This is a genomic window from Geodermatophilus sp. SYSU D00698 (assembly GCF_054050335.1).
Genome location: NZ_JBJGZD010000025.1, coordinates 1 through 57,671, shown reverse-complemented (window position 1 = coordinate 57,671; position 57,671 = coordinate 1). Strand labels below are relative to the sequence as shown.

The following is a 57,671-nucleotide window of genomic DNA, read 5'->3' as shown; positions in this document are numbered from 1 at the left end:
GGCTGGCGAACACGAACGCCCGCAACCTGCCCTCGCAGCTGGCCAAGCTCTGGAAGATGACCACCGGGGAGCCGAAGGTCCGCCGCCGGCTCATCCGGGAGCAGGCCGCCATGGCCGCCGCCGCCTGACGGCACACGGAGAGGGGCCCGGGACGGATCGCCGTCCCGGGCCCCTCGTGCGTCGGCCGACCGTCAGAAGTTGAGCGGGAGCAGGACCCGCGGGTCGACGACCGGGACCTCCCACACGTTGCCCGCAGCATCGGGGTCGACGACCTCACCCCGGCCCAGGAAGGCCGCCACCTGCGCCTGCCCCTGGATGGCGGCCGGGTTGGTCACCACGAGCAGGAACGAGTGCGGGTTGGGCAGCCGTGTCGCCCCCGCCCTGTCGTTGCGGTAGAGGCTGGTCCGCGACCACAGGTGCCCGGCGTCGACGAGCGTGTACGACGTCGGGTTGGGCACCGTCTGGTCGCCGAAGGCCACCTGGACGAGCACCCGCTGCGGGTCGATGTGCGGCGCGAAGGTCTCCGGGCTGCCCGGACGGGAGAGCCAGGTGGACCGGGCCAGGTACTCCTGGATCTCCGCGGCCTTCGGCGCGGTGAGCGTCACCGGACCCTCACCGCGCAGCGGCATCTGCTCGGTGAAGCCGCCGACCCCACCGTTGAGCAGGCCGGCCGCACCGAGCGCGGCCGCCGTCAGCGGGCGGAACGCCGGCGACAGCCGGGCGATCTCGCTGATCGGACCGCCGGGGACGTTGAGCACCGAGCGGGTCACCGCCCGGTCGACGCCGGTCAGCATGGTGCCGTAGATGCCGCCGAAGCTCTGGCCGAAGTAGGTGACACCCCGGCCGGAGAGGTCCGGCGTCCCGTTGCCGTCGACGTCGGTGCCGCCGAGCGAGCGGATCAGCGTCATGTTGTCCGCGACGGTCTGCCGCAGCGCGTCCCGGGAGGACTGGGCCGCGGCCGCACCGGTGGCCGAGGAGCCCTCGCTGGACTCGACGTCCCCGTCGCGGTCCTGGTCGATGCCGCGCGCGTGGGCGGGGATGACCGTCGTCGTGCCGCCGCTGGTCACCTGCCAGGCGCTGTCCGGGCCGAAGCCGTGGCCGACCACGTTCGTGCCGATGGTGGCGATGCCGTTCTTCGCGTTCTCCACGGCCGCGAGGAACACGGCGTTGGTCGAGCTCGTGAACCCGTGGCCGAACACCGCGACCGGCCAGCCGCCGGCCGGGGCCTGCCCGGGCGGCAGGACGGCGACGAAGGGCAGCCGCTCGGCCTCGACCGGCCGCGGGCCGCCGTCGCGCGTCGGCGTCTGGGGGATCGTGACGTCGGGGGTGAGCCAGGACGGCGCCTGGAACGTGCCGAAGACGATCGAGCCGCCGAGGGCCGCCGTCGGGACGGGCACGTCGGTCGCCGCGGGATCGGTGGCGCCGCGGTCGGTGGCCCACTTCACCGTCGTCCCGGCGGCGGGGAAGACGCCCTGGACCTGCAGGCCCGGGCGGTCGATCCCGACGGCGCGGAAGGCGCTGCCGCTGTCGATCTGCCGCTGCAGGTCCTGCAGCCCGTCGGTGGCCGACAACGTGGTGAAGGTGTCCTGGGCGGCCTTGATGGTCGGGCCGCCCTGGACCTTGACCCGGTAGGTCGTGCCGGGCGCGAGCTGCTGCGCCGGGTGTGCGTAGAGCGTGTTGGTCGCCGGGTCCCACACGACTCGGTCGACGCCGGTCCGCCAGCCGCCGCGGTCCTCCTGGACCGTGATCTGCGCGGCGGCGGTGGCCACGTCGACCGGCTCGCTGAAGCGGATCGCCAGCCGCGGGTCCAGGTCGAAGCCGTCGAGCTGGTTGAGCTGCTGCACCAGGCCGCAGGTGATCGGCGCGCCGCAGCCCGACGTCGGCAGGTCCACCCGCCGACCGGTCAGCTGGGCGGGGTCGCGGACGGTGAGGGTGTCGGAGGGGAAGACCGAGACCGGCTCGGCCTTCTGCGGGTCGGCCAGCGCGGGGGGCGCGGTGACCGAGAGGGCGGCCGTGAAGGCCAGCGCACCGACGAGCGACGTCGTCGCGCGGTGCCAGCGTCGTTGCTGCAAGGCGTCTCCAGGTGGGAGGAAGGGGGGCGCCTCTTCCTAGTCTGCGGTGACTCGGATCACAAGATGATCACAGGAAACCGCAGGTCAGGACCCGTCCGTCCCCCGTCCGGGGGCCGGGAGGGCAGCTTCCCGGCCCCGGGGCGGGGCCGTCACATCCGCGCGGCCGCGGCCTTGATCGCCTCGCGGATGCGGACGTACGTGCCGCACCGGCAGACGTTCTGGATCTCGTCGATCTCCTCGTCGGTGGGGTCCGAGGTCCGGCGCAGCAGCGCGACCGCGGCCATGATCTGCCCGGGCTGGCAGTAGCCGCACTGCGCGACGTCCTGCTCGAGCCACGCCTCCTGGACCGGGTGCAGCCGCTCGCCGTCGGCCAGGCCCTCGATGGTCGTGACCTCGCGGCCCGCCACCTCCGCCGTCGGCGTGACGCACGGGCGGATCGCCTCGCCGTCGAGGTGGCTGGTGCAGGCCTTGCAGACGTCGATGCCGCACCCGTACTTCGGCCCGGTGACGCCGAGCTTGTCGCGCAGCGCCCACAGCAGGGGGAGGTCGGCGGGGGCGTCGACGGTGACGGTCTCGCCGTTGAGCTGGAAGGTGTAGTTCGGCACGGGGCTCCTCAGCGGGGGAAGGGCTCGAAGTCGACCGGGAAGACGAGGGGGAACGACCGCGGCCTGGTCCCGGTCGCGCGGGCGTAGGCGTTGGCGACGGCGCCGACCGCGGCCGGGACGCCGAGCTCGCCGGCGCCGCCGGGCTCGTCGCTGCTGTCGATGACGAACACCCGGACGTCGGGCGGTGAGTCGGCCTGGCGGGTGTAGTGGAACTGGCTGTAGCTGCCCTCGAGCGGCAGCCCGTCGACGAGGTGCAGGCCGGCGCGCAGCGTGGTGCCGATCGCGTCGGTGAGCCCGCCGAGCATCTGCGCCTCGAGCCCGCGCGGGTTGACCGCCTTCCCCACGTCGACGGCGATGGTCGCCCGGATGACCCGCGGGCGCTGCGGGTCGCGCGCGTCGATCTCGACCAGACAGGCCGTGCAGCCCTTGTACTCGGCGTGGAAGCCGAGGCCCTGGGCGCGGCCGCGCGGCATCCGCCGTCCCCACTGCCCCTCGTGGACCACCGTGTCCAGGACGGTGCGGTAGCGGTCCTCCTTGAGGAAGCGGCGGCGGAACTCGGCCGGGTCGCGGCCGGTGGCGGCGGCGAGCTCGTCGACGACGACCTCCTCGGCCCCGCGGGTGTTGGCCGAGTACACCGAGCGCCAGCTGCCGGTGTGCATCCGCAGCGGCACCTCGGCCAGCGTCTGCGTGGTGACGCCGAAGTGGTACGGCGAGTGCACGGTGGTGAGGAAGACCGTCTGCGCGAACGAGGCGTTCCCGCCCACCGGCAGGCTCGCCGCCACCGACGTGAGGATCTCGCCGAGGCCGTGCCCGAAGTCGGTCTCCACGCTGGCCACCCGGTGTTCGAAGGTGAGCACGTCCCCGGCGGCGTGCGTGGCCCGGATGCGGTGGTGGCTGGCGGCGCGGGCGCGACCGTGGCGCATGTCGTCGATCCGCGACCACAGCAGCTTGACCGGCCGGCCGGTGGCCTTGCTGACCCGGGCGGCCTCGAGCGCGGCGTCGGAGAACAGGCGCCGGCCGAACGAGCCGCCGCCCTGGACGACGTGCACGGTCACCCGGGACACCGGCAGGCCGAGCTCGGCGGCGATGGTCTCCTGGGCGACGATCGGCGACTTCAGCGGCGACCAGATCTCGGCGCGGTCCGCGGTCACGTGCGCGATGGCGCAGTTGGGCTCCAGCGGCGCGTGGCTGACGAAGGCGAAGTCGAACTCCGCGTCCACCGTCCGCACCAGCAGGCCGGGCGCCGGTGGGGGCGTCACCGCGCGCAGCTTCCGCCGGATCGACTCGTCGTCCTCGCCGTCGACGGTGCCCGGCCCCCAGGTGGCGCGCACGGCCGCGACGGCGTCGCGGGCCTGGCCGAAGGTCTCGGCGAGAACGGCGACGCCGGTGGGCACCACGGCGACGTCGACGACGCCCGGCATGGCCCGGACCTCCGCCTCGTTGTCCAGCGACCGGACGGCGCCGTTGATCGTCGGCGGGCGGCGCAGCATGGTCGGCAGCGCGCCGGGGACGACGTCGAGGTCGAGGGTGTAGCGCTGCTGCCCGGTCACCATCGCGCGGGCGTCTGTGCGGCTGGTGGGCGTGCCGACGACCCGCTGCGCGGAGGCGGGCTTGAGGGCGGCGGGCGCGACGGTCAGCGTCCGGTCGGCCGCGACGGCGGACAGCTCGCCGTAGGTGGCGGTCCGCCCGCCGGGGCCGCTGACCACGCCGTCGACGACGGTGAGCGAGCCGGGCGTGGTGCCCCAGCGCAGGGCCGCGGCGGCCAGCAGCCGGGCGCGGGCCACCGCGGCCGCCCGCCGGACCGGGCCGTAGACGCTGCGCATGGTGTTGGAGCCGCCGGTGAGCTGGTTGAACACCAGCTCGGGGCGGGCGTCGGCGAGGGTGACGTCGACGCGGTCGAGCGGCACGTCGAGCTCGTCGGCCAGCAGCATGGCGACGGCGGTGGTGATGCCCTGGCCGACCTCGGCGCGGGGGAGGGCCAGCCCGACCCGGCCCCGCTCGTCGACGGTGACGACGACGAGGTCCTCGGTGGGCTTCCCGGCGAGGATCAGCACGTCGCCGAGGTCGAGGAGCTCGGCCGGCGCGGGCAGCGACGGCAGCGCCTGCGCGGTCGCCGGGCCGGCCACGTCGGCGACGACCTGCGCCGCGACGGCGAGCGTCGGCGCGGCGACGAGGTAGGTGAGGAAACGGCGGCGGCTGTGCGCGGGCGGGGGTTCGTCGGTGCGGGGGTGCTCGGGCAGGGTTGTCACGCGTGGGCCTCTCGACGGGTTCGGTCGGTCGAGGACACGGCCGGGCTCGGCGGTGTTCGGCCCGGACCAACGAGCGGGTGCAACCCGGGTCACGACGTTGCAGTGCGACGGTGCGTCGTTGCAACGTCGCACCCGGTGATCCACGTGGAACACCGCGGACGCACGGAGGGCCCGGGACCACGACGGTCCCGGGCCCTCCTGCGCGTCGGTGCGGCCGGTCAGTTCGCCATGTCGACGAAGCGGCTGTAGTGGCCCTGGAAGGCGACGGTGACGTTGGCCGTCGGGCCGTTGCGGTGCTTGACCAGCATGATGTCGGCCTCGCCGGCCCGCGGGCTCTCCTTCTCGTACATGTCCTCGCGGTGGATCATCATGACCATGTCGGCGTCCTGCTCGATCGAGCCGGACTCACGGAGGTCCGACAGCATCGGCTTCTTGTCCTGACGCTGCTCGGACCCGCGGTTGAGCTGCGACATCGCGATGACCGGGACCTCGAGCTCCTTCGCCAGCAGCTTCAGCGCCCGGGAGAACTCCGAGACCTCCTGCTGGCGGCTCTCGACGCGCTTGCCCGACGTCATGAGCTGGAGGTAGTCGATGACCACGAGCTTGAGGTCGTTGCGCTGCTTGAGCCGCCGCGCCTTGGCCCGGATCTCCATCATCGTCATGTTGGGCGAGTCGTCGATGTAGAGCGGGGCGTCGGCCACCTCGCCCATCCGGCGGGCCAGCTTCGACCAGTCCTCGTCGGACAGCGTGCCGGCGCGCATGTGGTGCAGCGGCACCTTCGCCTCGGCCGACAGCAGACGCATGGTGATCTCGTGCTTGCTCATCTCGAGCGAGAAGATGACCGCCGGCATGTGGTGCTTGACGGTGGCCGACCGCGCGATGTCCAGACCCAGCGTCGACTTGCCCACACCGGGCCGGGCGGCGATGACGACCATCTGGCCCGCCTGCAGGCCGTTGGTCAGCTCGTCCAGGTCGCGGATGCCGGTGGGCACGCCGCGGGCGGTGCCGCCGCGGGAGGCGATGGCGTCGAGCTCGTCCATCGTCGGCTGCAGGACGTCCTCGAGGCGCGAGTAGTCCTCGCTCATCCGCTTCTCGGTGACCTCGTAGATCTCCTGCTGCGCGCGGTCGACGATGTCGTCGACGTCGCCCCGTCCACCGGCCGCGCCGTAGCCCAGCTGCACCACGCGGGTGCCGGCCTCGACCAGGCGGCGCAGGGTGGCCTGCTCGGCCACGATCTGGGCGTAGTAGCCCGCGTTGGCCGCCGTCGGCGTCGAGGCGATGAGCGTGTGCAGGTAGACCGCGCCGCCCATCTTGGACAGCTGGTCGGTGCGGTTGAGCTCCGCGGCGACGGTGATGGCGTCGGCCGGCTCACCCCGGCCGTACAGGTCGAGGATGCAGTCGTAGATCAGCTGGTGCGCCGGCCGGTAGAAGTCGTTGCCGGTCAACTGCTCCACGACGTCGGCGATGGCGTCCTTGCTCATCAGCATGCCGCCCAGCACCGACTGCTCGGCCGCGACGTCCTGCGGCGGCTGCCGGTCGTACTCCGGCGCCGTCGCCTGCGGCCGGCTGAAGTCGTCGGCCACCGCCACCTGGGTACCTCCCTCTCTCGGGGCACGCGCGCGCGTACAGACCCCGGCCGCCCGGCCGGGGCCCGGTGGGGGAAGCACCAGGACGCCTCGCGTGCCGCTCGAACACGCGTTCGAGGACATCACTACCCGGAGCCACCGACAGTTCGCGGAGGTCCGGCGCAGGAGACGACGTTAGGAAGCGGGGACGGACCCGTCCAACACCCGTGTGGGCCGCGTTCTGCACAACTTGTGGACAAGTCGGTGGACAGCCGGAGTCGACATGTGGAGACGGGGAGGACACCGGCCCGTCGTGCCGCGGTCCCGCGGGCGTCACCTGCGCCGCGGCCACCCACCGGCTGTGGACACGAGAAAGTCGGCGCGCCGGGGGCTCCGGGCGTGTCGCGTCGTCCCGTCCGGCGCAGCCGTCACAGCCGCCCGGCGGCCGGCCGGGACGCGTCCCCGGCGGCCGTCGTCGGGGGTGCGTCCGGCGCCGCCCGCGCCGTCGGGGGGTCCGGGACGGCGGAGGACGCGGTCCGGCCCCGGAGACGCCGCGAGGGGCGCCGGACCGGTGTCCGACGCCCCTCGCGGGCGGTGCTGCGGCCTCCTCAGCCGGCGACGACCTCGATGGGGAGGGTCGTCGTGACCTCCGGGTGCACCCGCACGGTGACGGTGTGCTTGCCGGTGGTCTTGATGCTGCTCGGCAGCTCGATGCGGCGGCGGTCCAGCTCCGGGCCACCGGCGGCCGTGACGGCCGCGGCGACGTCGGCGGTGGTGACGCGGCCGAACAGGCGGCCGCCGTCGCCGGAGCGGGCGGGCACCCGGACGGTCAGGCCGGCGAGGCGGCCGGCCACGGCCTGCGCCTCCTCGAGCGACCGCACCTCGCGGGCGGCACGCGCCCGGCGCAGCGACTCGACCTGCTTCTCGGCGCCGCGGGTGGCGACGATGGCCAGGCCGCGGGGCAGGAGGTAGTTGCGGCCGTAGCCGCCCTTGACCTCCACGGTGTCACCGGAGGACCCGAGACCGGTGACCTCCTGCGTCAGGATCAGCTTCATCGTGCTCATGGTCAGCGCGCCGTCGAGGTGTAGGGCAGCAGGGCCATCTCACGGCTGTTCTTGACGGCCGTGGCGACGTCCCGCTGGTGCTGGCTGCAGTTGCCGCTCACGCGGCGGGCACGGATCTTGCCGCGGTCGGAGATGAACTTCCGCAGCAGCGTCGTGTCCTTGTAGTCGATGTAGGTCGCCTTGTCCTTGCAGAACTGGCAGACCTTCTTCTTGGGCTTGCGCACGGGGGGCTTGGGCACTGGGTTCTCCAGGTACGGCTAGAGCGTGGTGAGGTGATGGACCGGCCCCCTCGCAGGGGCCCGCGCCGAGCGGAGCGAGGCGTGGGCGCGAGGGGGTCCTTCTCAGAAGGGCGGTTCGTCGGACGGGCCGGCGGGCGTCGACCACGGGTCGCTCGCGCCGCCGCCGAAACCGCCGCCACCGCCGCCGCCGCCGAAACCGCCGCCGCCGCCGCCACCCTCACCGCGGGAGGCCCGGGTGACCTTCGCGGTGGCGTAGCGCAGCGAGGGGCCGATCTCGTCGACCTCGAGCTCGACGACGGTGCGCTTCTCGCCCTCCTTCGTCTCGAACGAGCGCTGCTTGAGGCGCCCAGAGACGATGACCCGCGAACCGCGGGTGAGGGACTCGGCCACGTTCTCGGCCGCCTGCCGCCAGACGTTGCAGCGGAGGAACAGCGCCTCGCCGTCCTTCCACTCCTGCGACTGGCGGTCGAAGGTGCGCGGCGTCGAGGCGACCGTGAAGTTGGCGACCGCGGCCCCCGACGGCGTGAACCGCAGCTCCGGGTCGGAGGTCAGGTTGCCGATGACGGTGATGACGGTCTCGCCGGCCATGGTCAGTGGACCTCGGGCCGGAGCAGCTTGGTCCGCAGGACCGACTCGTTCAGGTTGAGCTGACGGTCGAGCTCGGCGACCGCGGCGGGCTCGGCCTGGATGTCGACGACGGCGTAGATGCCCTCGACGTGCTTCTTGATCTCGTAGGCCAGGCGGCGCCGGCCCCAGATCTCGGTCTTGACGGTGCCACCGGAGTTGGTGACGACGGTCAGGAACCGGTCGAGGGAGGGAGCGATCGTGCGCTCCTCCAGGTCGGGGTCGAGGATGACCATCAGTTCGTAGTGACGCACGGAGAACCCCACCTCCTCTGGTCTGGGCGGCTGCAGGACGTCTGCAGCAGGAGGGTCGTACACGCGTCGCGCGCCCTGCCTGCCTCGGACGGCACACGGGACGCGCCCCCCGAGGGTACCAGCGCGGCCGCCGGCCCCCGCGGGGGTCAGCGGGAGCGGACCGCCCGGGAGGTGCGGACCAGCGCGGCCGTGCTGCCGGCCAGCGCGACGACGGCGACCGGCGCGGCGGGCGGCAGGGCCGGGCCGGACGGGGCGCCGTCGGCGCTCACCGTGCTGCTCTCCTCGTCGAGCGCACCGCCGTCGAGCGCGCCGCCGTCGAGCGCGCCGCCGTCGAGCCCGCCGGAGACCGGCGCCGCGGCACCGTCGTAGCCGCCGGCGACCCCGCCGGAGCCGTCGGTGCCGCCGCTGCCGGACGCGGTGCCCGACGGGGAGCCGGCCAGCCGCGACGGGTCGAAGGCCGCGGACCCGCCGCCGGAGGGCGCCATCCGCGCCGCGCCACCGCCGAGGTCGTAGGAGTAGAGGTCGCCGTCGACCCCCCGGGCGGTCACGGGGGCCTCCGGGGCGGCGGCCGGGGCCTGCGGCGCGGTGGGGCCGGTAGGGGCCGGCGCCGGGAGCGACGGGAGGGAGGGCAGCGGGACGTCGACGGTCGGCAGCCGCGGCAGGCCGACCGAGGGCAGGTCCGGCAGCGGCAGCAGCGTGGTGACGAGGAACGGCGTCGGGACGCCGATCTGCACCGTCGTCTGCCGGCCGTCGTAGGTGACCGGCTGGGTCTGCGGCAGCGTGCCCAGCGCCCGGGTGGTCACGGTGTTCAGCGCGCTCCCGACGATCGAGGTGTTCGGGACGACGACCCGGTACGTGTAGGTGATCGTGCAGGTCAGGCAGGTGGTGTCGAAGCGCTCGGTGACGCCGGCGTCCTCCGGCAGCGGCTCCGGGCCCGACGGCAGGCCCAGCGTGACGTCGGTGAACACCTGCACGGTGACCAGCGAGGGCAGCAGCCCGCCGCCGCCGACCTGCACCGTCTTCGGCTCGATCCGGTTGGTGAAGGTGACCGTCCCGCCGGGGTCGACGGAGACCAGCGGCGGGGTGAGGTCGCGGATGTCGACGGTGGCCGACGGGGCGGCGCCCGCGGCGGGCGGCAGCAGGACCGCGCCGCCCAGGACGGCGGCCACCACGAGCGCGAGCGCGGCCAGGAACCACCGCGCGGCCCGCCGCGTCGTGCCGGTGGCCGCCGTCCCCGTCGTCATCCCCTGCGTCCCCTCCGCCCGCGTCCCCGTGTCACGGCGCACGCCACCACCCGCGCGTGTCCGCCGTCACGTGTCCCAACGAGGACGTGACCTGCGCGATACGGGTGGGTCCCCGTCCGGGGCGGAACTACTGTCGCCGGGGTGGCGGAGCACCCGATCGGCGTACACGTCGGCCCCGGCCTGACCGAGGACAACGAGCTGGACGCGGGCGGGCCGCTGGCCCGGGCCGCGGAGATGGACGCCGACGGCGTGCAGGTCTTCCTCGGCGACCCGCAGGGCTGGAAGGCGCCGCCGCCGCGCCCGGACGCCGAGGACCTGCTGGCCTCCGACGTCGCCGTCTTCGTGCACGCGCCGTACGTGCTCAACGTGGCCTCGACCAACAACCGGATCCGCATCCCGAGCCGGAAGACCCTCGCGGTGCACGCGCGGGCGGCGGCGGCGATCGGCGCCCGCGGGATGGTCGTGCACGGGGGCCACGTGCTCGCCAAGGACGACCCGGCCGCCGGGTTCGACAACTGGCGCAAGACGTTCGCGCGGCAGGCCGAGGACGGCGGCTTCCCGCTGCCGCTGCTCATCGAGAACACCGCCGGCGGCGAGAACGCGATGGCCCGCGAGCTCGGCGCGGTGGCCCGGCTGTGGGACGCCGTCGGGGAGTTCGGCGCGGGCTTCGTGCTCGACACCTGCCACGCCTGGGCCGCCGGCTGGGACCTCGCCACCGCCGTCGCCGACGTCCGTTCGATCACCGGCCGGGTCGACCTCGTGCACCTCAACAACAGCCGCGACCCGCACGGCTCGGGCCGCGACCGGCACGCGCCGCTGACCGGGGGGGAGATCCCGCTGGAGCTGCTGCTCGAGGTCGCACGCGCCGCCGACTGCCCCGTCGTCCTGGAGACGCCCGGGGACGCCGCCGCGCACGCCGAGGAGGTCGCGCTCGTCCGCGCGGCGCTGCGCGGCTAGGCGGGCACCCGCCGGCGCAGGGTGAGCCGGTCGGGGGCGCCGTCCAGCGGGCCGCCCGCCGGGTCGTCGACGCCGGGCCAGCTGGTGCGGACGACGTCGCCGTCGGGGTGCAGCACGTCGCGGACGACCAGGCCCATGAGCACGACGACGGCGAGGTCCCGCACGGTCACCGCGAGGAAGAACCACTCGACGCCGACGCCGCGGTCCTCGGTGCCGAGGTACCAGAGCATCCGCACCACCCAGAGCACCGCCTCGGCGGCCTGCCAGAGCAGCAGCGAGCGCCAGCGCGGCCGGGCCAGCACCGCCAGCGGCAGCAGCCACAGCGAGTACTGCGGGCTCCACACCTTGGTGACCAGCAGGAACGCCGCGACCAGCAGGAAGGCGACCTGGGCCACGCGCGGCCGCACCGGGGCGCGCAGCACCAGCCAGCCCAGGCCGGCGCAGACCAGCAGCACGCAGACCGCGACGACGGTGTTGAGCAGCACCGGCGGCGTCCCCTCGGGCAGCGGGCCGTCGAGGAACCGCCCGTCGGAGGCGGTGATCAGGATGTTCCAGATGCTGTCCGGGTCGGCCGGGCGGGCGGTGTTGAGCCGGAAGAACAGCGACCAGTTCTCCGGCGCGAGCAGCGCCACCGGCAGGTCGACGGCGAGCCACGCGGCACCGGCGGCGACGGCCGCGCGCAGCCACTCGCGCACGCGCCCGGCCCGGAGGCACAGCAGGAACAGCGCCCCGAGCAGCAGCAGCGGGTAGAACTTCGCGGCGACGCCGAGGCCGAGCAGCACGCCGGCGAGCACCGGCCGGCTGCGCGCCCACGCCCACAGCCCGCCGGTGGCCAGCGCGACGGCGAACAGGTCCCAGTTCGTGAAGGCGTGCACGAGCAGCAGCGGGGACAGCCCGACCATCGCGGCGTCCCACGGCCGGTGCCCGGCCAGCGCCAGCACCTCCCGGACGAGGAGGAACGCGCACAGGGTCAGCAGCAGGCAGGTCGCCACGTAGTAGGCCTGCACGGGCGGGACCTGCGGCAGGAGGCCGGCCGCCGTCGCGAGGTCGCCGTAGGCCCGCCCGAGCAGCGCGGCCAGGGCCGTGAAGGCGCCGGTGAGCACCGGGTACTCGACGGCCGAGTCGAGGTAGGGAACCGCGGCGGCGTCCAGGCCGTGCAGCGTGAACAGCGGGACGGTGTCGGAGTAGCAGAAGTGGGTGTACTGCACCGACCCGGCCCAGTTGCCGTCGGCGCAGGGCGCCTGCTTGAGCCACGCGGCGGCCAGGACCACGGTGGCGTAGAGCAGGCAGATCCGCAGCGGCGTCCAGAACAGCGCCCGGCCGGTCACCGCGTGCCGCCCCCACGGCCCGCCCACCGCCTCGCTGGCCTGCGCGGCGACCGGGTCCGACCACGTCGGCACCACCCGGTCGGGCCGCCCCGCGGGCGCCGGTGGCGGGGCCGCCGGTGCCGGGGCCGCGGACGCCGGAGACGCCGCGGGCCCGTCCGCCGGCTGGTCGGCCGGGGCGGACGGGCCCGTGGGGGAGGAGCTCACCCGGTCAGTCTGCCGGGTGGGGTCAGCCGGTCAGCTGGGGCTGCTGCGCGGTCGTGGGTGCCGGCTGACCGGGTTGCGTCGGCGGCCCGGTCGGCTGGCCGCCCGCCGGGGGAGGGGTGACGGGCGACGGCGGCGGGGTCGGCACCGTGGGCACCGACGGGTCGTTCGGCTCCTCCTCGGTCGTCCCGTCGTCCGGCGGCGCGGTCTCCGTCGGCGTGGCCGGGGTGGTGGGCGTCGGCTCCGTCGTCGGCGCGGACTGCGTCGTCGGCGCGGACTGCGTCGTCGGAGCCGCCTGGGTCTCCGGCGCCGGGACGCCCTCGCCCGTGTCCCCGCGGATGACCGGCCGGTCGGGCAGGTCCTCCTCCGGGGTGCCGGCGAGCACGGTGTCCATGAACTCCTGCCAGATGGCGCCCGGCAGGCCGGAGCCGTAGATGATCGCGCCGTCGGAGTTGCGGATCGGCTGGTAGCCGTCGGTGCCCATCCACACCGCCGTCGACAGCGACGGGGTGTAGCCGACCATCCAGGCGTCGGAGTTGTCGTCGGCGTCGATGCCCTGCGTGCCGGTCTTGGACGCCACCTCGCGGCCGTCGTCGAGCGCCCGGCGCGAGTACTGGGCGACGCCCTCGAGCGCGAAGGTGGTGTCGTTCGCGACGTCCTCGCTCATGACCCGCTCACCGGCCGGGGCGCCGTTCTCGAGCAGGACGGTGCCCTCGCTGTCGGTGACCCGGCTGACGAAGAACGCGTCGCGCCGCACGCCGCCGCTGGCGAAGGTGGCGAAGCCGACGGCCTGGTCGATCGGGCGCATCTCGTACTCGCCGATGCCGATCGAGGAGCCGGTGACCCCGGACTCGGGGGCGGCCAGCGTCGTCTTGTCGTCGAGCAGCGAGCCGGTGGCCGGCCAGGTCTCGGGCATGCCGGTCGCGGCCAGCGCCGTCTCGCGGACGTTCTCGGGGCCCACCTCGTAGGCCAGCCCGTAGAACGTCGTGTTCAGCGAGCGGGTCATCGCCTCGACCAGGGTGCAGGCCGGGCAGGAGGCGCCGCCGGAGTTGCGCACCGGGGCGTCGCGGTCGGGGAAGGTCTGCGGCGAGCTGCCGTCCCGGCGCGAGGTGACGCTGATCCCCTGGTCGAGCGCGGTGGCCAGCACGTAGGGCTTCATCGACGAGCCGGGCTGGCGGCGGGCCTGCGCGTAGTCGACCGCGCCCTCACCGGCGCCGATGTCACCGCCGTAGTAGGCGCGCACCCCACCGGTCCGCGGGTCGACGGCGACCAGCGCCTGGCGCAGCGTCTCCCGCGGCTCGCCGTCCATGACCTCGTTCACTGCGGCCAGCGCCGCGTCCTGGGTGGCCTTGTCGACGGTCGTGGTGATCCGCAGGCCGCCGGCCTGGATCTGCTCCTCGGTGTAACCGCGCGCCTCGAGCTCGGAGATCGCCTGCGACACGACCAGGCCCTCGGGGCCGGTCGGGGTCCCCAGGGACGAGGACTGCGGCTTGGGCAGCACCGGCGGGTAGACCGACGCGTCGCGGTCGGCCTGCGTCATCCAGCCCTCCTCGACCATCGCGTCGAGGACCAGCCCCCAGCGGTCCTGCGCGCCCTCCGGGTTGGACTCGGGGTCGTAGGAGCTGGGGCTGCGGATCTGGACGGCGAGCACGGCGCCCTGCTGCGGGGTCAGCTGGGCGGCCGGTACGCCGAAGAAGGTGTTGGCCGCCGCCTCGATGCCGTAGGCGCCGCGGCCGAAGTAGATGGTGTTGAGGTAGTTCTCGAGGATCTCGTCCTTCGAGTGGTTGTTGTCCAGCTTGATCGCCAGGAACAGCTCCTGGAACTTGCGGCTGAACGTCTGGTCGGAGTTCTGCAGGATGGCGTTCTTCACGTACTGCTGCGTGATGGTGGAGCCGCCCTGCGTCGAGCCGCCGGTGAGGTTGTTCCACGCCGCCCGGACGATGCCGGTGAAGGAGATGCCCGGGTCGGAGTAGAAGTTCCGGTTCTCCGCGGCGAGCACCGCGTTGCGCGCGGGCTCGGAGACCTGGTCGAGCGTGACGTCCCGCCGGTTGGTGTCGCCGAGGCGGGCCATCTCGGTGGTGCCGTCGGCGTAGTACACGACCGTCGTCTGCGACCGCTGCACCGAGCTCGGGTCGGGCACCTCGGTGGTGGCGTAGACGACGCCGACGAAGACACCGAGCAACACCAGCAGGCCGAGCAGGGTGCCGAGGGCGACCTTCAGCCGGCGGCGGCGCCGCTGCTTCTTCGTGCGCGCCTTCTTGCCGCCGCCGGGCTTGCCGCCCGCGGGACGTGCACCGGTGGGCCGGGAGCCGCCGGGACGCGAGCCGCCGGAGCCCCCCGACCGCGTGGCCGTCGGGCGGCCGCGGCCGGCGGATCCGGAGCCGCCGGTCGCCCGGGCGGTCGGCGGGCGCCGCGGCGGGCCGCCGGACGGCCCGACCGGCGTGGTCTCGTCGTGGGGAGGCACCAGGCAGCCCCTCCTCGGGTGTCGGTGGGCGGATCGGGTCCGGCCCAGCGTGGCGTCGTTGGCTGTGGTGACCGGGGAGGACGCGCAGGCGCACCGTCCTCCCCGGGACGGGTGTGACGGACGGGTCCGCCGGTGTGCAACCGTGCGCCCGGCGGTCCTAGTCCGTGGCAGCGCGGCGGCGCCGGCGCGGCTGCCGCCCCGGCTCGGGCTCGTTCCCGAGCACGTAGGAGCAGTCCAGGTGGTTCCACCCGCACCCGCGGCACACCTCGACGGTGTACACGGAGAACTCCTCCTGCATGGCGTCCATCCGGGCGAGTTCCGCCTCGGTCTTCGCCTGCCCGGACACGTGGCCCAGCCCCTCACCGTAGACGTAGTTGACCAACGTCAGGCGCTCGCGGCGGCAGACCGGGCACGGGTCGTCGGTCTGCTCGCCGTGGTACCTCGCGGCGCGGGTGAGGTAGGGGCTGGCGTCGCAGACCTCGAACAGCCCGGTGCGGCCGGCGTGCACGTCCGCCAGGACGGCCCGCCTCTGCAGCGAGTAGTCGACGACGGAGCGACGTCCGGGCACGGCCGTCAATGTACGCAGGTCCGCCGGCGCCCGGGCCCGTCGTCACCCTGTGTGCGCGCCCTCCGCGAGTGGAGGAGGAGCCTCGGGTTGCCGACCGGATCACCTCCCGATGTATCGTCTCGATACATCGAACGGCAGGGGCCGACGGGGGGCGAGATGCTCGAGTTCGCCATCCTCGGACTGCTGCAGCAGTCCCCGATGCACGGCTACGAGCTGCGGAAACGGCTCGCGGAGGTGCTGGGGGGCCTGCGCAGCATCTCCTACGGCTCGCTGTATCCCGCACTGAAGCGGTTGCACGCGGCCGGGTTCGTCACCACCGACGAGTCCGACCGGCGCGCGCCGCTCCCGGCCGACGCACCGCCGCTCACCGGCCGGCGCGGGAAGGTGGTCTACACGATCACCGCGGAGGGCAAGGAGCGCTTCGCGGAGCTGGTCAGCCAGGCCGGTCCCGAGGCGTACGACGACGGCAGGCTCTTCGGCGTCCACCTCGCCTTCTTCCGGCACACCGCCGCCGACGTGCGGCTGCGCATCCTCGAGGGGCGCCGCCGCACGGTCGAACGGCAGCGTGACGGCCTGCGGTCCTCACTGGCGCGGACCCGTGAACGGCTCGACCGCTACACGCTGGAACTGCAGCGCCACGGCCTGGACTCGGTCGACCGGGAGGTGCGCTGGCTGTCGGAGCTCATCGACAGCGAGCGGCGCCGGCCCGAGCCGGGGCCCGGCGGTGAGCGCCCGCCGCCCGGCGAGGGGTGAGGCCGCCCCCGGGCGGGACCCACCCCAGCGACACCGCACAACAGGCACCACGGCTGTCCAGCTCGACCGGCAGCCACCGCCAGGACCGGAACGGTCCCGCGACACGGACCACCCGGTCCAGGGAGAGAGGAAACCCATGGGAGCTGTCAAGGTCGCCATCGTGGGCGTCGGCAACTGCGCCGCCTCGCTGGTTCAGGGGGTGCACTACTACCGCGACGCCGACGAGACCACCTCGGTCCCGGGCCTCATGCACGTCCGCTTCGGCGAGTACCACGTCTCGGACGTGCAGTTCGTCGCGGCGTTCGACGTGGACGCCAAGAAGGTCGGCCGTGACCTCTCCGAGGCCATCGTCGCCAGCGAGAACAACACCATCAAGATCACCGACGTCCCGCCGCTGGGCGTCACCGTGCAGCGCGGCACCACCCTCGACGGCCTGGGCAAGTACTACCGGGCCACCATCGAGGAGTCCGACGAGCAGCCGGTCGACGTGGTCGCGGCGCTGCGGGAGTCCGGCGCCGACGTCCTCGTCTGCTACCTGCCGGTCGGCTCGCAGCAGGCCGCGGAGTTCTACGCGCAGGCCGCCCTCGACGCCGGCGTCGCGTTCGTCAACGCCCTGCCGGTGTTCATCGCCGGGACGAAGGAGTGGGCGGACAGGTTCACCGCCGCCGGCGTCCCGATCGTCGGCGACGACATCAAGAGCCAGGTCGGCGCGACCATCACCCACCGGGTGCTCGCCAAGCTGTTCGAGGACCGCGGCGTGCAGCTCGACCGCACGATGCAGCTGAACGTCGGCGGCAACATGGACTTCAAGAACATGCTCGAGCGCGAGCGCCTGGAGTCCAAGAAGATCTCCAAGACCCAGGCCGTCACCAGCCAGGTCGACCGCGACATGGGCACCGACAACGTGCACATCGGCCCGTCGGACCACGTGCCGTGGCTGTCGGACCGCAAGTGGGCCTACGTCCGCCTGGAGGGCCGCGCGTTCGGTGACGTCCCGCTGAACCTGGAGTACAAGCTCGAGGTCTGGGACTCCCCGAACTCGGCCGGCATCATCATCGACGCCGTCCGCGCGGCGAAGATCGCCAAGGACCGCGGGATCGGCGGCCCGATCCTGTCGGCGTCGTCGTACTTCATGAAGTCCCCGCCGGTGCAGTACAGCGACAGCGAGGCCCGCGACGCCGTCGAGGCCTTCATCCGCGGCGAGGTGGAGCGCTGACGCGCTGACCGCGTCCCGCAAGCCGGCAGGCCCGTCCCCCGACCGGGGGGCGGGCCTGCGGCCTGTCGGGGGCCCGGTGCCGCCGGGCTGCCTACGCTGACCGCCATGCCGCGCCGCCTGCTCGCGATCGCGCTGGTCCTGCTGGCGGTCCTGCTGGCCGGGTGCTCGGACGACCCCGCCGACCGGCAGCCCGGCGACCCGGTGACCGCCGAGGAGGCCGAGGTGCTCGCCGGCCTGCTGGCGCGGGACGCGGAGGAGGGCGGTGCCGACGTCGAGGTCGCCGCGCCCTTCGGCGACGGCGGCCTGCTGCGCCTCACCGGCGAGGTCGACCTCACCGGCTCCGCCGGCCGGGCGCAGGCGGTGACCACCTACGGCGACGGGCGCCCCGACGACACCCGCACGCTGTTCTTCACCCGGGACCGCATCTGGTTCGGTGACGTCCCCGGGCTGGCGGACGCCCTCGCCGCCGCGGGTCTGCCCGACGTCCCGTTCGTCAGCCGCCCGCTGGCGACCGGGCCCGACGCGGTGCCGCTGACCGACGTCCTCGTGACCGTGGTGCTCAACCTGGGCGCCCCCGAGGCCGACGACGCCGCCGCCTTCCGCGGCGGCGAGCACACCTGGGAGGGTCAGCGCTCGGTCGACCGCCGGCTGGCCACGGTGTACGCGGCCGACGCCGGCTGGACGGTCACCGTGGACGACGGCACCGGCCTGCTGCTGCAGTACGTGACCCCGCTGCCCGGGCAGGACACCGAGGTCACGGTGACGCTGTCGGACCACGGGCCGCGGACGATCGCCCTGCCGGAGGACGGGCAGACCGTGGACGCGGCGGCGCACCCGGAGGTCGCGGCGGCGGTCGGGATCTGACGGAGGGCCTCGCCGCCCCCACCCGCGGGCTCGCGGCGGGACCCTGCGGGGAGGCCGTTCCGGCACCCCACCGGGGCCGGGCACGGAAGAGGGGGCGGCCTCTTCCCCAGACCGCCCCCTCCGGGGTCATTCCTACCAGACCTCGCCGGGGCGCGCGCCCCGGACCGCGCTCCCGCGGCGTGTCAGTTCGCGGAGGGGTCGGCCGGTGCCGTGGACAGGACCGCCAGACGGCCGGTCTGCCGGGCGAGGACCGCGCGCCACAGCTGCGGTCCGGACAGCTCGCTGAGCACGTCGCCCGGGGTGCCGGGCACGCACGCCCAGGCGCCCTCGGCGACCTCGGCGGCCAGCTGGCCGGGCGACCAGCCCGCGTAGCCGGCGAACACCCGCAGGCCGGACAGGCCGCTCTCCAGGGTTCCCGGGTCGGCGTCGAGGTCGACGAGGTGGACGTCGCCGGCCACCCGCCGCAGCCCCTCGACCTCACCGGCCGCGCCGGGGGCGCTGGCCAGGCACAGCGCGGTGTCGGTCTCGCACGGGCCGCCGACGTGGAAGACGCCCGGCTCCACGGCGAGGTCGCACCAGCCGGGCAGCACGTCGCGGATCTCGACCTGGCTGGGCCGGCCGAGGACGACGCCGAGCGTGCCGCTGTCGTTGTGGTCGAGCACGTAGACCACGGTGCCGGCGAAGTTCGGGTCGGTCAGCCCGGGCATGGCCACGAGCAGCGAGCCGGGGACGACGTCGTCGAGGGTGCCGGTGGACAGCCGCGGCACCGGCGGACGCCGTCGGCCCGTGACCCGCCGGGTGGGCGGGCCGGACTCGGGTTCGGGTGAGGGCACCGGAGACATCCCGTCCAGTGTGCAACAGTCCGGGCCCCGGGGGAGGGCGGGCGCGCACCGTAGGGTGAGCCGGTGACGCGGGCCGCTGCGACCGTGCGGCTCCTGCTCGGCCGGGAGGACTTCCGCCGGCTGCTGGCCACCCGGCTCCTGGCGCAGTTCGGCGACGGCGTCTTCCAGGCATCGCTCGCCGGGAGCGTGCTGTTCAACCCGCAGCGGGCCACCGACCCGCTCGCCGTCGCCGCCGGGTTCGCGGTCCTGCTGCTGCCCTACTCGGTGCTGGGCCCCTTCGCCGGCGTCTGGCTGGACCGGTGGAGCCGCCGGCAGGTGCTGGTGCACGCCGACGTGCTGCGCGCGGGCCTGGTCGCCGTCGTCGCGGCGCTCGTGGCCACCGGGGCCGGCGGCCTGCCGCTCGCCGTCGCGGGGCTCGCCGTCTTCTCCGTCACCCGGTTCGTGCTGGCGGCGCTGTCGGCCGGGCTGCCGCACACCGCCGACGCCGGTGCGCTGGTGACGGCCAACGCGCTGTCGACGACCTCGGGGGCGGTGGCGACCGTCGTCGGCGGGGCGGCCGCGGTCGGCCTGCTGCAGCTGGCCCCGGCCGGGGACGCCGGCTACGCGGCCGTGACGCTGTCCGCGGCGCTGCCCTACCTCGCGGCCGCGGCGGCCGTGGCGGGCTTCGGCCGGGCGCACCTGGGTCCCGACACCGCCACCCGGTCGGCCCGGCTCACGGCCCGGCAGGTGCTGCGCGGCATGGCCGACGGCGTCCGGGACGTGGCCGCGCACCCGCCGGCGACGGCGGCGCTGGTGGCCGTCTCGGGGCACCGGGTCTGCTACGGCGTGCTGACGCTGGTGTCGCTGCTGCTGTACCGCGGCCCGCTGGCGGAGGGGTCGGGGCCGCTGTTCCCGGGCGGGCTGGTCGGCCTGGGGCAGGTGGTGGGCGCCGGGGCGGTGGGCACGCTGCTCGCGGCGCTGGTCACCCCGGCCGCGGTGCGCCGGCTGGGCCGCCGCCGGTGGACGGCGTCGCTGCTCGTGGCAGGCGCGGTGCTGCAGCCGCTGCTAGGGCTGACCCTCGCGCCGCCGGGGATCGTGACCGGCGGGTTCGTGCTCGGCTTCGTCGCCCAGGGCGTGAAGGTGTGCGTCGACACGACGCTGCAGGAGGTGCTCGCCGACGACGTCCGCGGGCGGGTGTTCTCCGTCTACGACACCCTGGTCAACGTCTCCTACGTCGCCGCGCTCGTGGCCGGGGCGCTGGTGCTGCCGGCCTCGGGGGTCTCGGTGCCGGTGCTGGTCGCCGTCGGCGCCGTGTACGGGCTGACCGCCGTGGCGTTCCTGCGGCGCGGCGCGGAGCCGGCGCGGGTCTAGAGGTCCGGCTCGCAGGCGCCGCGGCCCAGCTGCGCCAGGCCGGCGAGGTCGCCGGGGCCGAGGTCCACCTGGCCGTCGTTGCGCGGCGCCATCAGCTCGGCCGGGTCGTCGACGTGGTCCAGGCCCAGCACGTGCCCGAACTCGTGCATGAGGACGGCGCGCACCGCGGCCCGGCCCTCGGGGGACCCCGCGGCGCCGCCGGCCCAGCCGGCGTCGATGGTCACCGCCCCGGTGACGAACACCCAGGGCCCGCCGGCCGCGGCGGCCGCCTGGCTGCCGCCCAGGCCGGCCACGGTTCCCCCGAGGCCGGGCACCTCCTCCGGGGTGGCCCAGCTGACCAGGACCGGCGCCCAGCGGTCGCCGTAGCGGTCGGGCTGGTACACCGCCCGGTCGTCGGTGTAGCCCTCGTCGGTGGTGCCGTCGGCGACGAACCGCAGGCCGGTGGCGGCCGACAGCCGGGCCAGCGCCTCCTCGACCAGCCCGGCGGCGCCCGGCGGCGCGCCGTCGGGCCGCATGACCCAGTGGACCGGGCGGCACGGGTCGTAGGCGACCGGCGTGACGCCGTCGGCCTGGTGCTCGACGAAGTCGAAGGTGCCGCCGGCCGGGGCCGGCGGCGGCGTGCCGAGCGGGGAGCCCGCCGCCTCGTGCCCGGGCGTGGGCCGGTCCACCGGGACCGCGGGGCTCCCGGCCACGGCGGAGCCGGAGGAGGACTCCCAGGGCCACGGGCGCGGGCCGGCCAGGACCGCGGTGCCCAGGCCGAGCGCGAGCACCAGGACGACGGCCAGCACCCCGCGGACGGCGGGGGAGCGGCGGCGCGGGGGCGGCGGCCCGCTCTCCCGGGCGCGCCACGGCAGCGGGTCGGCGGGGCGGCCGGCCGTCTGGTCGAGCACCCACCGCGGCACGCGTCCGGTGGGCGAGGCGGGGAGGCCGGGCGGGAGCGGCGGGGGCAGGGGCGGCTGCCACCGGCCGGGCGGCGGCTCGGAGGGCCACCCCGGGGGCCGCTCCGAGGGCCGCTCCGAGGGCCACTCCGAGGGCCACGGCGCACGCACGGCACGCCCGTCCTGCGTTCCCCCGTGCACCCGTTCCCCCGTTCGCGGTCCGGCCGTCCGTCCTACCGGCGGACGCGGGGCGCGGGGAGGGGCGCGGGCGGAGGGCACACCCGAGCGGGGGAGTCAGGAGCGGGCGGCCCACCAGGCGCGCAGCTCGGCCTCGGCCTCGTCGGGCCCGAGCGGGCCGCGCTCCAGGCGGAGGTCCTTGAGGTACGTCCACGCCTCGCCGACCTCGCGGCCCGGCGGGATGCCCAGGATCTCCATGATCGCGTTGCCGTCCAGGTCGGGCCGCACCCGCGCGAGGTCCTCGGCCGCCGACAGCTCGGCGATCCGCCGCTCGAGGGAGTCGTAGGTGGCCGAGAGGGCGGCGGCCCGGCGCCGGTTGCGGGTGGTGCAGTCCGAGCGGACCAGCTTGTGCAGCCGGGACAGCAGGTCGCCGGCGTCGGTGACGTAGCGGCGCACCGCGGAGTCGGTCCACTCCCCGCGGCCGTAGCCGTGGAACCGCAGGTGCAGGAAGGTCAGCCGGGCGACCGCCTCGACGACGTCCTTGGGGTAGCGCAGCGCGGTCAGCCGCTTGCGCACCAGCTTCGCGCCGACGACCTCGTGGTGGTGGAAGGAGACCCGGCCGCGCGGCTCGTGCCGGCGGGTGGCGGGCTTGCCGACGTCGTGCAGCAGCGCCGCCAGCCGCAGCACGAGGTCCGGCGACTCCGCGTCCGGATCGGCCTTCTCCAGCGCGATCGCCTGGTCGAGCACGGTCAGCGAGTGGGAGTAGACGTCCTTGTGCTGGTGGTGCTCGTCGATCTCCATCCGCAGCGCCGGCAGCTCGGGCAGCACGCCGTCGGCCAGGCCGGTGGAGACGAAGAGCTCCAGCGCCGCGCGGGGGCTGTCCTGCAGCAGCGTCTTGGACAGCTCCGCCTGCACCCGCTCCGGGGTGATCCGCGCCAGCTCCCCCGACATGTCGGTCATCGCGCGGACCACGTCGTCGTCCGGGGTGAGCCCGAGCTGGGCGACGAAGCGCACCGCGCGCAGCATCCGCAGCGGGTCGTCGGCGAAGGAGTCCGCCGCCGCGCCCGGGGTGCGCAGCCGGCGGGCGAGCAGGTCGCCGAGGCCGCCGAACGGGTCGGTCACCGTGCGGTCGGGGCCGAGGGACACCGCCATCGCGTTGACCGTGAAGTCGCGGCGGGCCAGGTCGTCGGTCAGCGAGTCGCCCCACGCCACCTCGGGGTTGCGGGACTCCCGGTCGTAGCGGTCGGCGCGGAAGGTGGTGATCTCCAGCCGGGTGCCGCGCACCTCGGCGCCCACGGTGCCGAAGGCGATGCCCTGGTTCCACGTGGAACCCGCCCAGCCGCGCAGCAGCCGCAGCACCTGCTCGGGCCGGGCGTCGGTGGTGACGTCGAGGTCGCCGGGCGGCGTCGGCGCGCCGCTGCCGGCGGCCAGCAGGGCGTCGCGCACCGACCCGCCCACGAGGTGGGCCTCGAACCCGGCCGCGGCGAAGCGTTCCCCCAGCTCCACCAGCACGGGCGAGACCTCGACCAGCTCGCGCACGGTCTGCTGCACCGCCGGCGGGACGTCCACGGCGGCCGGACGACTCTTCCGCTCCCCGGACACGACGAGCCAGGGTAGTGCGGCGGCTCGCGCTACCCTCCTGGCATGGCAGGCACCGGCGGACGAGGGCGTCCCGGCCGGCGGCTGCGGCGGGTCGACGAGACCTCCGCCGGGGGCCTCGTGGTCGCCGACGACGGGATCTCCGGCCCGCGGGCCGCGCTGATCGGTCGCACCGACCGCCGCGGCCGGCTGCTGTGGTCGCTGCCCAAGGGCCACATCGAGGAGGGCGAGACCCCCGAGGACACCGCCGTCCGGGAGGTCGCCGAGGAGACCGGGATCATCGGCGAGGTGCTCGCCCCGCTCGGGATCATCGACTTCTGGTTCGTCGCCGAGGGCCGCCGCGTGCACAAGACCGTGCACCACTTCCTGCTGCGCGCCATCGGGGGCGCCCTGTCCGACGCCGACGTCGAGGTGACCGAGGTCGCCTGGGTCCCCCTCGACGAGCTGTCCGACCGGCTGGCCTACGCCGACGAGCGGGCGCTGGTCGAGCGGGCGCCCGCGCTGCTCGCCGACAGTGCGTGACCCGGACCGCGACGTCCATCCTCGGCACAGCACCCCCCGGTCCGGGGCCGGCCGGCGCGGGAGGACGATGACCCGCGTCCTGACGGTGGCCCTGCTGGCCCTTCCGCTCGCCGCCGCCCCGGCACTCGCCCCGGGCGTGGCCCCGGCCGCCGCGGCACCGGCACCGCCGGCCGCGCCCGCGGCCGACCCCGAGCGGCCGGTCACCGTCGACCTCACCCGGCTCGACCCGCGCACGGTCGCCCCCGGCGGCACGGTCACCCTGGCCGGCACGCTGACCAACGACGGCACCGAGACGGTCACCGACCTCGGCGTCCGGCTGCAGCGCGGCCAGGCCGTCACCACCCGCGCCGAGCTGCTCGCCTCCGACGCCGACCCCGACCCGGCCACCGCGTTCAGCACGCCGTTCCAGCCGCTGCCCGGCCAGCTCGCCTCCGGCGACTCCGCGCCGTTCACCGTCACCGTGACCACCGCCGACCTGGCCCTGGACCGCGACGGCGTCTACCCCGTGCTGGTCAACGTCAACGGCACCACCGACGGCGGCGAGCCGAGCCGGGTGGGCGAGGTCCGCACCCACGTGGTGCAGCAGAGCGCGCCGCCGGCCGCCGCCACCGCCGTCGCCTGGCTGTGGCCGCTGGCCGAGCGCACCCACCGCGACGCCTCCGGCGGGTTCGTCGACGACGGCCTGGCCGAGGCGGTCGCCGACGGCGGCCGGCTCGACCGCGCGCTGGCCGTCGTCGAGCGGCTGCCCGCCGTCGTCGCCCCCGGCGCGCCCGCGGCCACGCCCCTGGCCCCGGTGACCCTCGCGGTGGACCCCGCCCTGGTCGAGGAGCTCTCGGTCATGGCCGAGGGCCCCTACGACGTCGGCGGCGAGGAGGGCGCCGGCACCGGCACCGAGGCCGCCGCCGCGTGGCTGGAGCGGCTGCGCGCCGTGGCCGCCGACCACCCGGTGGTGGCCCTGCCCTACGGCGACGTCGACGCCGACGCGCTGCAGGCGGCGGGCCTCGAGCCCGCGCTCACCCGCGCGCTGCCCGGCGCCGCACCCGGGGCCGAGGGCGACACCCCGGAGGGCGGGGGCGTGGTCTCCGCGGCCTCGCCCGGGCCGGCCGGGGCCGCGCTGCTGGCCGACGTCCTCGGGGTCACGCCGCGCACCGACCTGACCTGGGCGGCCGGCGGGGCGCTGCGGCCGGACACGCTCACGACCCTCCGGGAGGGCGGCGTCGAGCAGGTCGTGGTGACCTCCAGCGCGCTGAGCGACGGCGACGCGGCGCTCGGCGTCGCCGGCGGCGGCGCGGCCGCGCGGACCACCGTGCCCGGCACCGACGGCCCGGTCGAGGCGCTGGTGGCCGACGCCGGGCTGTCCTCCGTCGTCGGCACGGCCGACACGGCCGAGGGCGGGCCGCGGGTGGCCGAGCAGCGCTACGTCGCCGAGCTGGTGCTGGTCTCCCAGCAGGCGGCCGCCACCCCGGCCGGCCAGAGCGTCCTGGTCGCCCCGCCACGCGACGTCGACCCCGACCCCGAGGCGGTCGCCGCGATGATCACCGACACCGCGCTGCCCGGGCTGCGCCCGGCGTCGCTGACCGACCTGTCCACGGGCCCGGTCGCCGACGCCGGCACGCCGGTGGACCAGGCCGGCGCGGCGGTGCTCGACCCCGCCGGCGTGGCCGGGCTGGTCGCCGCGACCGCGCTGCGCGACGACCTCGCCGGCGCCGTCGTCGAGGAGCCCGCCACCGTCCTCGCCGGCTACGACGCCGCGCTGGCCCGGGCCGCCTCGGCGGCCTGGCGGGACGACCCGGCCGGCTTCACCGCCGCCGCCGGGGACGTGCGCGACACGCTGGCCGGCCTGCGCGAGCGGGTGACGCTGGTCGCCCCCGCCGACGGCACCTACAGCCTGGCCTCCAGCGACGCGCCCCTGGTGCTCACCGTGCAGAACGACCTGCCCTTCGCGGTCCGGGTGCTGGTCGAGGCGCGCACCCGCGACAACGTCGGCCTGACCATCGGCGACGTCGGCGCGGAGCTCGCCCCCGAGCAGCGCACGACGCTGGAGGTCCCGACCGAGGTGCGCCAGTCCGGCCGCTTCGCCGTCACCGCGAGCCTCACCACCCCCGACGGCGGCCGGCTGGGCGACGACGTCGCGATCCAGGTGCGCAGCACCGCCTACGGGACGATCTCGCTGTCGATCACCATCGGCGCCGCCGTCCTGCTCGGGCTGCTGTTCCTGCGCCGCGGGATCCTCTTCCTCCGCCGCCGCGGGCGGACCGAGGAGGAGCTGCCCGACGGCGCCGGGACCGCCTGGCCGCCCAGCCGGAGCCCGGTGTGACCGGCCACCCCCGCAGCGACGAGGACGCACCCGCCCGGGAGCCGGGGGCGCGCCCGCTGCCGCCGGTGCCCCCTCCCGTGTCCTCCCCGCCCCCCGCGGCGGCGTCCCCGGGGGCGCCGCCGCCCCCGCCGGCGCGCGACCGGTCCCGGCCGCTGCCCCCGCCGCCGTACCCGGTCGCCCCGCCGCCGGGCTCGGGCCTGCCGGGCACCCCGGCGGCCCGCCGCGCCATGCCCCCGGTGCCGCCGGCCCGGCCCCGCCCGCCGGGCGCTCCCCGCACCGGGGACCGGCCCGGGGTGCAGGCCGACGGACGGCGCCCGGCGGCCCCCGGGGCCGACGTGCCCCCGCCCGCGGTCGTCCGGCCCGCGCCCCGGCCGCTGCCGCCGGTGCCCCCGCCGGTGCGGCGCCGCTTCATCCCGGCCGACGAGACGCAGGTCATCCCGATCCTGCACCTGCCCCCGGTCCCGCAGCCCGAGGGTGAGACCGAGGAGGAGGCACGGCGGCGGGAGGGCGCCCCCGGCGGCAGCCGCGGCCTCCTGCGCGCCGCCGGGACGATGGCGGTGGCCACGCTGGTCTCCCGGATCACCGGCCTGCTGCGCACGGTCGTGCTGGCCGCCGCGCTGGGCGTCGGGCTGGTCAACGACGCCTACAACACCGCCAACACGCTGCCCAACATCGTGTACGAACTGCTGCTCGGCGGAGTGCTGACCTCGGTCATCGTGCCGCTGCTGGTGCACGCGCAGGAGCGCGACCGCGACGGCGGCGTCGCCTACGCCCAGCGGCTGTCCACGGTGGCGATCGCCGGGCTCCTGGTGGTCACCGCGCTCGCCGTCGTCGTCGCTCCCGCGCTGACCGCGCTGTACGGCATCCAGGAGGACCCCGACCAGGTGCGGCTGGCCAACTGGCTGGCCCGGATCCTGCTCGTGGAGATCGTCTTCTACGGCATCGGCGCGCTGGCGCAGGCGATCCTCAACTCGCGCGGGGTGTTCGGCCCGCCGGCGTGGGCACCGGTCCTCAACAACGTCGTCGTCATCGCCACCGGCGTGCTGTTCGTGATGGCGAGCGGGGCCGGCGACCTCGAGCCGCGGACGATCACCCCCGGCCAGGTGTGGCTGCTCGGCGGCGGCACGCTGCTCGGCATCGCCGTCCAGGCGCTGGTGCTGGTGCCGCTGCTGCACCGGGCCGGCGTGCCGCTGCGGCCCCGGTGGAGCCTGCGGCAGACCGGGCTGCGCGAGGTCGGCGGGCTGGGCCTGTGGGTGGTCCTGTACGTGGCGGTCAGCCAGGTCGGCGTCGTCGTGGGGGGGGGGGGGGGGGGGGGGGGCGGCCGCGGGGGGGGGGGGGGGGGGGGGGGGGGGGGGGGGGGGGGGCGCGGCGCCGCCGCCCCCCCCCCCCCCCCCCCCAACGCGGCCGCCCGCGAGGGCGGGCTGGGCTCGAGCGCCTTCGCCTACGCCAGCCTGCTGTTCCAGATGCCCTACGGGATCATCGGCGTCGCGCTGCTCACCGCCCTGGTGCCGCGGATGAGCCGCGCCGCCGCCCGGAACGACGTCCCCGGCGTCGTCCAGGACCTCTCCCTCGGCACGCGGCTGTCCGCGCTCGGGCTGCTGCCCGTCGCCGCCACGCTCACCGTCGTCGGCCCGGCGCTGGGGGTCGTCGCCTTCGCCCGCGGCAACACCTCGGTCGACGAGGCGCAGGGCATCGGCGCGGCCCTGGCCGTCGGCGCGTTCGGGCTGCTGCCCATGGCCGTCACGCTCCTGCAGCTGCGCGTCTTCTACGCGATGAAGGACGCCCGGACGCCGACGCTGATCCAGGTCGGCATGGTCCTCGTCCGGGTGCCGCTGCTGCTGCTCGTGCCGGCGCTGGTCGAGCCCGAGCACGTCGTCGCCGGGCTGATGCTGGCCACCAGCCTCACCTACCTCGCCGGCTGGGTGCTCGGGCACCTGGCGCTGCGGCGGCAGCTCGGCGCCGAGCCGGGTGTGGCACGGGGCGGGGCGCTGGGCCCGGTGCTGCGGATGGTGGTGGCGGTGGCGGTGGCGGCCGGCGTCGGCTGGGTCGTCGTCCGCGTGACCCACGACGCGTTCGGCACGTCGCTGACGGGCTCGCTCGGCACCCTGTCGATCGGTACCGTGGTCGTCGGCGTCACGGCCCTCGCCGGGTTCGTGCTCGTCCGCGTCCCGGAGCTCCGGGGACCCCTCGCCGCCGTCCGCGCGCGGCTGGGCCGCGGGTGAGCGGCGGACCGGCGGGCACGGACGGCGTCCCCGGGGCAGCGCGCAGCCGGGGGGAGCGGACAGGGGGTCGGACACGTCCATGACGGCGACGATCACCGGCCTCCCCGACCGGTACCGACCGCTGGACGAGGTCGGGCCCGAGGAACGCACCCCGACCGGTGTCATCCACTGCTGGCGCGCGAAGGACCGCATCCTCAACCGCGACGTCGCCATCCGCGTGCACGTCCCCGGCGGCCCCCCGGCCCGCGCCTGGATCGCCCGCGCCCTCACCGCCGGCGGCCTGGCCACCCCCGCGCTGGCCATGGTCTACGACGCCTCGGAGGGCGGCGGCGGCGAGACCGGCGCGGCCTACGTCGTCAACGAGTGGATCGAGGGGCAGACCCTCGCCGAGCGGCTGCGGTCCGGGCCGATGGGCGAGCGAGAGGCCCGCACCGTCCTGCGCCGGCTGGCCGAGGGCGTCGCGGAGGCGCACCGGGTCGGCCTCGCCGTCGGCGGCCTGAGCCCCGAGACCGTCGTCCTGCGGCCCAACGGGCTGGTCGGCCTCCGCGCCGTCCCCGCGGCCACGGGCACCGTCCAGGAGGACATCGCCGCCCTCGGCGCGCTGCTCGAGTACTGCCTCACCGGCCGGCAGGCCGGCGTCCCCGGGCCCGACGGCGTCCCCGCCGCCGCCCCGCTCATCGCCCAGCCGGACCTGGCCGCCCTCGTCCGCCGCGCCCGCTCCACCGAGCCCGGCGCCCGGCTGGCCAGCGCCGCGGCGATGGCCGCGCTGCTCACCGAGCGGCCGCGGTCCTCGGCCGTGCCGGTCCGCGGCCGCGACGAGAGCGACAGCGGCTGGCTGCGGCGCCTGCGCGAGCACCGCGAGGCCGGGCAGCCCGCCGCGCCGGCGCAGGACGCCGACCGGCCGCAGGGGCGCGAGCCCGACACCCTGCCGCCGGTGCCGCTCGGTCCCGCGCGCTCCCTCCCGCCGGTGCCGGCCGAGGGCTCCCACGACGTCGACGTCCTCGGTGAGCCGGTCGACGAGGAGGACGAGGACGACGCCGAGGACTCGCCCGGCGGCCGCCGGTTCCTGGTCGCCGGCCTGCTGCTGGCCGCCCTGGTCGTCGTCGTGCTGCTCGCCTGGTGGGTGGGCACCAACCTGCTCTCGGTCGCCACGAACGTCGACGAGCGGCCCGGCACGCCCGTGGTCCCGTCCAGCAGTGCGCCCGCCGAGGACAGCGCCGCCCCCGCGCCGGAGGCCGGCACGCCCCTGCCGATCCGTGACGCCACCGTCTTCGACCCCTTCGGCGACGGCGAGCCGGAGAACACCGACGAGGTGCCGGCCACCCACGACGGCGACCCGGCCACCACCTGGTCCACGCTGACCTACCGGGGCTCGGCCGACTTCGGCAACCTCAAGCCCGGCGTCGGCGTCGTCTACGACCTCGGCTCGGCCCAGGCGATCGGCGGCGTCACGCTGACGACGACCACCCCGGGCATCGCCGTCGAGGTCCGCACCGGCGAGGCCCCCGACGGCGACCTCGACTCCTTCGCCGTCGCCACCTCCGGCAGCGTCGACGGGACCACCGACCTCGCCTTCGACGAGCCGGTGACCGCGCAGTACGTCCTGGTGTGGGTGACCGGCCTGGTCCCCGCCGAGGACGGCTTCGCCGGCGACCTGGCCGAGGTCGCCGTCACCCCCGCCGCGGGGGAGTGACCTGCACGTCAGCGGCCTGTTCGCGGGAATCCCGCCCTACGATGCGGCGTTGTGCCCCGCGTGACGGACCCCCAGCCCACCCCCGGCCCCGCGACGACCACCGAGGTCGAGTCACCCGTGATCCCGCCCGCGGAGCACGACGGCATCCGCGACCTGGTCATCATCGGATCGGGTCCCGCCGGTTACACGGCGGCCGTCTACGCCGCCCGGGCCAACCTGCACCCGCTGGTCTTCGAGGGCTCCCAGTTCGGCGGCGCCCTGATGACCACCACCGAGGTGGAGAACTTCCCCGGCTTCGCCGAGGGCATCCAGGGGCCGCAGCTGATGATGGACATGCGCCAGCAGGCCGAGCGCTTCGGCGCCGAGCTGGTCGCCCGCGACGTCACCGAGGTCGACCTCACCGCCACCCCCAAGGTGGTCAAGGTCGGCGACGAGGTGACCCTCGCGCACGCGGTCATCGTCGCCACCGGCTCCAAGTACCGGTACCTCGGCCTCGACAACGAGCAGCGCCTGCTCGGCCACGGCGTCTCCGCCTGTGCCACCTGTGACGGCTTCTTCTTCCGCGACCAGGACATCGTCGTGGTCGGCGGCGGCGACTCGGCGATGGAGGAGGCCACCTTCCTCACCCGCTTCGCCAAGTCGGTGACCGTCGTGCACCGCCGCGAGGAGCTGCGCGCCTCGAAGATCATGCAGAAGCGCGCGCAGGACAACGAGAAGATCCGCTGGGCGCTGGGCAAGCAGGTCACCGACGTGCTCGGTGACCGGACCGTCTCCGGCGTGCAGCTGACCGACGTCGCCACCGGCAGCACCGAGGAGCTCCCCGTCAGCGGCGTGTTCGTGGCCATCGGTCACGACCCGCGCAGCGAGATGTTCGCCGGGCAGCTCAAGCTCGACGACGAGGGCTACGTGCAGGTGGAGCACCCCACCACGCGCACCAACATCGACGGTGTCTTCGCCTGCGGTGACGTCGTGGACCACATCTACCGCCAGGCGATCACCTCGGCCGGCACCGGCGCCGCGGCGGCCATCGACGCCGAGCGCTGGCTGGCCGAGACCTTCGACGAGCGCTGACGGAGGACCCCCAGCGAGGGGGCCGTTCCGGCACGTCACCACCCCCGGGCATACCGCACCCCCTCCGCGGGTTACTCCCCGCGGAGGCCGACCGACCTCGACCGCGACAGAGGAGAACGACCATGGCAGGCAACACCGTGACGGTGACCGACGCGACCTTCGCCAACGAGGTGCTGGGCAGTGACAAGCCCGTCCTCGTCGACTTCTGGGCGGAGTGGTGCGGGCCGTGCAAGATGGTCGCCCCGGTGCTCGAGGAGATCGCCAAGGAGCACGGCGAGAAGCTGACGATCGCCAAGCTCAACATCGACGAGAACCCGCAGATCGCCCGCGACTACCAGGTCATGTCGATCCCGACGATGACCGTGTTCCAGGGCGGCAAGCCGGTCAAGAGCATCATCGGCGCCAAGCCCAAGGGCGCGATCCTCTCCGACCTCGCCGACTACATCTGAGCCGCAGGCTCCGGGCTCCCGAGGGCCCGTCTGGGGACGTCCCAGGCGGGCCCTCGCCGTTCCCGGGGCGGGACGGGCCCCGGGTGGGCCGGGAGGCGTCGCGGAGGCGACAATCGTGGGCACGATGGGTAGCGAGAGCGAGATGCAGCCGCTGGGTCCGGGCAGCCACGGAGCCGCCGTCGCAGACGTACAGGCCGCGCTGCGCAGCCTGGGCCTGCTCCGGCCCACCGACGGCGCCGGGTCCGCCGACGGCGTCTACGACGAGGCCACCGCGCTCGCCGTCCGCCACTTCCAGCAGGTCCGCGGGCTGTCGGTGGACGGCCGGGTCGGCGAGGAGACCTACCGGGCGCTGTCGGAGGCGCGCTGGTCGCTGGGCGACCGGCTGCTGCACCACGACCCCGAGCGTCCCGTGCGCGGCGACGACGTCACCAGCCTGCAGGAGCGGCTGCTCGAGCTCGGCTACGACGCCGGCCGCGCCGACGGCATCTTCGGCCGCGACACCGAGTCCGGCCTGCAGGCCTTCCAGCGCGACTACGGCCTCACCGCCGACGGCACCTGCGGGCCCGCGACGCTGCGGGCGCTGCGCCAGCTGGGACGCAAGGTGACCGGCGGGCGCCCCCAGCTGCTGCGGCAGAGCGCCGAGTTCGTCGAGAGCGGGCCGCACCTGATCGGCCGGCGCATCGTCGTCGACCCGGGCCACGGCGGCGCCGACACCGGCTTCGCCGCCGGCGAGACCACCGAGGCCGACCTGGTGCTGGACCTCGCCAGCCGGATCGAGGGGCGGCTGGCCGCGGCCGGCGCCACGGTCTACCTGACCCGCGGCCGCGAGCAGAACCCGGCGCCGGCCGAGCGGACCGCGTTCGCCAACGACGCCCGCGCCGACCTGTTCATCTCCCTGCACGTGGACGCCCACGACTCGCCGCACGCCCGCGGGGTGGCCAGCTACTACTACGGCACCGGCTCGGGGACGTCGTCGACGGTGGGGGAGCGCTTCGCCGACCTGGCCCGCCGCGAGGTGGTGGCCCGCACCGGCATGCTCGACCTCGGCGGGCACCCCAAGACCTGGGACCTGCTGCGGATGACCCGGATGCCCGCCGTGCGGCTCGACGTCGGCTACCTGTCGCACCCGGTCGACCGGCTGCTGCTGCTCGACGCCCGGCTCCGCGGCACCGTGGCCTCGGCCGTGCTGGCCGCCGTCCAGCGGCTGTTCCTGCCCGCCGAGGCGGACCCGCCCACCGGCACGTTCGTCCTCCCCCAGAGGGTGTGACAGGTGGGGCGCCTGGCGCCCCAGGTGTGACGGGTCCGTCTCACCCGCCGTGTCGGGCGGGCGCTCGCGGCGGCCTCCCTACACTCGGTCCGTGGCCTCTCTCCCGCCGTCGCACGGCCAGCCGCACCGCACGCCGCCGCAGCAGCACGGGCACGTGGTGCCCCGCCACCCGCGGCTGGACCCGCTGGCCGACCGGTACGCAGCCCGCACGCACGGCATGAAGAGCTCGGAGATCCGCGCACTCTTCTCCGTCGTCAGCCGGCCGGAGGTGGTCTCGCTGGCCGGCGGCATGCCCGCCGTCACCGCACTGCCGCTGGACGCCGTCGGCTCGATGATCGGCGAGCTGGTCAGCGGCATGGGCGCGCAGACCCTGCAGTACGGCTCCGGCCAGGGCGACCCGCGGCTGCGCGAGCGCATCTGCGACGTCATGGCGCTCGAGGGCATCACCGACGCCTCGCCCAGCGAGGTCGTGGTGACCGTCGGCTCGCAGCAGGCCCTGGACCTGGTGACCCGCGTCTTCTGCGACCCGGGCGACGTCATCCTCGCCGAGGGCCCGTCCTACGTCGGCGCGCTCGGGGTCTTCCAGGCCGCCGAGGCGCGGGTGAAGCACGTCGCCATGGACGACGACGGGCTGGTCCCGGAGGCGCTGGAGCAGGCGCTGCTCGAGTGCCGGGCCAACGGCGACCGGGTCAAGTTCCTCTACACGGTGCCCAACTTCCACAACCCGGCCGGCGTGACGCTCTCCGAGCCGCGCCGCCAGGCGATCGTCGACATCGCCGACCGCTACGACCTGCTGGTCATCGAGGACAACCCCTACGGCCTGCTCGGCTTCGACCACGAGCCGATGCGCGCGCTGCGGGCCCGCGACGCGCAGCGGGTCATCTACCTCGGCTCGTTCTCCAAGACCTTCTCCCCGGGCCTGCGGGTGGGCTGGGTGCTCGCGCCGCTCGCCGTCCGCGAGAAGCTGGTGCTGGCCACCGAGGCGCAGGTGCTCTGCCCGCCCTCGCTCACCCAGTACGCCGTCGCCCGGTACCTGGACACCCAGCCCTGGCGCGAGCAGATCAAGCTGTTCACCGAGCTGTACCGGGAGCGGCGCGACGCCACGCTGGAGTCGCTCGACGCCCTGATGCCCCCGGGCACCACCTGGACCCGGCCCGACGGCGGCTTCTACGTGTGGCTGAAGCTCCCGAACGGCCTGGACTCCAAGCTCATGCAGCCGCGCGCGGTGGGCGCGCACGTCGCGTACGTCCCGGGCATCGGCTTCTACGCCGACGGGTCGGGCCGCGAGTACATGCGGCTGTCCTACTGCTACCCCGAGCCGGACCAGATCCGGGAGGGCGTGCGCCGGCTGGCCCGGGTCATCGAGGCCGAGCTGGACCTGCACTCCACCTTCGACGCCGTCGACACCGGCACCTTCCGCGCCGTCGGCCGGACCGACACCACCGCCGAGACGATCGTCGGCCCCGCCAGCAGCGACCGGATCGAGGACTGACGTGACCGGACCCGTGACCGACCCCGCCGCACCGGCCGCCCCGGAGGACGAGGAGACCGCGTTGCGTGCCGTCGTCCTGGCCGGTGGCCTGACCTTCGAGCGCGAGGTCAGCCTGTCCTCGGGCACCCAGGTGGTGGAGGAGCTGGCCCGCGTCGGTGTCGACGCCGAGCTGCGCGACGCCGACGCCGAGTTGCTGCCCGGTCTGGCCGCCGCCCCCGCCGACGCGGTGTTCATCGCCCTGCACGGTGCCACCGGCGAGGACGGCGCCCTGCGCGCGGTCCTCGACCTGGCCGGCGTCCCCTACGTCGGCTCCCCGGCCGCGGCCTGCCGGCTGGCCTGGGACAAGCCCGCGGCCAAGTCGGTGGTGCGCACGGCCGGGGTGACGACGCCGGACTGGGTGGCGCTGCCGCACAGCACCTTCCGCGAGCTGGGCGCCGGCGCCGTCCTCGACCTAATCGTCGCCCGGCTCGGGCTGCCGCTGATGGTCAAGCCGGCCTCGGGCGGCTCGGCGCTGGGCGCGCAGAAGGTCACCCGCGTCGAGGACCTGCCCGCGGCGATGGTCAGCTGCTTCGCCTACGGCGACACGGTCCTCGTCGAGCGGTTCGTCGACGGCGTGGAGCTGGCCCTGTCGGTGGTCGACCTGGGGGAGGGGCCGGAGGCGCTGCCGGCGGTGGAGATCGCCCCGGAGTCCGGCGTCTTCGACTACACCGCCCGCTACACGCCCGGGCTGACCGAGTACCACGCGCCGGCCCGCGTGTCCGAGGACGTCGCGGCTCGCGCGGCCGAGGTCGCGGTGCGAGTGCACCGGGCGCTGGGCCTCGCGGACCTGTCCCGCACCGACGCGATCGTCTCGCCCGACGGCGAGGTGCACTTCCTCGAGGTGAACGTCTCCCCGGGGCTGACCGAGACCTCCATGTTCCCCATGGCGGTCGAGGCCGCCGGGCACGACCTGGGCGAGGTCCTCTCGCGGCTGCTCACCCGCCGGGCGCAGAGCTCGCGGTGACGTAGAGACAGAGGCCCGGTTCCGTCCGTGACGGAACCGGGCCTTTCTCGTCAGGCGCCTTCCGACTCCTCGCGGCGGCCGGTCAGGTCCGGCGCCATCTGGCCGATGATGCGCTGCAGGTCGTCGACCGAGCCGAACTCGACGACGATGCGGCCCTTGGCCCGGCCGATCTGGATCTTCACCTTGGTCTCGAAGACGTCGGACAGCCGGCCGGCGAGGTCCTCGACACCCGGCGCGCTGATCCGGCGGGCGCGGCGGCGGGAGGCCGGCTGCTCGGCCACGGCGAGCGCGACCGCCTCCTCGGTGGCGCGCACCGACAGCCCCTCGGCCACGATCCGGGCGGCCAGGGCCTCCTGCGCCTCGGCGTCGTCGAGGCCCAGCAGCGCCCGCGCGTGCCCGGCGGAGATGACGCCCGCGGCGACCCGGGTCTGGACCTTCACCGGCAGCTTCAGCAGCCGGATGGTGTTGGTGACCTGTGAGCGGCTGCGGCCGATCCGCTGCGCCAGCTCCTCGTGGGTGGCGCCGAACTCCTCCAGCAGCTGCTGGTAGGCCGCCGCCTCCTCCAGCGGGTTGAGCTGGACGCGGTGGATGTTCTCCAGCAGCGCGTCGCGGAGCAGCGCGTCGTCCTCGGTGTCCCGGACGATCGCCGGCACCGTCTCCAGCTCGGCCGCGCGCGCAGCCCGCAGCCGCCGCTCGCCCATGATGAGCTCGTAGGGCGCACCCCCGTCGCCGTCGGTGCGCTCGCGCACGACGATCGGCTGCAGCAGGCCGAACTCGCGCACCGAGTGGGTGAGCTCCTCGAGCGCCTCGTCGTCGAAGACCTGCCGCGGCTGGCGCGGGTTGGGGACGACGTCGCTGACGGCGACCTCGCGCAGCTGCGCGCCGGGGACGCCGACCGCGGCCGTGCCCGGAGACGACGCGGCCTGCGCGGCGACCGTCGCGGCCGCCTGCGCCGCCGGTGGCAGCAGGGTGACCGGCGCCGGCGCCCCACCAGTCCCGGGCGTCCCACCCGTCTCGGGGGCGGCCGGAGCCGGGCCGTCGGCCTCGGGCGGCGTCGGCTGCTCGACCGGAGGGGCGGTGGGGATCAGCGCCGCGAGACCCCGGCCGAGGCCACCACGCTTGCTCATCGGGTCTCCTCGTCGACGGAGGTCGGAACGGGCAGGACGGCGGCGTCGGTGCCGGTGAACGCCGGGTCGGCGTGCCGGGCGGTGCCCGGCCGGACGGCGGGCATCGGCGCGGTCGCCGGCGCGGGGGGCGGCGGCGGGGGGCCCATGGGCCGGACGTCGATCGGTTCCAGGCCGACGCCGCGCTCGGCGAGCTCGCGCGCGGCCTCGACGTAGCTGGTGGAGCCGCGCGAGCCCGGGTCGTAGGTGAGCACGGACTGCCCGTACCCCGGCGCCTCGGACACCCGGACGTTGCGCGGGATGACCGTCGCCAGCACCAGGTCCCCGAAGTGGCTGCGGACCTCCTCGGCGACCTGGTCGGCGAGCTTGGTGCGGCCGTCGTACATCGTCAGCAGGATGGTGCGGACGGCGATCCCCGGGTTGAGGTGCGCGCGCACCAGCTCGATGTTGTTGAGCAGCTGGCCCAGGCCCTCCAGCGCGTAGTACTCGCACTGGATCGGGATGAGCACCTCGTCGCCGGCCACCAGCGCGTTGAGCGTCAGCAGGCCCAGCGACGGCGGGCAGTCGATGAGGACGTAGTGCGGGCGCTGGTCCTCGGGCAGGCCGTGGATGTAGCCCTCGATCGCCCGGCGCAGCCGGTACTCGCGGGCGACGACGGAGACCAGCTCGATCTCCGCGCCGGCCAGGTCGATCGTCGCCGGGACGCAGCGCAGGTTCGGGCTGGCCGTCGTCGGGTGGACGACGTCGGCCAGCGAGCTGTCCCCGACGAGGGCGTCGTAGATCGACGGCGTCCCCACCGTGTGCTCCACGCCGAGGGCGGTGCTGGTGTTGCCCTGCGGGTCGAGGTCGATGACCAGCGCCCGCAGGCCGTAGAGCGCCAGCGCCACGCCCAGGTTGACCGTGGAGGTGGTCTTCCCGACGCCGCCCTTCTGGTTGGCGACGGTGATGACCCGGATGCGCCCGGGTGCGGGGAACGGCTCCTGGTCGGCGGCGTGCAGCACCCGGGTGGCCCGCAGCGCCTCCATCGCGATGGGACTGTCGAAGTCCCCGCCGGAGTGGGCCGCCGAGTCGGCCGCGAGGCTGCTGCGCAGCCGCTGGCCCGGGTCGGTCATCGCGGGTCCTCCCTGCCGACCCGTTTCACGTGGAACGGGACGGGTACCTGGTCGCGTTCCACGTGGAACGCCGTCGTCGTCCCGCGGGGCCTCACCGTCGGCCCCGCGTCATCACCACCACGGTAGTGGCAGCGTCCCCCAGCCCGGCGCCGACAGCCCGGACGTGGACGTCCCGCATGCCCGCGGCCTCCAGCTCGGGGAGCAGCGCGGGCAGCTCCTCCACCGCGCGGGCGCCGACGAGGGCCACCAGCTGCGCGCCGGGCCGCAGCAGTCCGCGGCTCCAGCCGAGCAGCCGGGGCAGCGCGGCGACCGCCCGGGCGGTGACGACGTCGACCGGGCCGACGGCGGTCACCACCGAGCGCTCCTCGGCGCGGCCGCGGACCACGCGCCACGGGGCGCCGAGCTCGGCGACGACCTCCTCGAGGAACTCGACCCGGCGGGCCATGGGCTCCACCAGGGTCATCCGCAGGTCCGGCCGGGCCAGCGCGAGCGGGATCCCCGGGAGGCCGGCGCCGCTGCCGACGTCGACCACCCGGGCCCCCTCGGGCACGGCCTCGGCGACGGCGGCGCTGTTGAGCACGTGCCGCTCCCACAGCCGTGGGACCTCCCGCGGGCCGATCAGCCCGCGGGTGACGCCGTCGGAGGCGAGCCGGGCGACGTAGCGCTCGGCGCCGGGCAGCCCCGCCCCGAAGACGGAGGCGGCCACCTCCGGGGCGGGTGGGGCGGACGGGACGGGAGTGTCGCTCACCGCTCCGGCAGGACCACGACGCGGCGGTGGGGCTCCTCGCCCTCGGACTCGCTGCGCACCCCGGCGACGCCGGCGACGACGTCGTGGACGACCTTGCGCTCGAAGGGGTTCATCGGCGCGAGCCGCTCGGGCTGCCCGGTGCCGGCGACCCGGCGGGCGGCCTCGGCGGCCATGGAGGTGAGGTCCGCGCGCCGCCGGGCCCGGTAGCCGCCGATGTCGAGCATCAGCCGGCTGCGGACGCCGGTGGCCTGGGCGACGGCCAGCCGGGTGAGCTCCTGCAGCGCCTCCAGGACGGAGCCGTCGGAGCCGACGAGGTCGTCGAGGTCGCCGCCGACGATGGCGACCGAGGCGCGGTCGCCCTCGACGTCGAGGTCGATGTCCCCGTCGACGTCGAGGATGTCGAGCAGGCGCTCGAGGTAGTCGCCGGCGACGTCGCCCTCGCGGACGAGCAGGTCGGTGCCGGTGGCGGCGGCGCGGCCGTTCCCCGAGGGGGCGGACGCGACCTCGTCGGTGGGCTCGAGGACGGCGTCGGTGCTGTCGTCGTCGGCGTCGGGGAGGTCGGGGGTCTCGGCCGGTGCGGTGTGGTTCGGGACGCTCACGGAGGTACCTCCAGTCGGTGCGGGCGGCCGGGGCGGGCCCGGAGGTCGGAGGCCGGAGGGCGCGTGGTCGCTGCTCCTCCCGGCGGGTCCGCGGCGAGCGGCGTCGGGGGACGCCGTTCGCCGCGGACCGGGGTCTAGCGGCGCTTGCGCTTGCCGCCGGTGCCGGCGGGCCGGCCGTGCGGGCCGCGGTTCGCGGGCCGGGGGGCGCGGTTCCCGCCGCCGGTGCGGCCCCCGGAGGCGGTCCCGCCCGCGGCGGTCGCCCCGCCGGCCGTGCCGCCGCCCCCGGCCCCGTTCCCGCTGCCGGTGCCGTTCGCGCCGCCGCCGGTGCCGGTGGCGCCGTTCCCGCCGGCCGGGGTGGCGTCCGCGGGGGCCCCGTCGGCGCCGCCCTTGGTCAGCTCGACGCCGGCGGCCGGCGGCCGGCCGCCCTTGCCGCGCACCGGCTTGGCGCCGGGCCGGGGGGCGAGCGTCTTGGGGTCGATCGCGGGCTTCTCGGCCGCGGCCTTCGCCTTGGCGGCGGGGCTGCCGGGCGGGGGCATCTTGCGCAGGATGAAGAACTGCTGACCCAGGGTCCACAGGTTGTTCGTCATCCAGTACAGGAGGACGCCGATGGGGAAGAAGAAGCCGGTGACGAAGAGGCTGATCGGCATGCCGTAGAGCAGCAGCTTCTGCACCATCGCGGCCTGGCCCTCGACCGGGCCCGAGCGCTTCATGATCTGCTTCTGCGTGACGTAGGTCGTCACGCACATGACCACCATGAGGATCAGCGCGACCGTGCGGATGCCACCCTGGCTGACGCCGGGCAGCGCCAGGATGTCGGTGGCCTTCTGACCCGACATGGTGAACGACGAGGAGATCGGCGCCCCGAACAGCTCCGCCTTGGCGGCCTGGTCGGTGAGCTGGTCGTCCCAGCTGTAGAGACCGGGAGCGCCCGGCCGCAGCCGGCGCAGCACGTGGAACAGCGCGAGGAAGACCGGGATCTGCGGGAGGATCGGCAGGCAGCCGGCCAGCGGGTTGACCCCGCGCTCCTTCTGCAGCGCCATCATCGCCTGGCTGAAGCCCTGGCGGTCCGCGCCGTACTGCTTGCGCAGCTGCTGGATCTCCGGCTGGATCTCCTGCATCGCCCGCTGGCTCTTGATCTGCTTGACGAACAGCGGGAACAGCAGCAGCCGGACGGTGACGACGAGGAACACGATCGACAGCGCCCAGGTGATGCCACCGGCCGGGTCGAGGAACGTCGAGAACACCGAGTGCCACGTCTTCATGACGAAGGCGATGGCGGTGTAGAGCCAGTCAAGCAACGGAGGACTCCTCCTGCGGGGCCCGGCGGGACGCCGGCGGGGTCTCGGGGGCGGGGCGACGGGCACCGTCGGCGGCGGGCACGCCGTCGGCGGGGGCCGCGGGTGCCGCTGTCATCGACGTGCGGCCGTCGCCGCCGGTTCCGGGGCGTCCCCGGCCCACGTGCGGGGCGGGGACCGGGTCGTAGCCGCCGGGGTGCCAGGGCGCGCACTTGAGCAGCCGCCGCAGCGCCAGCCACGACCCGCGGGCGGCGCCGTGGACGGCGACCGCCTCGGCGGCGTAGGCGCTGCAGGTGGGGGCGAAGCGGCAGCGCGGCGGCAGCGCGGGGCTGACGGCGCGGGAGTAGAAGCCGACGGCGGCCAGCAGCGCGCGGGCCACCGGTCCGGGACGCCGGGCCGCGGGGGCGCTCACGAGGACCGCGTCCGCTCGGCCGACGGCCGGGACCGCTCCGCGAGCACCCGGTCCAGGCCGGCGGCCAGGTCGCGGCGCAGCTGCGCGGAGGTCGCCGTCGCGGCGTCGGGGCGTGCCCGGACGACGAGGTCGGCGCCGGCCGGCAGCCGGCCGAGCTCCTCGCGCACGGCGGCGCGCAGCTGCCGGGTCACGCGGTGCCGGACCACGGAGTTGCCGACCGCCCTGCCGACCACGAACCCGGCACGGGGCCCGGCGGGCGTCCCGTCCCCGGGCACGTCGAGACCCCCGGCCGTGCGGGCCGGGGGTCGGACGGGGAGGTAGTGGAGCACCATGGTCGGCCGACCGGCACGCCGGCCCGACCGGACGACCGCGGTGAACTCCGGACGCCGGCGCAGGCGGGCCTGCGCGGGCAGCACCTCAGGCGGAGAGCTTCTCGCGACCCTTGCGGCGGCGGCCGGCGAGGATCGCGCGGCCTGCGCGGGTGCGCATCCGCAGCCGGAAGCCGTGGGTCTTGGACCGGCGGCGGTTGTTCGGCTGGAAGGTGCGCTTGCTCACGGGGTACTCCTACGGCAGGACATCGGTGGTGCGGCCGGCCGGTGGGCAGGCACGCGGCGGGGCTCCGGGAGCGGCGGGGCCACTCCGCGGGACCCCGCGAGGCTGGCGCTGTGGGCCCCGGCACCGGCGGCCCGGGACACGGACGGCGCCGGGATCCGGCGGACGACCGCGTCCGCGCACCGCTACCGGTCCACAGACTCCGACCAGCATAACCGAGGACGGCGGCGCCCGAGGACGCCGTTCCCGCGGTCCCGGTCACGCGACCGGCTCGCCGACGGCGACCCGCCAGGTTGCACCCTCCGGGCGGACGGTCGGTGTCGGCACGCCGACCGGCCGGGGACGACACGCCGAACGACACGCGCACCGGCCGTCCCAGGCGTCCCCGGACGTCGTTGCCGGGCTGTGGACGGGGCTGTTAGCGTCGCCGTCGCTCCGGTCCGGGCAGACCGCCCGGTACGGGGGCCGACCACCCGGTCGACCTGACCGCAGTCCGTCTCGAGCCGTATCACGACCTCCCTCCCGACCAGCGACGACACCGCTGCGACCTGACATCCACAGGTCGACACGGCACCATGTCGCCGGTCGTGCACAGCCTGTGGACACTCGTGTGGAACCCGGGTGTCCAGGATGTCCACTTCCCGGGCAGCCGCGGCACCGGGGACGCCGGCTCCCGAGGACGCCGGAGGTCGGACAGCGGGGACGAACTGCAAGGGGAGGACACGGTCATGGCCGATGCCGCGGTGGACCTGGCGGAGGTCTGGGACTCGGTCCGCGAGCGGCTGGCGACCAGCCTCACCCGGCAGCAGAACGCGATGCTCAACCTGACCCGGCCGGTGGGCCTGGTCGGTGGCACCGCCGTGCTCGCCGCGCCCAACGAGTTCACCCAGACCGTGCTCGAGTCGCGGATGCGCCGGGTGCTGGCCGAGGCGCTGTCCGAGCAGCTCGGCCGGGACATCGGCGTCGCCATCCAGCTCGAGGACGCCCCCGCCTCGGCGCCCGCGCCCGAGGAGCAGCCGACCCGCCGGCCGTGGACGCCGGTGGACGCCGCCCCCAGCGACGAGGACCGCGAGCGGGCCGACGACGGCCGCAGCGCCTTCGGGGTGCGCAGCGACGCGCGTCCGCTCGACCGTGCCGGCTTCGAGCCCGCGCCGTTCGAGCCGGGCCCCTACGAGTCCTCGCCGTACGAGCCGGCGTCCTACGAGTCGGCCCCGTACGAGGCCGGCCCCTTCGAGCCCTACGACGCCGGCCGGGCCGACGCCGCCCGCCGGGACGCCGCGCGCCGGGAGGTGTCGTCCCCCGCCGACGCGCCGGCACCCGCCGGTGACGGCGTGGGGGAGTGGGGCGGCACCGACTGGAGCCCCGCGAGCCGCGGGCGCACCGGCCGCCGCCGCGGCCCGCGCGTCGGGGAGGGCGCCGAGGTGCTGCCCTTCGACCTCGGTGACGCCGCCCCCGACGGCGCCGACGAGCCCGCGCCGCAGCGCGGCGGGTCCCCCGGCCGCGCGTCCGGCACGGCGGTGCCGCTGTTCGGTGACCGCCGTCCGCCGGCCGGCCTGGACCCGGGGCTGAACCCCAAGTACGTCTTCGACAGTTTCGTCATCGGCAACAGCAACCGGTTCGCCCACGCCGCGGCGGTCGCCGTCGCCGAGGCCCCGGCGCGGGCCTACAACCCGCTGTTCGTCTACGGCGACTCCGGGCTGGGCAAGACGCACCTGCTGCACGCGATCGGGCACTACGCGGCGCGGATGTTCCCCAACGTGCGGGTGCGCTACGTCAGCACCGAGGAGTTCACCAACGAGTTCATCAACCTGGTGCACTCCGGCCGGGCCGAGGACTTCCGCCGCCGCTACCGGGACATCGACTTCCTGCTCATCGACGACATCCAGTTCCTGGAGCGCGCCGAGCGGACGCAGGAGGAGTTCTTCCACACCTTCAACACGCTGCACAACGCGAGCAAGCAGATCGTCATCACCTCCGACCGGGCGCCGAAGAAGCTGACGACGCTCGAGGACCGGCTGCGCACGCGGTTCGAGTGGGGGCTGATCACCGACGTCCAGGCGCCGGACCTGGAGACCCGCATCGCGATCCTGCGCAAGAAGGCCTACGGCGAGCGGCTGCAGGTGCCCGACCCGGTGCTGGAGTTCATCGCCAGCAAGGTGCAGACCAACATCCGCGAGCTCGAGGGCGCGCTGATCCGGGTCACCGCCTTCGCCAGCCTCAACAAGCAGCAGGTCGACCTGCCGCTGGCCGAGCTCGTGCTCAAGGACCTCATCAGCGACGAGCAGGGCCCGCAGATCACCGCGGCGATCATCATGGCCGCGACCGCGGAGTACTTCTCCGTGACGATGGAGGAGCTGCAGGGCTCCAACCGCAGCCGCACGCTGGTCAACGCCCGCCAGATCGCCATGTACCTGTGCCGGGAGCTCACCGAGCTGTCCCTGCCGCGGATCGGGGCCTCCTTCGGCGGCAAGGACCACACCACGGTCATGCACGCGGTCAAGAAGATCACCAACCTGATGAGCGAGCGCCGGGCGACCTACACCCAGGTCACCGAGCTGACCGCGCGCATCAAGAGCCGCGCCCGCCAGTAGCCCCGGCGGCCCCTCGGAGGGCCATCGGTCGGCCGTCGGCGGCCGTCCCCTCCCCGCCGCGGTGGAGACACGCGGTGGAGACACGGGCCGGCTGTCCACAGCCGGTGGGCGGCGGCGGGGACCGGTCGTCGCCCGTCGTCCCGCGGCTGCCGGGCGGTCACCGGCTCCCGCCGTGTCGACATGCCGCCGAGTTGTCCCCAGGGATGTGCACACCCTGGGGAGATCGTCATCCCGGTGTGACCGGACCGCTCCGGGGAGCCGCGGCACCGGGTGTCGTCCCCAGGTGGTTCCCCAGTGTGTGCATCCAGCGACGTTCCGCCGTGGTGACCTGCGCTTTCGTGCCCTCGGAGGGCCGCCGTCCCCACCCGCGCCCGTCGCCGGCCGGCGCGGTCGCCGGGGGCCTGGGCACGGACTGGGGACAGACCGGGGGTGCAGCGGGGACGGGGAGTGGAGAGACGGCGACGCCTGTGCACCGCCGTCGAGATGTCCACGTGTCGACAACAACGGCACGTGACTTCCCCACAGCGAACCAACATGTCGACTCGGGCGCTGACCTGCGAGAAGGGGCCCGATCCCCAGCTTCCACACCGGTGATGACGGAGATGAGGGAGATAGATCCGGGTTTTCTCGAACCCCAGTAGGGGTGGGGACGCTGCGGCCCGGAGGGGCCCCGGGGCCGCAGCGGGACGGCAGCGGAGAGCAGGAGGAAGCAGGAGCGGCCACCTGATCGGGTCCCGGGTTCCCCCATCCACACCCCGACGGGCACGATGAACGACGCAACAGACACGGAGCCCCGTTCCCGGTCCGCACGGACGCCGGGGCACCGGGGTGCGCAGACGACAGCAGTGGGCCGTGCAGAGCTGGGGTGGGTCGGTCATGGAGTTCCGGGTGACACGCGAGGTGCTCGCGGATGCCGTCGCGTGGACGGCGCGCAGCCTCCCGCCGCGGCCGTCGGTGCCGGTCCTCGCCGGCATCCTGCTCGAGGTCGACGGCAGCCAGCTGTCGGTCTCCGGCTTCGACTACGAGGTCTCCGCGCGCGCGGAGGTCGACGTGCAGGCGGGGGAGAGCGGCCGCGTGCTGGTCCCGGGCCGGCTGCTCGCCGAGATCACCCGCGCGCTGCCGCCGCAGCCGGTCGACGTCCGCGCCGACGGCCCGCGGCTGGCGATCACCTGCGGCAACGCGCGGTTCAGCCTGCCCACGCTGCCGGTGGAGGACTACCCGTCGCTGCCGGCGATGCCGTCGTCGGCCGGCGTGGTCGACAGCGACGTGTTCGCCGAGGCGGTCGGCCAGGTCGCCGTCGCTGCCGGCCGCGACGACACCCTCCCCATGCTCACCGGCGTCCGGCTGGAGATCGACGACGACCGGGTGACCCTCGCCGCCACCGACCGCTACCGGCTGGCCGTGCGCGAGTTCGCCTGGCGCCCGGAGACCCCCGGCATCTCGGCCGCGGTGCTGGTCCCGGCGCGCACGCTCGCCGACGCCGCCCGGACCCTGACCAGCGGCCCGGAGATCGTGGTCTCGCTGTCCTCCAGCGGGTCCGGCGAGGGCATCCTCGGCCTGTCGGGCAAGGACCGGCAGACCACCACCCGGCTGCTGGACGCCGAGTTCGTCAAGTACCGCGCGATCATGCCGAGCGAGTCGGCGGCGTACGCCACGCTGCCGGTCGTGCAGTTCACCGACGCCGCCAAGCGCGTCGCCCTGGTCGCCGAGCGCGGCACCCCGCTGCGCTGCGAGTTCACCCCCGGCCAGGTCACGCTGCGCGCCGGCGGCAGCGACGACGAGGGCCAGGCCGAGGAGCGCTGCGACGTCGAGTTCGAGGGCGACCCGCTGACCATCGGCTTCAACCCGACGTTCCTGCTGGACGGGCTGGCCGCGGTGCACACCGGCCGGGCGCGGATGGACTTCACCAGCCCGCTCAAGCCCGCGGTGCTCTCCGGCGTCGAGGACCCGGCCACGGACGACGAGGACGGCGGCGAGCGCCCGGTGGAGCGCCCCGGCAGCTACCGCTACCTGATCATGCCGGTGCGCCTGCCGGGCTGACGTCGGCCGACGTCAGCCCGGAGGTGTCCCGGGCAGCCCGGGAGGGCACCGCACACCGCGGGCACCCGCACCGTCGCGTGCGCCCGTGCCATGACGACCGCGAGGGAAGGACTGAGCCGTGCAGCTGGGGCTGATCGGGCTGGGCAAGATGGGCGGCAACATGGCCACGCGGCTGCGCCGCGCCGGCCACGAGGTGGTCGGCTTCGACCACCACCCGGAGAAGCGGGACGTCGACAGTCTCGAGGCGCTGGTCGGCGCGCTGTCCGCGCCGCGGGTGGTGTGGGTGATGGTCCCGGCCGGCGAGCCGACCCGGGAGACGGTGCGCCAGCTCGGTGAGCTGCTCGAACCCGGCGACGTCGTCGTCGACGGCGGGAACTCCAAGTTCACCGACGACAAGGTGCACGCCGAGATGCTCGGCGAGAAGGGCGTCGGCTACGTCGACGCCGGCGTCTCCGGCGGCGTCTGGGGCCTGGAGAACGGCTACGCCCTCATGGTCGGCGGCTCGAAGGACGACGTCGCCAAGGTGCAGCCGGTGTTCGACGCGCTCCGGCCGCCGACGCCGACCGACGAGTCCGGGCAGGAGATGCCGGGGGCGGGCTTCGTGCACGCCGGCCCGGTGGGTGCGGGCCACTACGCGAAGATGGTCCACAACGGCATCGAGTACGCGCTGATGCAGGCCTACGGCGAGGGCTACGAGCTGCTCGCCGCCGTCGACCTGGTCGAGGACGTGCCCGGCGTCATCGCGTCCTGGACGCAGGGCACCGTCATCCGCTCGTGGCTGCTGGACCTGCTGGTCCGCGCGCTGCAGGAGGACCCGCAGCTGGAGAAGATCAGCGGCTACGCCGAGGACTCCGGGGAGGGCCGGTGGACGGTGCAGGAGGCCATCGACCACGCCGTCCCCATGCCGACGATCGCCGCGTCGCTGTTCGCCCGGTTCGTCTCCCGGCAGGACGACTCGCCGACGATGAAGGCGGTCGCCGCGCTGCGCCAGCAGTTCGGCGGGCACGCGGTGCACGCCGTCAGGGCGCAGGAGGTCGAGCGGCCGGCGTGAGCACGGTCGTCGTCCTCCCCGCCGGACGCTGATGTACGTCCGGCACCTCCAGCTCGTCGACTTCCGCAGCTGGGAGAAGGTCGACCTGGCGCTGCGGCCCGGCCCGACGGTGTTCGTCGGCCGCAACGGCGAGGGCAAGACCAACCTCGTCGAGGCGGTCGGCTACCTCGCGACCATGAGCAGCCACCGCGTGTCCGCCGACGCGCCGCTGGTGCGCCACGGCGCGGGGCAGGCCGTCGTCCGGGCGGCGCTGCGCCGGGAGGACCGCGAGCTGCTGGTCGAGGTGGAGGTCAACCCGGGCCGGGCCAACCGGGTGCGGGTGAACCGGGCGGCGCTGCCGCGCCCGCGCGAGCTGCTCGGGCTGGTGAAGAGCGTGCTGTTCGCCCCCGAGGACCTCGCGCTGGTGCGCGGCGACCCGGCCGAGCGGCGCCGCTTCCTCGACGACCTGCTGGTCAGCCGCACGCCGCGGCTGGCCGGGGTGCGCAGCGACTACGAGCGGGTGCTCAAGCAGCGCAACGCCCTGCTCAAGACCGCCCGGCTGGCCCGGGGCGACGCGCTGGCCACCCTCGACGTCTGGGACGCCCACCTCGTCGAGCTCGGCGGGCAGCTGCTGGCCGCCCGGCTGGCGCTGGTCGCCGACCTCGCGCCGCACGTCGCCCGCGCCTACGCCACCGTGGCCGGCGCGGGCGCCGCGGCCGCAGGCCTGGGCTACGCGAGCACCGTGCCGCTGGCCGGCGACGGCGCCCCGCTGCCCGAGGGCACCGCGACGCCGTCGGCGGCGGAGCTGTCCGTGGCGCTGCGCGAGCGGGTCGCCGAGCGGCGCCGCGACGAGGTGGACCGGGGGATGACGCTGGTCGGCCCGCACCGCGACGACCTCGTCCTGCACCTGGGCCCGGCCCCGGCCAAGGGCTTCGCCAGCCACGGCGAGTCCTGGTCGCTGGCGCTCGCGCTCAAGCTCGGCTGCTTCGGCCTGCTGCGCGCCGACGGGGAGGAGCCGATCCTGGTCCTCGACGACGTCTTCGCCACCCTCGACGCCGGCCGGCGGGCGGCGCTGGCCGAGGTCGCCCGGGGCGCCGAGCAGACGCTCATCACGGCCGCCGTCCTCGACGACGTGCCCGGCGAGCTCCGCGGCGCCCGGGTCGAGGTGGGCGAGGGGACGGCGACGCTGGTCGAGGCGGGCGCCGACGGCGAGGAGGTCGACGGTGGCTGACGAGCGGCCGGCCCGGCCCAGCGACATCGCCCGCGCCGCGCTGGAGGCGGCCCGCGCGGCGTCGGCCGCCCGCCCGGCGCCCACCCGCCGCCGGGTGGCGGGCCCGCGGCGGAGGTGGACGGGCCCGCGCCCGGGCGACGACGACCCGCAGCCGCTGGGCCGGCTGGTCGACTCGCTGGTCAGCGCGCAGGACTGGTCGGAGCAGACCCGGGTCGGCGCGGTGTTCGGCCGCTGGTCGGCGCTGGTCGGCCCCGACATCGCCGCGCACTGCCGCCCGGAGACCCTGACCGAGGGCGAGCTGCTCGTCGTCGCGGAGTCCACCGCCTGGGCCACCCAGCTGCGGCTGCTCGCCCCGACGATCCTCGCCAGGCTGCGCGCCCAGGTCGGCGGGGACGTGGTGACCCGGCTGCGCGTTGTCGGTCCGACGGCCCCCAGCTGGAAGAAGGGTCCGCGGTCGGTCCGCGGACGGGGGCCCCGCGACACGTACGGATGAGGACGGTGCCCCGATGAGCAGCCCGCACGACGACAGACCCCGCGACGACGACCCGCGCGACCGGGACGGCTGGCAGGAGCCGGCCCACCTCGGCGAGGGCGGGCCGGGCGACGGCGACCGGGAGCAGGAGCCGGCCCGCCCCGGGCCGGTCGTCTCCTGGGCCCCGCCCGCTCCGCGGCAGCGCACCCCCGGCGTCGTCGAGCAGGTGTTCCGCTACCAGGGCGACACCGTCGGGGCGCAGGGCTGGGCGCTGCAGCACGGCTGGGAGATCTCCGACGGCACCGCGCCCCAGGACGCCGTCCTCGCCGAGCTGGTGGCCACCGCACCGGTCCGCGCCACCAAGGACCACCGGCCGGCGGGGGTGATGCGCGGGCGCGCCGGGACCCTCGAGCTGGTCGCCTTCGACGTCGTGTTCACCGACAAGCGGTACACCGTGCCCGAGTGGGCGGTCACCGCGGCACCGGTGCTGCTGCCGCTGCCCGGCCTGCGGCTGTCCCCGGCCCGGTTCTGGCGGCACCGCACCGGCGGCCTGCTGCACGTGCCCAGCGGTGACGAGGCCTTCGACGCCCGCTGGGTGCTGCTCGCCGCCGAGGACGGCGAGGCGGTCCGCCGGCTGGTCGGTGACCAGACGGTGCGCGGGCTGCTGATGGCCTCGGACGACGGCGACGAGTTCTGGACGGCCGCCGGCCACCTCGCCGCGGTCCGCCCGGACGGGCAGCGGCCCGAGCTGATCGAGCACCACGCCCGCCTGCTGGGGGCGATGGTCGCCGCCCTGGCCGGCGTCTCCTGAGCGCCGCCGAGGCCGCCGCCCCACCGGCCGCGGCGGGGCTGCGCGACCTGCTGCCCCTCCTCCGCCCGCACCGGCGGCCGCTGCTGCTGGCCGCCGGGCTGTCGCTGGTCGGCGCGGCCGCCGCGCTGGCCCAGCCGGCGCTCACCGGGCGGGTCATCGCCGCCGTCGGCGCCGGCCGGCCGCTGCTGCCCGCCGTCGCCGCGCTGGTCCTGGTCCTGGTCGCCGGGGCGGTGCTGGACGCCGGGCAGTCCTACCTGCTGCAGCGCACCGGCGAGGGCGTCGTCCTCACCACCCGGCGCACCGTGGCCGACCGGCTGCTGCGGCTGCCCGTGGCCGAGTACGACCGGCGGCGCACCGGCGACCTGATGTCGCGGGTGGGTGCCGACACCACGCTGCTGCGCGCCACCGTCACCTCCGGCGTCGTCGAGGTGGCCGGCTCCGCGGTGGTCGGGATCGGCGCGCTCGTGGCCATGGCGCTGGTCGACGTCTGGCTGCTGCTGGTCACGCTCGGCGCGGTCGCGGTCGGCATGGCGGTCGTGGTCAGCACCAGCCGGCGGGTGCGCCGGCTCTCGCGGCTGGCGCAGGAGGAGGTCGGCGCGATGACGGCGGCCGTCGAGCGGGCGCTGTCGGCGGTGCGCACCATCCGGGCCAGTGGCGCCACCGCGCGCGAGGTCGACGCGGTGGGGGACAGCGCGGCGCGGGCCTACCGGGCGGGGGTCTCGGTGGCGCGGGTGCAGGCGCTGGTCGCGCCGGCCGGGTCGATCGCCGTGCAGGGCGCGTTCCTCGCCGTCCTCGGGCTCGGCGGGTACCGGGTGGCCACCGGCTCGATCGCCGTCGCCGACCTGGTCGCCTTCATCCTGTACCTGTTCCTGCTGGTCATGCCGCTGGGCCAGGCGGTCTCGGCGTGGACCCAGCTGCAGACCGGGCTCGGCGCGCTGGCCCGCATCCAGGAGGTGCTGGTCCTCGAGCCCGAGCGGGACGCCGTCGCGGAGGTGGGCGGCGTGACGACCGCCCCGCGCGCACCGGCGCCCGGTGTCCCGCTGCTCGAGCTCGACGACGTCTCGTTCGCCTACCCCGACGGCACGGAGGTGCTGCGCGGGGTCTCGCTCACCGTGCCGGCGGGCGGCCGGGTGGCGCTGGTCGGGCCGTCCGGCGCGGGGAAGTCCACGGTGCTCGCCCTGGTGGAGGGCTTCTACCCGCTGACCGGCGGGGCCATCCGGTGGGCCGGCACCGACGTCCGCGAGCTGCCCCGTGCGGCACTGCGCGCGCAGCTGGGCTACGTCGAGCAGGAGGCGCCGGTCCTCGCCGGGACGGTGCGGGAGAACCTGCTGCTGGCCGCGCCGCACGCCGGCGACGACGAGCTGTGGGCGGTGCTCGCCGACGTCGGGCTGACCGGCGTGGTGCAGCGCTCGGCCCGCGGGCTGGACGTGCCGGTCGGCGACGAGGGCGTGCTGCTGTCCGGCGGCGAGCGGCAGCGGCTGGCCATCGCGCGCTCGCTGCTGGCCCGCCCCGCGCTGCTGCTGCTCGACGAGCCGACCGCCAGCCTCGACGCCCGCAACGAGAGCCTGCTGCGCGAGACGCTGGCCGCCGCGGCCGCCGACCGGGCGCTGCTCGTCGTCGCCCACCGGCTGTCCACCGTGCTCGACAGCGACCAGATCGTCGTCCTCGACGGCGGCCGGGTCGTCGCTCGCGGCACGCACGCCGAGCTGGTGGAGACCAGCCCCCTCTACCGCGAGCTCGCCTCCGCCCAGCTCCTGGTCTGACGGGCGGCCGCGGGATCGCCGGGTGGGCCGCCCTGCGGGGCGGCGGGAGGAGCGGGCCCGGAGGGTCCCGCGATCGAGCGCCGGGAAGGCTCCGAGCAGCCGGGGGACGGGATCTGACCGCGGTGTCGGCCGGCAGGCCGACGAGGTGCTACGCGGCTCGCGAGGCCGCCGTCGCGCCCTTGCCGTCCTGCGCCTCCGCGGCCTTGCAGAGGTTGCGGACCATGCTGCCGAAGACGACGCCGTGGAACGGCGAGATGCCCCACCAGTAGAGCTGCCCGAGCAGGCCGAAGGGGTGGAAGGTCGCCTTCTGGCGCAGCCGGGTGCGCCCGTCCTCGGCACGTTCCACGTGGAACTCGAGCCAGGCCAGGCCGGGCAGCCGCATCTCCGCGCGCAGCCGCAGCAGCCGGCCCTCCTCCAACTCCTCCACCCGCCACCAGTCCAGCGCGTCGCCGACGTAGAGGTCGCTGGGGTCGCGCCGGCCGCGGCGCAGCCCCACCCCGCCGACGGCGCGGTCCAGCCAGCCGCGCACCTCCCAGGCCAGCGGGAAGCTGTACCAGCCGGTCTCCCCGCCGATGCCCTCGACCACCCGCCACAGGGCCTCCGGCGAGGCGTCGGTCTCCCGCGTCCGCTCGTCGAGGAACAGGCTGCCGCCGGCCCAGTCGGGGTCGGAGGGCAGCGGGTCCGACGGCGCCCCGGGCACCGAGGCGCCGGTCCACCGGGTGTCGACGGCGTTGTTGCGGACCTTCTGCACCGCCAGGCGCACCGCCTCGTCGAAGCCGAGCAGGCCCTCCGGGGGGTCGGGCACGTACCGCGCGATGTCGTGCTCGGCGCAGACGACGGTGTTGCGCAGCGACTCGACCAGCGGCCGGGCGATCGACGCCGGGACGGGCGTGATGACGCCGACCCAGTGGCTGGACAGCGACGGCGTGAAGATCGGGACGGGCAGGATCCGCCGCCGCGGCAGCCCGGTGACCTCGGCGTACCGCTGCATCATGTGCGCGTAGTCCATGACGTCGGGTCCGCCGATGTCGAAGGAGCGGTGCACGTCCGGCGGCAGCGTGGCGCAGCCGACCAGGTAGCGGAGCACGTCGCGGATGGCGATCGGCTGGATGCGGCTGTGCACCCAGCGGGGCGTGACCATGACCGGCAGCCGCTCGGTGAGGTAGCGCAGCATCTCGAACGACGCCGAGCCCGAGCCGAGGATGACCGCGGCCCGCAGCACCACGGTGGGCACGCCGGAGTCGAGCAGGATGCGCGCCACCTCCGCCCGCGAGCGCAGGTGCGGGGACAGCTCCTCGTCCTGCGGCTCGAGCCCGCCCAGGTAGACCAGCCGCCCGACGCCGGCCTCCCGCACCGCGTCGGCCATGACCTGCGCGGTGTGCCGGTCCCGCTCCTCGAACTCGCGGCCGATCGCCAGCGAGTGGACCAGGTAGTAGGCGACGTCGGCGCCCTCGCAGGCGCGGCGGACGGCGTCGGCGTCGCCGGCGTCGCCCTCGGCGACCTCGACCCGGTCCCGCCAGGGGACGTCGCGCAGCTTGCGCGGTGAGCGGGTGAGGACCCGGACCCGGTGGCCGGCGGCCAGCAGTTCCGGGACCAGCCGGCCGCCGACGTACCCGGTCGCGCCGGTGACGAGACAGGTGAGGGAGCGGGCTGCGGGCTGCATGTCGACCAGTCTGGGAGTCGCCGGCGGACGGTGCCGTCCGGTCGACCGGCCCAGCGCCCCCTGGGCGGGCGTGTCGACCCCCGGGGCAACACCGGTGGTACGTCGCGAGCCGCGAGTGGCGCAGCGGCGGCCTGAGGGCCTGCGCGACGCGGTTTCTGTCGGTGGACCCGGTAACATGGAGGACAGGAATCCCCAGCATCCGGCTGAGCGGCGCTGTGCGCCCCCGGGGCCCCTCTCCGAGGAGAGGTGCCCGCATGCCGGGAGCGCGACAGAAGGGCCCCACGTGGTCGCTCGACCGAAGACCGAGAACTCCTACTCCGGCAGCTCCATCACCGTCCTCGAGGGGCTCGAGGCGGTCCGCAAGCGGCCCGGCATGTACATCGGCTCCACAGGTGAGCGCGGCCTCCACCACATGGTGTGGGAGGTCGTGGACAACGCCGTGGACGAGGCGCTGGCCGGCTACTGCGACACCGTCCGGGTCACCCTGCTGGCCGACGGCGGCGTCCGCGTCGAGGACAACGGCCGCGGCATCCCCGTCGACCTGCACCCCGTCGAGAAGCGGCCGACCGTCGAGGTCGTCATGACCGTCCTGCACGCGGGCGGCAAGTTCGACGGCAAGAGCTACGGCGTCTCCGGCGGTCTGCACGGCGTCGGCGTCACCGTCGTCAACGCGCTGTCCACCGCGCTGGACGTCCGCATCTGGCGCGACGGCCGCGAGTGGCACCAGTCCTACGACTTCGCCAAGCCCGGCAAGCTGGAGGAGGTCGGTCCGACCTCCAAGCAGGGCACCCAGATCACCTTCTGGGCCGACGGCGGCATCTTCGAGACGACGACCTACTCGTTCGACACCATCAGCCGCCGGCTGCAGGAGATGGCCTTCCTCAACAAGGGCCTGAAGATCGTCCTGCGCGACGAGCGGCCCGGCCAGGGCAAGGCCGAGACCGGCGTGGCCGGCGAGGTGTCGGTCGCCGAGTCCGCCCCGCAGCCCGGTGCCGAGCAGGAGGCCTTCGAGGCCACCGAGGTCACCTACCACTACGAGGGCGGCCTGATCGACTACGTCGGCCACATCAACGCCAAGCGGACGCCGATCCACCGCTCGGTCATCAGCTTCGGCGCCGAGGGCACCGGCAAGAACGACATGCGCATGTCGGTCGACGTCGCGATGCAGTGGTCCGACGCGTACTCCGAGTCGGTCTACACCTTCGCCAACGTCATCAACACGCACGAGGGCGGCACCCACGAGGAGGGCTTCCGCGCGGCGCTGACGTCGATCGTCAACCGCTACGCCGTCGAGAAGAAGCTGCTCAAGGAGAAGGACGAGAAGCTCACCGGCGAGGACATCCGCGAGGGCCTGGCCGCGATCGTCTCGGTCAAGATCGGCGACCCGCAGTTCGAGGGCCAGACGAAGACCAAGCTCGGCAACACCGAGGTCAAGGGCTTCGTGCAGAAGGTCTGCAACGACCAGATCTCGCACTGGTTCGAGGCCAACCCGACCGAGGCCAAGACCATCATCACCAAGGCCGCCTCGGCCGCCCGCGCCCGCCGCGCCGCGCAGGACGCCCGCAAGCTCGCCCGCAAGAACCTGCTGAGCAACAACTCGCTGCCGGGCAAGCTCGCCGACTGCCGCTCGACCGACCCGCGCAACTCCGAGATCTACATCGTCGAGGGCGACTCGGCCGGCGGCTCGGCCAAGTCCGGCCGCGACTCCATGTTCCAGGCGATCCTGCCGATCCGCGGAAAGATCATCAACGTCGAGAAGGCGCGCATCGACCGGGTCCTCAAGAACACCGAGGTCCAGTCGATGATCACCGCCTTCGGCACCGGCATCCACGACGAGTTCGACCTGTCGAAGCTCCGGTACCACAAGATCGTGCTCATGGCCGACGCCGACGTCGACGGCCAGCACATCTGCACCCTGCTGCTGACCCTGCTGTTCCGCTTCATGCGGCCGCTGGTCGAGGCCGGGCACGTCTACCTGGCCCGGCCGCCGCTCTACAAGATCAAGTGGGGCGGCAAGGTCGGCGACGAGTACGCGTACTCCGACCGCGAGCGCGACGCGCTGCTCAAGGCCGGCGCCGAGGCCGGCCGGAAGCTGCCCAAGGAGGAGGGCATCCAGCGCTACAAGGGTCTCGGCGAGATGAACGCCAGCGAGCTGTGGGAGACCACGATGAACCCGGAGACCCGCCTCCTGGGCCAGGTCACCCTCGAGGACGCCGCGACGGCCGACGAGCTGTTCAGCGTGCTCATGGGCGAGGACGTCGAAGCCCGCCGCAGCTTCATCACCCGCAACGCCAAGGACGTGCGTTTCCTGGACGTCTAGCCGCCGCACCGGGGCCGGGGGCACGGCGTCCGACGCCCGCCCCCCGCCCCGGAAACGGCGCCCGACCAGCGCGTTCGTCCACTCCTGTGCACTCACCCGTGGAGATCTGACCAGTGACCGAGACCCCTGCCCGCGACCGCGTCGAGCCGGTCGACCTGCAGCAGGAGATGCAGCGCAGCTACATCGACTACGCGATGAGCGTCATCGTGGGCCGCGCGCTGCCGGAGGTGCGGGACGGCCTCAAGCCCGTGCACCGCCGCGTCCTCTTCGCCATGTACGACCAGGGCTTCCGCCCCGACCGCGGCTACGTCAAGTGCGCCCGGCCGGTCGCCGAGGTCATGGGCAACTACCACCCGCACGGTGACTCGGCGATCTACGACGCCCTTGTGCGGCTGGCCCAGCCGTGGTCGATGCGCTACCCGCTCATCGACGGCCAGGGCAACTTCGGCTCGCCGGGCAACGACCCGCCGGCCGCCATGCGCTACACCGAGTGCCGCCTCACGCCGCTGGCCATGGAGATGCTGGCCGGCATCGACGAGGAGACCGTCGACTTCCAGGCGAACTACGACGGCCGCACGCAGGAGCCGCTGGTCCTGCCCTCGCGGATCCCCAACCTGCTGATCAACGGCTCGGCGGGGATCGCCGTCGGCATGGCGACCAACATGCCGCCGCACAACCTGCGCGAGGTCGCCGACGCCGCCTACTGGATGCTCGACAACCCGGACGCGGAGCCGGAGGAGGCCCTCACCGCCTGCATGAAGGCGATCCCGGGCCCCGACTTCCCGACCCACGGCCTGATCGTCGGGCGCGAGGGGATCGAGGACGCGTACCGCACCGGCCGCGGCTCGGTGAAGATGCGCGCCGTCGTCACGGTCGAGGAGGACAGCCGCGGCCGCGTGCAGCTCGTCGTCACCGAGCTGCCCTACCAGGTCAACCCGGACAACCTGGCCGAGGCGATCGCCGAGGCGGTCAAGGACGGCCGGCTGCAGGGCATCAGCGAGATCGCCGACGAGTCCAGCGACCGCGTCGGCCGCCGGCTGGTCATCACCCTGCGCCGCGACGCCGTGGCCAAGGTCGTGCTGAACAACCTGTACAAGCACACGCAGCTGCAGACCTCCTTCGGCTGCAACATGCTCTCGATCGTCGACGGCGTCCCGCGGACGCTGCGCCTGGACGAGCTGGTCCGCAACTGGGTCAACCACCAGATCGAGGTCATCGTCCGGCGCACCCGCTACCGGCTGCGCAAGGCCGAGGAGCGCGCGCACATCCTGCGCGGCTACGCCAAGGCCCTCGACCAGCTCGACGCGGTCATCGCGCTCATCCGCAACAGCGAGTCCGCCGAGGCCGCCCGCACCGGCCTCATGGAGCTGCTCGACGTCGACGAGGTCCAGGCGACCGCGATCCTCGACCTGCAGCTGCGCCGGCTGGCCGCGCTGGAGCGGCAGCGGATCCTCGACGAGCTGGCCGAGATCGAGGCCCGCATCGCCGACCTGCAGGCGATCCTCGACTCCCCGGAGCGGCAGCGGCAGCTGGTCCGCTCCGAGCTCGAGGAGATCGTCGAGAAGTACGGCGACGAGCGCCGCAGCAAGTTCGTGGCCAACGACGGCGACGTGACGATGGAGGACCTCATCGCGGAGGAGGAGGTCGTCGTCACCATCACCCGCACCGGCTACGCCAAGCGGACCAAGAGCGACCTCTACCGGTCGCAGCGGCGGGGCGGCAAGGGCGTGATGGGCGCCCAGCTCAAGCAGGACGACATCGTCGACCACTTCTTCGTGGGCTCCACCCACGACTGGATCCTGTTCTTCACGACCAAGGGCCGGGTGTACCGGGCCAAGGCCTACGAGCTGCCCGAGGCCAACCGCACCGCCCGCGGCCAGCACGTGGCCAACCTGCTGGCGTTCCAGCCGGACGAGCGGATCGCCCAGGTCATGCAGATCAAGGACTACGGCGTCGCGCCGTACCTGGTCCTGGCCACGGCCAACGGGCAGGTGAAGAAGACCCGGCTCTCGGACTTCGACTCCCCGCGCAGCGGCGGCGTCATCGCGATCAACCTGCGCGACGGCGACGAGCTGGTCGGCGCGGCGCTGATCGACCCGGAGCAGGACCTGCTCCTGGTCACCCGCTCGGCGATGTCGATCCGGTTCAAGGCCGACGACGCCACGCTGCGGCCGATGGGCCGGGCCACCGAGGGGGTGCGCGGCATCTCGCTGGCGCCCGGTGACCGGCTGCTGTCGATGATGGTCGTGGAGGAGGGCGTCGACGTCCTGGTCGCCACCGAGCGCGGCTTCGCCAAGCGGACCGGCATCGAGAACTACCCGCCGCAGGGCCGCGGCGGGAAGGGCGTGCTCACCGCGGACCCGAAGGCGCGCAAGGGCGCCCTGGTCGGGGCGCTGGCGGTCCGGCTCGGCGACGAGCTGTACGCGATCACCTCCGGCGGCGGCGTGATCCGGACGCCGGTCAACGGCGTGCGCCACAACAAGGACCGGGCCACCATGGGTGTCAAGCTCATGAACTTGCCCGAGGACGTGTCGATCGTGGCGATCGCGCGCACGACGGACAACGACGAGCCCGCCGCCTAGGGTGGAACCGGGAGCAGGCGTGGGGGGGGGGGGGGGGGGGGGGGCGGCCCCCCCCGCCCCCCCCCCCCCCCCCCCCCCCCCCGCCGTGCTCAGGCCCTGGGAGGCCAGGGTCCTGCGCCTGCCGTAGGCAGTTCCTCCGGCTCGTCGACCGTCCCGGGCCCCGCCGGCTCCTCGGCG

General features: G+C 75.2%; 48 protein-coding genes (1 of these 48 running past the window's edge). 24 read left to right on the top strand and 24 right to left on the bottom strand.

Translation table 11 applies throughout. The features are described from left to right. On the top strand, positions 1–128 hold the 3' end of the coding sequence (locus ACI8AB_RS19390) for a fatty acid desaturase family protein (RefSeq protein ID WP_456951452.1). It extends 1,084 nt beyond the left edge of the window; 128 of the gene's 1,212 nt are visible here — the last part of the coding sequence; its start codon lies beyond the left edge, outside the window; it ends in the stop codon at positions 126–128. A 63-nt stretch (positions 129–191) separates the two neighbouring features. On the opposite strand, the gene ACI8AB_RS19385 is transcribed toward ACI8AB_RS19390, so the two are convergent. The 9 genes from ACI8AB_RS19385 to ACI8AB_RS19345 all read right to left on the bottom strand — a co-directional run bounded on the left by ACI8AB_RS19385 (position 192) and on the right by ACI8AB_RS19345 (position 9,916). Continuing rightward, positions 192–2,072, bottom strand: a complete 1,881-nt coding sequence (locus tag ACI8AB_RS19385) for an Ig-like domain-containing protein (protein WP_456951451.1) — start codon at positions 2,070–2,072, stop codon at positions 192–194. A gap of 149 nt (positions 2,073–2,221) precedes the next feature. Further along, positions 2,222–2,677, bottom strand: coding sequence for a (2Fe-2S)-binding protein (locus tag ACI8AB_RS19380; protein WP_456951450.1), 456 nt, complete (start codon positions 2,675–2,677; stop codon positions 2,222–2,224). An 8-nt stretch (positions 2,678–2,685) separates the two neighbouring features. Next, positions 2,686–4,926 carry a molybdopterin cofactor-binding domain-containing protein gene (locus tag ACI8AB_RS19375; protein ID WP_456951449.1) on the bottom strand — a complete coding sequence of 747 codons (2,241 nt, stop codon included), beginning with the start codon at positions 4,924–4,926 and terminating at the stop codon, positions 2,686–2,688. A gap of 218 nt (positions 4,927–5,144) precedes the next feature. Then, positions 5,145–6,509 carry a replicative DNA helicase gene (dnaB, locus tag ACI8AB_RS19370; RefSeq protein WP_456903469.1) on the bottom strand — a complete coding sequence of 455 codons (1,365 nt, stop codon included), beginning with the start codon at positions 6,507–6,509 and terminating at the stop codon, positions 5,145–5,147. Between the two features lie 590 nt (positions 6,510–7,099). After that, positions 7,100–7,546 (bottom strand): 50S ribosomal protein L9, encoded by a 447-nt coding sequence (rplI, locus tag ACI8AB_RS19365; protein ID WP_387988606.1) that lies wholly within the window; start codon positions 7,544–7,546, stop codon positions 7,100–7,102. 11 nt (positions 7,547–7,557) lie between these two features. After that, entirely contained in the window at positions 7,558–7,794 is a 237-nt protein-coding gene (rpsR, locus tag ACI8AB_RS19360) for a 30S ribosomal protein S18 (RefSeq protein ID WP_073422051.1), read from the bottom strand. Between the two features lie 102 nt (positions 7,795–7,896). Further along, a complete protein-coding gene (locus tag ACI8AB_RS19355; RefSeq protein WP_387988607.1) occupies positions 7,897–8,382 on the bottom strand; it encodes a single-stranded DNA-binding protein in 486 nt (161 codons plus the stop codon). A gap of 2 nt (positions 8,383–8,384) precedes the next feature. Further along, a complete protein-coding gene (gene rpsF / locus ACI8AB_RS19350; RefSeq protein WP_387988608.1) occupies positions 8,385–8,672 on the bottom strand; it encodes a 30S ribosomal protein S6 in 288 nt (95 codons plus the stop codon). 146 nt (positions 8,673–8,818) lie between these two features. After that, positions 8,819–9,916, bottom strand: coding sequence for a hypothetical protein (locus ACI8AB_RS19345; protein ID WP_456951448.1), 1,098 nt, complete (start codon positions 9,914–9,916; stop codon positions 8,819–8,821). A 141-nt stretch (positions 9,917–10,057) separates the two neighbouring features. Between ACI8AB_RS19345 and ACI8AB_RS19340 the strand changes: the two genes are divergently transcribed. Continuing rightward, positions 10,058–10,873, top strand: coding sequence for a deoxyribonuclease IV (locus ACI8AB_RS19340; protein ID WP_456951447.1), 816 nt, complete (start codon positions 10,058–10,060; stop codon positions 10,871–10,873). On the opposite strand, the gene ACI8AB_RS19335 is transcribed toward ACI8AB_RS19340, so the two are convergent. From ACI8AB_RS19335 to ACI8AB_RS19325, 3 genes are all read right to left on the bottom strand, one after another. Then, positions 10,870–12,273 (bottom strand): glycosyltransferase family 87 protein, encoded by a 1,404-nt coding sequence (locus tag ACI8AB_RS19335; protein ID WP_456903466.1) that lies wholly within the window; start codon positions 12,271–12,273, stop codon positions 10,870–10,872. The genes ACI8AB_RS19340 and ACI8AB_RS19335 overlap by 4 nt on opposite strands. 154 nt (positions 12,274–12,427) lie before the next feature. After that, the gene (locus ACI8AB_RS19330; RefSeq protein ID WP_456951446.1) at positions 12,428–14,866 is read right to left on the bottom strand and encodes a transglycosylase domain-containing protein; all 2,439 of its coding nucleotides are present in this window, start codon (positions 14,864–14,866) and stop codon (positions 12,428–12,430) included. A gap of 157 nt (positions 14,867–15,023) precedes the next feature. Then, positions 15,024–15,434 (bottom strand): DUF5318 family protein, encoded by a 411-nt coding sequence (locus ACI8AB_RS19325; RefSeq protein WP_387988613.1) that lies wholly within the window; start codon positions 15,432–15,434, stop codon positions 15,024–15,026. Positions 15,435–15,590: 156 nt separating this feature from the next. Between ACI8AB_RS19325 and ACI8AB_RS19320 the strand changes: the two genes are divergently transcribed. The 3 genes from ACI8AB_RS19320 (at position 15,591) to ACI8AB_RS19310 (ending at position 18,267) form a co-directional block, all read left to right on the top strand. After that, positions 15,591–16,187 (top strand): PadR family transcriptional regulator, encoded by a 597-nt coding sequence (locus tag ACI8AB_RS19320; RefSeq protein ID WP_387988614.1) that lies wholly within the window; start codon positions 15,591–15,593, stop codon positions 16,185–16,187. A gap of 136 nt (positions 16,188–16,323) precedes the next feature. Beyond that, entirely contained in the window at positions 16,324–17,403 is a 1,080-nt protein-coding gene (locus tag ACI8AB_RS19315) for an inositol-3-phosphate synthase (RefSeq protein ID WP_456951445.1), read from the top strand. Between the two features lie 105 nt (positions 17,404–17,508). Beyond that, entirely contained in the window at positions 17,509–18,267 is a 759-nt protein-coding gene (locus tag ACI8AB_RS19310; protein WP_456951444.1) for a hypothetical protein, read from the top strand. A gap of 182 nt (positions 18,268–18,449) precedes the next feature. Here the strand turns inward: ACI8AB_RS19310 and ACI8AB_RS19305 are convergent, their stop codons facing one another. After that, complete coding sequence (locus tag ACI8AB_RS19305) at positions 18,450–19,100, bottom strand: YqgE/AlgH family protein (RefSeq protein WP_387988617.1); 651 nt, start codon at positions 19,098–19,100, stop codon at positions 18,450–18,452. A 72-nt stretch (positions 19,101–19,172) separates the two neighbouring features. Here ACI8AB_RS19305 and ACI8AB_RS19300 point away from each other — a divergent pair, with 72 nt between their 5' ends. Continuing rightward, on the top strand, positions 19,173–20,459 hold the full coding sequence (locus ACI8AB_RS19300; RefSeq protein ID WP_456951443.1) for an MFS transporter: 1,287 nt from the start codon (positions 19,173–19,175) through the stop codon (positions 20,457–20,459). Here the strand turns inward: ACI8AB_RS19300 and ACI8AB_RS19295 are convergent. Both ACI8AB_RS19295 and ACI8AB_RS19290 read right to left on the bottom strand, forming a co-directional pair. Next, positions 20,456–21,349 (bottom strand): matrixin family metalloprotease, encoded by an 894-nt coding sequence (locus ACI8AB_RS19295; protein ID WP_456951442.1) that lies wholly within the window; start codon positions 21,347–21,349, stop codon positions 20,456–20,458. The genes ACI8AB_RS19300 and ACI8AB_RS19295 overlap by 4 nt on opposite strands. Positions 21,350–21,631: 282 nt before the next feature. Next, on the bottom strand, positions 21,632–23,116 hold the full coding sequence (locus ACI8AB_RS19290; protein ID WP_456951441.1) for a CCA tRNA nucleotidyltransferase: 1,485 nt from the start codon (positions 23,114–23,116) through the stop codon (positions 21,632–21,634). A 42-nt stretch (positions 23,117–23,158) separates the two neighbouring features. Between ACI8AB_RS19290 and ACI8AB_RS19285 the strand changes: the two genes are divergently transcribed. The 9 genes from ACI8AB_RS19285 to ACI8AB_RS19245 all read left to right on the top strand — a co-directional run bounded on the left by ACI8AB_RS19285 (position 23,159) and on the right by ACI8AB_RS19245 (position 35,149). Beyond that, entirely contained in the window at positions 23,159–23,635 is a 477-nt protein-coding gene (locus tag ACI8AB_RS19285) for an NUDIX hydrolase (protein ID WP_387988621.1), read from the top strand. 67 nt (positions 23,636–23,702) lie between these two features. Then, the gene (locus ACI8AB_RS19280; RefSeq protein ID WP_456951440.1) at positions 23,703–25,952 is read left to right on the top strand and encodes a DUF6049 family protein; all 2,250 of its coding nucleotides are present in this window, start codon (positions 23,703–23,705) and stop codon (positions 25,950–25,952) included. Positions 25,953–26,287: 335 nt separating this feature from the next. Next, positions 26,288–28,174, top strand: a complete 1,887-nt coding sequence (gene murJ, locus ACI8AB_RS19275; protein WP_456951439.1) for a murein biosynthesis integral membrane protein MurJ — start codon at positions 26,288–26,290, stop codon at positions 28,172–28,174. 79 nt (positions 28,175–28,253) lie between these two features. After that, entirely contained in the window at positions 28,254–29,867 is a 1,614-nt protein-coding gene (locus ACI8AB_RS19270; RefSeq protein WP_456951438.1) for a hypothetical protein, read from the top strand. Between the two features lie 51 nt (positions 29,868–29,918). After that, positions 29,919–30,938, top strand: coding sequence for a thioredoxin-disulfide reductase (gene trxB / locus ACI8AB_RS19265; protein WP_456951437.1), 1,020 nt, complete (start codon positions 29,919–29,921; stop codon positions 30,936–30,938). Between the two features lie 122 nt (positions 30,939–31,060). Then, positions 31,061–31,387 carry a thioredoxin gene (gene trxA / locus ACI8AB_RS19260; RefSeq protein WP_387988625.1) on the top strand — a complete coding sequence of 109 codons (327 nt, stop codon included), beginning with the start codon at positions 31,061–31,063 and terminating at the stop codon, positions 31,385–31,387. 124 nt (positions 31,388–31,511) lie between these two features. Continuing rightward, on the top strand, positions 31,512–32,654 hold the full coding sequence (locus ACI8AB_RS19255; protein ID WP_456951436.1) for an N-acetylmuramoyl-L-alanine amidase: 1,143 nt from the start codon (positions 31,512–31,514) through the stop codon (positions 32,652–32,654). 91 nt (positions 32,655–32,745) lie between these two features. Beyond that, positions 32,746–34,146, top strand: coding sequence for an aminotransferase-like domain-containing protein (locus ACI8AB_RS19250; protein ID WP_456951435.1), 1,401 nt, complete (start codon positions 32,746–32,748; stop codon positions 34,144–34,146). 1 nt (position 34,147) lies between these two features. Next, a complete protein-coding gene (locus tag ACI8AB_RS19245) occupies positions 34,148–35,149 on the top strand; it encodes a D-alanine--D-alanine ligase family protein (protein WP_456951434.1) in 1,002 nt (333 codons plus the stop codon). A 50-nt stretch (positions 35,150–35,199) separates the two neighbouring features. Here ACI8AB_RS19245 and ACI8AB_RS19240 read toward each other — a convergent pair whose 3' ends face one another. The 8 genes from ACI8AB_RS19240 to rpmH all read right to left on the bottom strand — a co-directional run bounded on the left by ACI8AB_RS19240 (position 35,200) and on the right by rpmH (position 40,994). Continuing rightward, entirely contained in the window at positions 35,200–36,276 is a 1,077-nt protein-coding gene (locus ACI8AB_RS19240; RefSeq protein WP_456951433.1) for a ParB/RepB/Spo0J family partition protein, read from the bottom strand. Next, the gene (locus tag ACI8AB_RS19235) at positions 36,273–37,385 is read right to left on the bottom strand and encodes a ParA family protein (protein ID WP_456951432.1); all 1,113 of its coding nucleotides are present in this window, start codon (positions 37,383–37,385) and stop codon (positions 36,273–36,275) included. Before ACI8AB_RS19235 ends, ACI8AB_RS19240 begins: the two co-directional genes overlap by 4 nt. Before the next feature lie 91 nt (positions 37,386–37,476). Continuing rightward, entirely contained in the window at positions 37,477–38,091 is a 615-nt protein-coding gene (gene rsmG, locus ACI8AB_RS19230) for a 16S rRNA (guanine(527)-N(7))-methyltransferase RsmG (protein WP_456951431.1), read from the bottom strand. 38 nt (positions 38,092–38,129) lie between these two features. Further along, the gene (locus ACI8AB_RS19225) at positions 38,130–38,732 is read right to left on the bottom strand and encodes a Jag family protein (protein ID WP_456951430.1); all 603 of its coding nucleotides are present in this window, start codon (positions 38,730–38,732) and stop codon (positions 38,130–38,132) included. A gap of 134 nt (positions 38,733–38,866) precedes the next feature. Further along, positions 38,867–40,030, bottom strand: coding sequence for a membrane protein insertase YidC (gene yidC / locus ACI8AB_RS19220; RefSeq protein ID WP_456951429.1), 1,164 nt, complete (start codon positions 40,028–40,030; stop codon positions 38,867–38,869). After that, positions 40,023–40,439: a membrane protein insertion efficiency factor YidD gene (yidD, locus tag ACI8AB_RS19215; RefSeq protein WP_456951428.1), complete on the bottom strand. Its 417-nt coding sequence runs from the start codon at positions 40,437–40,439 to the stop codon at positions 40,023–40,025. The genes yidC and yidD overlap by 8 nt, the downstream gene beginning before the upstream one ends. Next, entirely contained in the window at positions 40,436–40,855 is a 420-nt protein-coding gene (rnpA, locus tag ACI8AB_RS19210; RefSeq protein WP_456951427.1) for a ribonuclease P protein component, read from the bottom strand. The genes yidD and rnpA overlap by 4 nt, the downstream gene beginning before the upstream one ends. Position 40,856: 1 nt before the next feature. After that, on the bottom strand, positions 40,857–40,994 hold the full coding sequence (rpmH, locus tag ACI8AB_RS19205) for a 50S ribosomal protein L34 (protein ID WP_040338882.1): 138 nt from the start codon (positions 40,992–40,994) through the stop codon (positions 40,857–40,859). 725 nt (positions 40,995–41,719) lie between these two features. On the opposite strand from rpmH, the gene dnaA reads away from it, so the two are divergent. The 7 genes from dnaA (at position 41,720) to ACI8AB_RS19170 (ending at position 50,929) form a co-directional block, all read left to right on the top strand. Continuing rightward, a complete protein-coding gene (dnaA, locus tag ACI8AB_RS19200) occupies positions 41,720–43,582 on the top strand; it encodes a chromosomal replication initiator protein DnaA (RefSeq protein ID WP_456951426.1) in 1,863 nt (620 codons plus the stop codon). Between the two features lie 852 nt (positions 43,583–44,434). Beyond that, entirely contained in the window at positions 44,435–45,622 is a 1,188-nt protein-coding gene (gene dnaN, locus ACI8AB_RS19195) for a DNA polymerase III subunit beta (RefSeq protein WP_456951425.1), read from the top strand. A 118-nt stretch (positions 45,623–45,740) separates the two neighbouring features. Next, positions 45,741–46,673 carry a phosphogluconate dehydrogenase (NAD(+)-dependent, decarboxylating) gene (gnd, locus tag ACI8AB_RS19190; RefSeq protein ID WP_456951424.1) on the top strand — a complete coding sequence of 311 codons (933 nt, stop codon included), beginning with the start codon at positions 45,741–45,743 and terminating at the stop codon, positions 46,671–46,673. Positions 46,674–46,704: 31 nt separating this feature from the next. Beyond that, complete coding sequence (gene recF, locus ACI8AB_RS19185; protein WP_456951423.1) at positions 46,705–47,883, top strand: DNA replication/repair protein RecF; 1,179 nt, start codon at positions 46,705–46,707, stop codon at positions 47,881–47,883. Next, complete coding sequence (locus ACI8AB_RS19180; RefSeq protein WP_387988640.1) at positions 47,876–48,376, top strand: DUF721 domain-containing protein; 501 nt, start codon at positions 47,876–47,878, stop codon at positions 48,374–48,376. The genes recF and ACI8AB_RS19180 overlap by 8 nt, the downstream gene beginning before the upstream one ends. Before the next feature lie 13 nt (positions 48,377–48,389). After that, a complete protein-coding gene (locus ACI8AB_RS19175) occupies positions 48,390–49,166 on the top strand; it encodes a hypothetical protein (protein ID WP_456951422.1) in 777 nt (258 codons plus the stop codon). Further along, complete coding sequence (locus tag ACI8AB_RS19170; protein ID WP_456951461.1) at positions 49,163–50,929, top strand: ABC transporter ATP-binding protein; 1,767 nt, start codon at positions 49,163–49,165, stop codon at positions 50,927–50,929. The genes ACI8AB_RS19175 and ACI8AB_RS19170 overlap by 4 nt, the downstream gene beginning before the upstream one ends. 148 nt (positions 50,930–51,077) lie before the next feature. On the opposite strand, the gene ACI8AB_RS19165 is transcribed toward ACI8AB_RS19170, so the two are convergent. Next, a complete protein-coding gene (locus ACI8AB_RS19165; protein ID WP_456951421.1) occupies positions 51,078–52,592 on the bottom strand; it encodes an SDR family oxidoreductase in 1,515 nt (504 codons plus the stop codon). A 283-nt stretch (positions 52,593–52,875) separates the two neighbouring features. Between ACI8AB_RS19165 and gyrB the strand changes: the two genes are divergently transcribed. Further along, positions 52,876–54,912 carry a DNA topoisomerase (ATP-hydrolyzing) subunit B gene (gene gyrB / locus ACI8AB_RS19160; protein ID WP_456951420.1) on the top strand — a complete coding sequence of 679 codons (2,037 nt, stop codon included), beginning with the start codon at positions 52,876–52,878 and terminating at the stop codon, positions 54,910–54,912. Positions 54,913–55,025: 113 nt separating this feature from the next. Then, the gene (gene gyrA, locus ACI8AB_RS19155) at positions 55,026–57,494 is read left to right on the top strand and encodes a DNA gyrase subunit A (protein ID WP_456951419.1); all 2,469 of its coding nucleotides are present in this window, start codon (positions 55,026–55,028) and stop codon (positions 57,492–57,494) included. Positions 57,495–57,671 lie beyond the last annotated feature (177 nt).

Coding starts and splice junctions, on each gene's coding strand:
- rplI (WP_387988606.1), bottom strand. CDS start 7,546: ATGAAGCTGATCCTGACGCAGGAGGTCACCGGTCTCGGGTCCTCCGGT.
- ACI8AB_RS19355 (WP_387988607.1), bottom strand. CDS start 8,382: ATGGCCGGCGAGACCGTCATCACCGTCATCGGCAACCTGACCTCCGAC.
- ACI8AB_RS19345 (WP_456951448.1), bottom strand. CDS start 9,916: ATGACGACGGGGACGGCGGCCACCGGCACGACGCGGCGGGCCGCGCGG.
- ACI8AB_RS19320 (WP_387988614.1), top strand. CDS start 15,591: ATGCTCGAGTTCGCCATCCTCGGACTGCTGCAGCAGTCCCCGATGCAC.
- ACI8AB_RS19315 (WP_456951445.1), top strand. CDS start 16,324: ATGGGAGCTGTCAAGGTCGCCATCGTGGGCGTCGGCAACTGCGCCGCC.
- ACI8AB_RS19310 (WP_456951444.1), top strand. CDS start 17,509: ATGCCGCGCCGCCTGCTCGCGATCGCGCTGGTCCTGCTGGCGGTCCTG.
- ACI8AB_RS19285 (WP_387988621.1), top strand. CDS start 23,159: ATGGCAGGCACCGGCGGACGAGGGCGTCCCGGCCGGCGGCTGCGGCGG.
- ACI8AB_RS19280 (WP_456951440.1), top strand. CDS start 23,703: ATGACCCGCGTCCTGACGGTGGCCCTGCTGGCCCTTCCGCTCGCCGCC.
- ACI8AB_RS19270 (WP_456951438.1), top strand. CDS start 28,254: ATGACGGCGACGATCACCGGCCTCCCCGACCGGTACCGACCGCTGGAC.
- trxA (WP_387988625.1), top strand. CDS start 31,061: ATGGCAGGCAACACCGTGACGGTGACCGACGCGACCTTCGCCAACGAG.
- ACI8AB_RS19255 (WP_456951436.1), top strand. CDS start 31,512: ATGGGTAGCGAGAGCGAGATGCAGCCGCTGGGTCCGGGCAGCCACGGA.
- ACI8AB_RS19240 (WP_456951433.1), bottom strand. CDS start 36,276: ATGAGCAAGCGTGGTGGCCTCGGCCGGGGTCTCGCGGCGCTGATCCCC.
- ACI8AB_RS19235 (WP_456951432.1), bottom strand. CDS start 37,385: ATGACCGACCCGGGCCAGCGGCTGCGCAGCAGCCTCGCGGCCGACTCG.
- dnaA (WP_456951426.1), top strand. CDS start 41,720: ATGGCCGATGCCGCGGTGGACCTGGCGGAGGTCTGGGACTCGGTCCGC.
- recF (WP_456951423.1), top strand. CDS start 46,705: ATGTACGTCCGGCACCTCCAGCTCGTCGACTTCCGCAGCTGGGAGAAG.
- ACI8AB_RS19175 (WP_456951422.1), top strand. CDS start 48,390: ATGAGCAGCCCGCACGACGACAGACCCCGCGACGACGACCCGCGCGAC.
- ACI8AB_RS19165 (WP_456951421.1), bottom strand. CDS start 52,592: ATGCAGCCCGCAGCCCGCTCCCTCACCTGTCTCGTCACCGGCGCGACC.